The 57671-nt window shown below is 69.8% G+C and carries 49 protein-coding genes, 1 tRNA gene, 1 pseudogene and 1 riboswitch (1 of these 52 running past the window's edge); of the genes and pseudogenes, 40 read left to right on the plus strand and 11 right to left on the minus strand.

All coding sequences use genetic code 11. The features are described from left to right. The 3 genes and pseudogenes from JHN45_RS03720 to JHN45_RS03730 all read left to right on the plus strand — a co-directional run. Positions 1 to 214, plus strand: a pseudogene (locus JHN45_RS03720) (sugar ABC transporter ATP-binding protein); the annotation flags it as partial. A 1-nt stretch (position 215) separates the two neighbouring features. Then, positions 216 to 1124, plus strand: coding sequence for a sugar phosphate isomerase/epimerase (locus JHN45_RS03725; RefSeq protein WP_200714556.1), 909 nt, complete (start codon positions 216 to 218; stop codon positions 1122 to 1124). A 70-nt stretch (positions 1125 to 1194) separates the two neighbouring features. Then, positions 1195 to 2214: a Gfo/Idh/MocA family protein gene (locus JHN45_RS03730; RefSeq protein WP_200714570.1), complete on the plus strand. Its 1020-nt coding sequence runs from the start codon at positions 1195 to 1197 to the stop codon at positions 2212 to 2214. A 79-nt stretch (positions 2215 to 2293) separates the two neighbouring features. Here the strand turns inward: JHN45_RS03730 and JHN45_RS03735 are convergent, their stop codons facing one another. Genes JHN45_RS03735 through JHN45_RS03750 form a run of 4 tightly spaced genes read right to left on the minus strand, consistent with a single transcriptional unit; the run spans position 2294 to position 6359 of the window. After that, positions 2294 to 3316, minus strand: coding sequence for a Gfo/Idh/MocA family protein (locus tag JHN45_RS03735; RefSeq protein WP_200714557.1), 1023 nt, complete (start codon positions 3314 to 3316; stop codon positions 2294 to 2296). Further along, a complete protein-coding gene (locus JHN45_RS03740; RefSeq protein WP_019072704.1) occupies positions 3313 to 4317 on the minus strand; it encodes a Gfo/Idh/MocA family oxidoreductase in 1005 nt (334 codons plus the stop codon). Before JHN45_RS03740 ends, JHN45_RS03735 begins: the two co-directional genes overlap by 4 nt. Before the next feature lie 49 nt (positions 4318 to 4366). After that, positions 4367 to 5134 carry an SDR family oxidoreductase gene (locus JHN45_RS03745; protein WP_201047986.1) on the minus strand — a complete coding sequence of 256 codons (768 nt, stop codon included), beginning with the start codon at positions 5132 to 5134 and terminating at the stop codon, positions 4367 to 4369. A gap of 49 nt (positions 5135 to 5183) precedes the next feature. Further along, positions 5184 to 6359, minus strand: coding sequence for a phytanoyl-CoA dioxygenase family protein (locus JHN45_RS03750; protein ID WP_201047987.1), 1176 nt, complete (start codon positions 6357 to 6359; stop codon positions 5184 to 5186). Between the two features lie 107 nt (positions 6360 to 6466). On the opposite strand from JHN45_RS03750, the gene JHN45_RS03755 reads away from it, so the two are divergent. Next, positions 6467 to 7498 carry a LacI family DNA-binding transcriptional regulator gene (locus JHN45_RS03755; protein ID WP_200714560.1) on the plus strand — a complete coding sequence of 344 codons (1032 nt, stop codon included), beginning with the start codon at positions 6467 to 6469 and terminating at the stop codon, positions 7496 to 7498. 16 nt (positions 7499 to 7514) lie between these two features. Here JHN45_RS03755 and JHN45_RS03760 read toward each other — a convergent pair whose 3' ends face one another. Next, positions 7515 to 7859 carry a cupin domain-containing protein gene (locus JHN45_RS03760; RefSeq protein ID WP_201047988.1) on the minus strand — a complete coding sequence of 115 codons (345 nt, stop codon included), beginning with the start codon at positions 7857 to 7859 and terminating at the stop codon, positions 7515 to 7517. Positions 7860 to 8033: 174 nt separating this feature from the next. On the opposite strand from JHN45_RS03760, the gene JHN45_RS03765 reads away from it, so the two are divergent. Beyond that, positions 8034 to 8546, plus strand: coding sequence for a hypothetical protein (locus JHN45_RS03765; RefSeq protein WP_200714562.1), 513 nt, complete (start codon positions 8034 to 8036; stop codon positions 8544 to 8546). 38 nt (positions 8547 to 8584) lie between these two features. On the opposite strand, the gene JHN45_RS03770 is transcribed toward JHN45_RS03765, so the two are convergent. Further along, positions 8585 to 10279 carry a helix-turn-helix domain-containing protein gene (locus tag JHN45_RS03770; protein WP_201047989.1) on the minus strand — a complete coding sequence of 565 codons (1695 nt, stop codon included), beginning with the start codon at positions 10277 to 10279 and terminating at the stop codon, positions 8585 to 8587. Positions 10280 to 10440: 161 nt separating this feature from the next. On the opposite strand from JHN45_RS03770, the gene JHN45_RS03775 reads away from it, so the two are divergent. From JHN45_RS03775 to JHN45_RS03785, 3 genes are read left to right on the plus strand one after another with little or no spacing between them, the layout of a single operon-like run. Further along, positions 10441 to 12177: an FAD-dependent monooxygenase gene (locus JHN45_RS03775; RefSeq protein WP_201047990.1), complete on the plus strand. Its 1737-nt coding sequence runs from the start codon at positions 10441 to 10443 to the stop codon at positions 12175 to 12177. Between the two features lie 26 nt (positions 12178 to 12203). After that, positions 12204 to 13064, plus strand: a complete 861-nt coding sequence (locus tag JHN45_RS03780; RefSeq protein WP_201047991.1) for an intradiol ring-cleavage dioxygenase — start codon at positions 12204 to 12206, stop codon at positions 13062 to 13064. Further along, positions 13061 to 14131, plus strand: a complete 1071-nt coding sequence (locus JHN45_RS03785) for a maleylacetate reductase (protein ID WP_201047992.1) — start codon at positions 13061 to 13063, stop codon at positions 14129 to 14131. Before JHN45_RS03780 ends, JHN45_RS03785 begins: the two co-directional genes overlap by 4 nt. Here JHN45_RS03785 and JHN45_RS03790 read toward each other — a convergent pair whose 3' ends face one another. Further along, on the minus strand, positions 14132 to 14710 hold the full coding sequence (locus tag JHN45_RS03790) for a TetR/AcrR family transcriptional regulator (RefSeq protein WP_200714567.1): 579 nt from the start codon (positions 14708 to 14710) through the stop codon (positions 14132 to 14134). It abuts the gene before it with no gap. A gap of 147 nt (positions 14711 to 14857) precedes the next feature. Here JHN45_RS03790 and JHN45_RS03795 point away from each other — a divergent pair, with 147 nt between their 5' ends. The 8 genes from JHN45_RS03795 (at position 14858) to JHN45_RS54620 (ending at position 21799) form a co-directional block, all read left to right on the plus strand. Next, positions 14858 to 16324 (plus strand): MFS transporter, encoded by a 1467-nt coding sequence (locus JHN45_RS03795; RefSeq protein ID WP_201047993.1) that lies wholly within the window; start codon positions 14858 to 14860, stop codon positions 16322 to 16324. 26 nt (positions 16325 to 16350) lie between these two features. Further along, positions 16351 to 17115: an NUDIX domain-containing protein gene (locus JHN45_RS03800; RefSeq protein ID WP_201047994.1), complete on the plus strand. Its 765-nt coding sequence runs from the start codon at positions 16351 to 16353 to the stop codon at positions 17113 to 17115. A gap of 69 nt (positions 17116 to 17184) precedes the next feature. Next, positions 17185 to 18099 (plus strand): YceI family protein, encoded by a 915-nt coding sequence (locus tag JHN45_RS03805; protein WP_201047995.1) that lies wholly within the window; start codon positions 17185 to 17187, stop codon positions 18097 to 18099. A 60-nt stretch (positions 18100 to 18159) separates the two neighbouring features. Beyond that, positions 18160 to 18233: transfer RNA gene (locus tag JHN45_RS03810), tRNA-Pro, on the plus strand. Between the two features lie 247 nt (positions 18234 to 18480). Next, on the plus strand, positions 18481 to 19074 hold the full coding sequence (locus JHN45_RS03815) for a hypothetical protein (RefSeq protein ID WP_201047996.1): 594 nt from the start codon (positions 18481 to 18483) through the stop codon (positions 19072 to 19074). Between the two features lie 5 nt (positions 19075 to 19079). Continuing rightward, positions 19080 to 19595, plus strand: coding sequence for an SMI1/KNR4 family protein (locus tag JHN45_RS03820; protein WP_236583293.1), 516 nt, complete (start codon positions 19080 to 19082; stop codon positions 19593 to 19595). Between the two features lie 313 nt (positions 19596 to 19908). Then, positions 19909 to 21126: a cytochrome P450 gene (locus tag JHN45_RS54315; protein WP_201047998.1), complete on the plus strand. Its 1218-nt coding sequence runs from the start codon at positions 19909 to 19911 to the stop codon at positions 21124 to 21126. Positions 21127 to 21310: 184 nt separating this feature from the next. Continuing rightward, positions 21311 to 21799, plus strand: a complete 489-nt coding sequence (locus JHN45_RS54620; protein ID WP_201047999.1) for a helix-turn-helix domain-containing protein — start codon at positions 21311 to 21313, stop codon at positions 21797 to 21799. 3 nt (positions 21800 to 21802) lie between these two features. Here JHN45_RS54620 and JHN45_RS03835 read toward each other — a convergent pair whose 3' ends face one another. After that, positions 21803 to 22735, minus strand: coding sequence for a M56 family metallopeptidase (locus JHN45_RS03835; protein WP_201048000.1), 933 nt, complete (start codon positions 22733 to 22735; stop codon positions 21803 to 21805). A gap of 6 nt (positions 22736 to 22741) precedes the next feature. Beyond that, entirely contained in the window at positions 22742 to 23140 is a 399-nt protein-coding gene (locus JHN45_RS03840) for a BlaI/MecI/CopY family transcriptional regulator (protein WP_201048001.1), read from the minus strand. Positions 23141 to 23302: 162 nt separating this feature from the next. Between JHN45_RS03840 and JHN45_RS03845 the strand changes: the two genes are divergently transcribed. Continuing rightward, complete coding sequence (locus JHN45_RS03845) at positions 23303 to 23878, plus strand: TerD family protein (protein WP_200714024.1); 576 nt, start codon at positions 23303 to 23305, stop codon at positions 23876 to 23878. A 69-nt stretch (positions 23879 to 23947) separates the two neighbouring features. Beyond that, positions 23948 to 24529 (plus strand): TerD family protein, encoded by a 582-nt coding sequence (locus JHN45_RS03850; RefSeq protein ID WP_201048002.1) that lies wholly within the window; start codon positions 23948 to 23950, stop codon positions 24527 to 24529. Between the two features lie 125 nt (positions 24530 to 24654). Here the strand turns inward: JHN45_RS03850 and JHN45_RS03855 are convergent, their stop codons facing one another. Beyond that, positions 24655 to 25314, minus strand: coding sequence for a zinc ribbon domain-containing protein (locus tag JHN45_RS03855; RefSeq protein WP_200714026.1), 660 nt, complete (start codon positions 25312 to 25314; stop codon positions 24655 to 24657). Between the two features lie 173 nt (positions 25315 to 25487). Here JHN45_RS03855 and JHN45_RS03860 point away from each other — a divergent pair, with 173 nt between their 5' ends. From JHN45_RS03860 to JHN45_RS03885, 6 genes are all read left to right on the plus strand, one after another. Then, positions 25488 to 26171: a lytic transglycosylase domain-containing protein gene (locus tag JHN45_RS03860; RefSeq protein ID WP_201048003.1), complete on the plus strand. Its 684-nt coding sequence runs from the start codon at positions 25488 to 25490 to the stop codon at positions 26169 to 26171. A gap of 193 nt (positions 26172 to 26364) precedes the next feature. Then, positions 26365 to 28074, plus strand: a complete 1710-nt coding sequence (locus JHN45_RS03865) for an LCP family protein (RefSeq protein ID WP_201048004.1) — start codon at positions 26365 to 26367, stop codon at positions 28072 to 28074. A gap of 64 nt (positions 28075 to 28138) precedes the next feature. After that, positions 28139 to 28405: a hypothetical protein gene (locus JHN45_RS03870; RefSeq protein WP_234468905.1), complete on the plus strand. Its 267-nt coding sequence runs from the start codon at positions 28139 to 28141 to the stop codon at positions 28403 to 28405. Between the two features lie 151 nt (positions 28406 to 28556). Next, the gene (locus tag JHN45_RS03875; RefSeq protein WP_201048005.1) at positions 28557 to 31358 is read left to right on the plus strand and encodes a discoidin domain-containing protein; all 2802 of its coding nucleotides are present in this window, start codon (positions 28557 to 28559) and stop codon (positions 31356 to 31358) included. 243 nt (positions 31359 to 31601) lie between these two features. Beyond that, positions 31602 to 35162, plus strand: a complete 3561-nt coding sequence (locus tag JHN45_RS53925; protein ID WP_201048006.1) for a choice-of-anchor D domain-containing protein — start codon at positions 31602 to 31604, stop codon at positions 35160 to 35162. A 65-nt stretch (positions 35163 to 35227) separates the two neighbouring features. After that, positions 35228 to 37192: a discoidin domain-containing protein gene (locus JHN45_RS03885; RefSeq protein ID WP_201048007.1), complete on the plus strand. Its 1965-nt coding sequence runs from the start codon at positions 35228 to 35230 to the stop codon at positions 37190 to 37192. 25 nt (positions 37193 to 37217) lie between these two features. Here JHN45_RS03885 and JHN45_RS03890 read toward each other — a convergent pair whose 3' ends face one another. Further along, on the minus strand, positions 37218 to 38243 hold the full coding sequence (locus JHN45_RS03890) for a glycoside hydrolase family 43 protein (protein WP_201048008.1): 1026 nt from the start codon (positions 38241 to 38243) through the stop codon (positions 37218 to 37220). Between the two features lie 142 nt (positions 38244 to 38385). Between JHN45_RS03890 and JHN45_RS03895 the strand changes: the two genes are divergently transcribed. The 16 genes from JHN45_RS03895 to JHN45_RS03960 form a co-directional block, all read left to right on the plus strand. Next, positions 38386 to 40203 (plus strand): ABC transporter ATP-binding protein, encoded by a 1818-nt coding sequence (locus JHN45_RS03895; RefSeq protein ID WP_200711147.1) that lies wholly within the window; start codon positions 38386 to 38388, stop codon positions 40201 to 40203. A 201-nt stretch (positions 40204 to 40404) separates the two neighbouring features. Then, positions 40405 to 41754 (plus strand): extracellular solute-binding protein, encoded by a 1350-nt coding sequence (locus tag JHN45_RS03900; protein ID WP_201048009.1) that lies wholly within the window; start codon positions 40405 to 40407, stop codon positions 41752 to 41754. After that, positions 41751 to 42752, plus strand: a complete 1002-nt coding sequence (locus tag JHN45_RS03905; RefSeq protein ID WP_201048010.1) for a carbohydrate ABC transporter permease — start codon at positions 41751 to 41753, stop codon at positions 42750 to 42752. Before JHN45_RS03900 ends, JHN45_RS03905 begins: the two co-directional genes overlap by 4 nt. Beyond that, complete coding sequence (locus JHN45_RS03910; RefSeq protein ID WP_200711144.1) at positions 42749 to 43612, plus strand: carbohydrate ABC transporter permease; 864 nt, start codon at positions 42749 to 42751, stop codon at positions 43610 to 43612. The genes JHN45_RS03905 and JHN45_RS03910 overlap by 4 nt, the downstream gene beginning before the upstream one ends. Positions 43613 to 43644: 32 nt before the next feature. Next, a complete protein-coding gene (locus tag JHN45_RS03915) occupies positions 43645 to 45174 on the plus strand; it encodes a glycosyl hydrolase family 28 protein (protein ID WP_201048011.1) in 1530 nt (509 codons plus the stop codon). A gap of 185 nt (positions 45175 to 45359) precedes the next feature. Continuing rightward, entirely contained in the window at positions 45360 to 48605 is a 3246-nt protein-coding gene (locus JHN45_RS03920; RefSeq protein ID WP_307783033.1) for an alginate lyase family protein, read from the plus strand. A 27-nt stretch (positions 48606 to 48632) separates the two neighbouring features. Continuing rightward, entirely contained in the window at positions 48633 to 49883 is a 1251-nt protein-coding gene (locus tag JHN45_RS03925) for an alginate lyase family protein (RefSeq protein WP_201048012.1), read from the plus strand. Between the two features lie 115 nt (positions 49884 to 49998). Further along, the gene (locus JHN45_RS54625; RefSeq protein ID WP_317880146.1) at positions 49999 to 50112 is read left to right on the plus strand and encodes a putative leader peptide; all 114 of its coding nucleotides are present in this window, start codon (positions 49999 to 50001) and stop codon (positions 50110 to 50112) included. 67 nt (positions 50113 to 50179) lie between these two features. After that, positions 50180 to 51064, plus strand: a complete 885-nt coding sequence (locus JHN45_RS03930) for a glutathione S-transferase C-terminal domain-containing protein (RefSeq protein WP_201048013.1) — start codon at positions 50180 to 50182, stop codon at positions 51062 to 51064. Positions 51065 to 51140: 76 nt separating this feature from the next. After that, a riboswitch (SAM riboswitch) is annotated at positions 51141 to 51249 on the plus strand. A 363-nt stretch (positions 51250 to 51612) separates the two neighbouring features. Beyond that, on the plus strand, positions 51613 to 52593 hold the full coding sequence (locus tag JHN45_RS03935) for an amino acid ABC transporter permease (protein ID WP_201048014.1): 981 nt from the start codon (positions 51613 to 51615) through the stop codon (positions 52591 to 52593). Next, positions 52590 to 53387, plus strand: coding sequence for an amino acid ABC transporter ATP-binding protein (locus tag JHN45_RS03940; protein ID WP_019072665.1), 798 nt, complete (start codon positions 52590 to 52592; stop codon positions 53385 to 53387). The genes JHN45_RS03935 and JHN45_RS03940 overlap by 4 nt, the downstream gene beginning before the upstream one ends. Before the next feature lie 58 nt (positions 53388 to 53445). Further along, positions 53446 to 54474: an ABC transporter substrate-binding protein gene (locus JHN45_RS03945; RefSeq protein ID WP_201048015.1), complete on the plus strand. Its 1029-nt coding sequence runs from the start codon at positions 53446 to 53448 to the stop codon at positions 54472 to 54474. A gap of 81 nt (positions 54475 to 54555) precedes the next feature. Continuing rightward, positions 54556 to 55293 carry a GNAT family N-acetyltransferase gene (locus tag JHN45_RS03950; RefSeq protein ID WP_201048016.1) on the plus strand — a complete coding sequence of 246 codons (738 nt, stop codon included), beginning with the start codon at positions 54556 to 54558 and terminating at the stop codon, positions 55291 to 55293. Between the two features lie 47 nt (positions 55294 to 55340). Next, complete coding sequence (locus tag JHN45_RS54630; RefSeq protein ID WP_374195586.1) at positions 55341 to 55430, plus strand: putative leader peptide; 90 nt, start codon at positions 55341 to 55343, stop codon at positions 55428 to 55430. A gap of 76 nt (positions 55431 to 55506) precedes the next feature. Continuing rightward, a complete protein-coding gene (locus tag JHN45_RS03955; RefSeq protein WP_201048017.1) occupies positions 55507 to 56724 on the plus strand; it encodes an LLM class flavin-dependent oxidoreductase in 1218 nt (405 codons plus the stop codon). Between the two features lie 19 nt (positions 56725 to 56743). Next, positions 56744 to 57671 carry the 5' portion of an NtaA/DmoA family FMN-dependent monooxygenase gene (locus JHN45_RS03960; RefSeq protein ID WP_200711135.1) on the plus strand. It continues 446 nt past the right edge of the window, so 928 of the gene's 1374 nt are visible here — the first part of the coding sequence; the start codon lies at positions 56744 to 56746; its stop codon lies beyond the right edge, outside the window.

Raw genomic sequence — 57671 nt, forward strand, 5'->3', positions numbered from 1 at the left:
CCACTTCAGCGTCCTGCGCCTCGGCACGATGGAACTCTCCGCCGAGCGCAGCGAGATCACGCTGGAGGAGCTGACCAACCACATGGCGGGCGGTACCGAACTCGCCGCGCTCAAGCACGAGTTGTCCCAGGTCCGCGGCGTCGACGTCGAGGAACTCCCCGAGGCGACGGACCTCAAGGCCTCGGCGGGCAGCGCGCCCGAAGGGACGTCCTGACATGCCCGAGCGTCCCGTTCTGGACCGCATCCGGGTGGGCTCCGCCCCCGACTCCTGGGGCGTGTGGTTCCCCGACGACCCCCAACAGGTGCCGTGGGAACGGTTCCTGGACGAGGTCACCCAGGCCGGCTACTCGTGGATCGAGTTGGGTCCGTACGGCTATCTGCCGACCGACCCGGCCCGGCTCACGGACGAGATCGCCCAACGGGACCTGAAGGTCTCCGCGGGTACGGTCTTCACCGGCCTGCACCGCGGCCCCTCCGTCTGGGACGCCACCTGGGAGCACGTGAGCCAAGTGGCCGCGCTCACCCAGGCGATGGGCGCGCAGCACCTGGTCGTCATCCCCTCCTTCTGGCGGGACGACAAGACCGCCGAGATCCTGGAGCCGCCGGAGCTGACCGGCGAGCAGTGGGCGCACCTCACCAAGGGCATGGAACGCCTCGGGCACGAGGTCAAGGAGGCGTACGGGCTCGACATCGTCGTCCACCCGCACGCCGACACCCACCTCGACACCGAGGACCACGTCGAGCACTTCCTCGACTCGACCGACTCCGAACTGGTCAACCTCTGCCTGGACACGGGGCATTACGCCTACTGCGGCGGCGACAGCGTCAAGCTGATCGAGACCTACGGCGAGCGCATCGGCTATCTGCACCTCAAGCAGGTCGACCCGGAGATCCTCGCCGACGTCGTCAAGAACGAGATCCCGTTCGGACCGGCCGTGCAGCGCGGCGTGATGTGCGAACCGCCCTCCGGCGTACCGGAGTTGGAGCCGGTGCTGGTCGCGGCGCAGCGATTGGGCGTCGAGCTGTTCGCGATCGTCGAGCAGGACATGTACCCGTGCGAGCCGGACAAGCCGCTGCCCATCGCGGAGCGCACCCGCAAGTTCCTCCGCTCCTGCGGTGCCTGACGAACGTGAGCGACGCGAGCAACGTGAGCAACGTGACGACCCTGACGAGCCGAAAGGACGGCCGATGGCCATGAACCCGCGCGACACGCTCGGAGTGGCAGTGGTCGGAACCGGAAAGATGGGGGCGGACCACGTCCGCCGGATCGAGCACGTGGTCAACGGCGCCCGGGTGAGCGCCGTCGTGGACGTCGACGCCGAGCGCGCCAAACGGATCGCGTCCGGCATCGACGGCTGCGCCGCGTACACCGACCCGGCCGCCGCGATGGCGGCGGCCGACGTCGACGCGGTACTCATCGCCTCACCGGGGCCCGCCCACGAGGCGGCCCTGCTGGCGGCCTTCGAGCACGACCTCCCGGTCCTGTGCGAGAAGCCGCTCACCCCCGACGCGGCCTCCGCGCTGCGCGTCCTGGAGGCCGAGGTGCGCCTCGGCCACCGCCGGGTCCAGGTCGGCTTCATGCGGCGCTACGACGCCGAGTACATGAAGCTCAAGTCCCTCCTGGAAACAGGCCAGTTGGGCCGACCGCTGATGCTGCACAACCGGCACCGCAACGCGGCCAGCCCGCCCTTCTTCACCAGCTCCATGCTGATCAGCGACTCCGTGGCCCACGAGACCGACGCGACCCGTTGGCTCCTCGGCCACGAGATCACGGCCGTCCAGGTACTGCGCCCGCGCCCCTCGGCGAGCGCCCCGGACGACCTCCAGGACCCGCAGTTCGTCGTCTTCGAGACCGACGGCGGCGCGATCGTCGACGTCGAGATGTTCGTCAACTGCGGCTTCGGCTACCAGGTCCAGGCCGAGATCGTCTGCGAACGCGGCACCGCCCGCATCGGCGACGGCCACGCCATGGTCACCAACATGGCCGGCCGCTGGGGTGGCACCATCGCCCAGGACTTCACCGAACGCTTCACCGACGCCTATGACCGCGAGCTCCAGACCTGGATCGACGCCACCCGCCAAGGCGAGACCACCGGCCCGACCGCGTGGGACGGCTACGCGGCCGCGGCCGTGTGCGAGGCGGGGGTACGGGCGTTGGAGGAGGGCGTGCGGGTGGAGGTGGAACTGGTGGAGCGGCCCGCGTTGTACCGGTGAGCACTCCTCGACCTTCAGGACCATGCGGAACGCCCGGACGAAACCGTCCGGGCGTCGCTGCGTCTGGGGCGAGGTAGGTCTACCGCAGAACCGACACCCGAGGCCGCGGCTCGAACCCCGCCGCCCGGTAGGCCTCGTCGATGAGGGTCATCGTCGCGACCGCGTCGTCCGGGCCCAGTGGGAGGGGTGCGCCGTTTCTCAACCGGGCGGCGAACGCCTCCAGTTGGTAGGTGTACGAGGAGCGGCGGCCCAGCCGCTCCGTGCGTTCGCCGTCCGTCGTGCGGACCACGACCCGGTCGTCCAGGTGGGGGAGGACGAAGTTCGGTGCGAACGCCTCGCCGCGGCTGCCGGTGATCCGGCAGCTCATCACCATCTCGTCGTAGGCCATGTGGCAGCGGGCGGAGCCCGTCGCGCCGCTGGGGAAGGCCAGGTCGGCGTCCAGCCATTCGTCGACTCCGGGGGCGCCCGCGCGTTCGCCGGCCTTGGCCGAGACGAGCCGGGGTGCGCCGCCGGCCCAGGGGGCCAGCATGCGCTGGGCGTGCAGGCTGTAGCAGCCCAGGTCCATGACGGCGCCGCCGGCCAGGTCGAGCGACCAGCGCGGGTCGGTGTCCGGCGGGGCCGGGATCGCCACGAGGGTCTCGACGTGCCTCAGCTCGCCGAGTTCGCCGGAGGCGAGCAGCTCGTGCAGGCGGCGGGTGACCGGGTGGAAGAGGTAGTGGAAGGCCTCCATGAAGACCGTCCCCGACCTCGCCGCGGCCTCGCGGACCTCGGCCGCCTCCTGCGCGTTGCTCGCCGAGGGCTTCTCCGACAGGACGTGCTTGCCCGCCTCCAGCGCGGCGAGGTTCCACGGCCCGTGCAGACCGTTGGCGAGCGGGTTGTAGACGACCTCCACCTCGGGGTCGGCGATCAGGTCGGCGTACGAGTCGACGACCCGCTCGACGCGGTGCGCGGCGGCGTACGCCTTCGCCCGGTCCCGGTCGCGGGCGGCCACCGCGACGAGGCGGTGGCCGGTCGTCCGGGCCGGGCCGATCAGGGAGTTCTCGGTGATCCGAGCGGCTCCCAGTACTCCGATGCGCAGTGGTTCCCGGCCCGGACCGCTCATGCTTCGCGTACCTCCTGGATGGTGACGGGGCGGTGCTCGTGCAGCGACAGGGTGCAGGCGTCGGCGATCCAGCCGGCCTCCAGCGCGTCGGCGACGGTGCAGGGGGAGGTGCGGGTGCCGGCCACGACCTCGGTGAACGCGGTGAGTTCGGCGCGGTAGGCGGCGGTGAAGCGGTCCATGAAGAAGTCGTGCGGGACGCCCGCCGGGAAGGTCACGCCGGGCTCGACGGAGCGCAGCGGCAGCTTGTCCTCCAGGCCGACCGCGATGGAGTCCGTGAAGCCGTGGATCTCCATGCGGACGTCGTAACCCCGGGCGTTGTGGCGGGAGTTGGAGACCACCGCGATGGTGCCGTCGTCCAGGGTGAGGATGGCGCCGGTGGTGTCGGCGTCGCCCGCCTCCTTGATGTACTCGGCGCCCCGGTTGCCGCCGACCGCGTACACCTCGACGACCTCACGGCCGGTGACCCAGCGGATGATGTCGAAGTCGTGCACGGAACAGTCGCGGAAGATGCCCCCGGACGCGGCGATGTACGCGGCGGGCGGCGGCGCCGGGTCCAGCGTGGTCGACCGTACGGTGTGCAGCTTGCCCAGCTCGCCGGACTGCACGGCGGCGCGCGCGTTGACGAAGCCGGTGTCGAAGCGGCGGTTGTAGCCGATCTGGATCGGCACGTCGCTGCCCTCGACGGCCTTGAGGACCTGGACGCCCTCGGCCATCGTCTTGGCGACGGGCTTCTCGCAGAAGACGGGGATGCCCGCCTCGACGGCGGCCAGGATCAGGCCCGGGTGGGCGTCGGTCGCCGCGGCCACCACGACACCGTCGACCCCGGCGGCGAGCACGGCCTCGGGGGAGTCCGCGACCTCGGCGCCGAAGCGCTCGGCGGCCTTCTTGGCGGCCTCCGCGAACGGGTCGGCCACGACGAGGGACTCGACGACGTCGAGTCCGGAGAGGGTCTCGGCGTGGAAGGCGCCGATGCGGCCGAGGCCGAGGATTCCGATGCGCATGAGTGCTCTTGCTTTCTTGAGGGGTGCGGGTTGTTGCCGGTGGTGAAGGTCAGTCGAGGGCGCCCAGGACGTTCTGGTCCCAGTCGATCACCGAACCGGTGACCACGCCCGACCGGTCGGACAGCAGGAACACGACGAAGTCGGCGATCTCGTCCGGCTGGCCGAGCTTGCCCATCGGGAGCCGGGCCGCGGCCTGCTCCTGCCAGTCGTCGCCCGCGCCGTGGAAGGCGCGCTGGGTGGCGTCCTCGCCCTCGGTGTCGGTCCAGCCGATGTTGATCGTGTTGATCCGGATCCGGTCGAAGCGGTGTGCGTGCGCCGCGTTGCGGGTCAGCCCGGCGAGCCCGGCCTTGGCGGCGGAGTACGCGGCGAGGAAGGGCGGCCCGCCGTGGGCGCAGTTGGAGCCGATGCTGACGATCGTGCCCGGTGCCGTGCGCCCCACCATGTCGGCGACCGCCGCCTGCATCGCGAAGAACGGCGCCTTGAGGTTGATGGCGATGTGCTGGTCGAACAGTTCGGGCGTGGTGTCCAGCAGCGAGCCGCGTGATGTCAGCCCGGCCGCGTTGACGAGGCAGTCGATGCGCCCATGCGTCTCGACGGTCCGTACGACGCTGTCGCGCGCCCGCGCCGGATCGGCGAGGTCGGCCCGCACGAAGCGCGCACCCGTGTCCGCGGCGAGTTTCTCGCCCACCTCGGCCCGGCGGCCGGTGAACGACACCACCGCGCCCTCGCGCACCGCCGCCCGCACGATCGCGGCGCCGATGCCCTGACTGCCGCCGTTGACGAGAACGACCTTGTCGTCGAGAAGTCGAAGTCCCATGGTGTTCCTCAGCACTCGGTCCTCAGCACTTGGTCCTCAGTCCCCGGTCTCAGCTCTCGCGCCGCTCGGCGCCGGCCCGCAGCTCCCCGCGGAGCGCCTGCGGGGCCCATCCCTCACGCACCGCGCGGCGCACGATGTCGGCCTGCGAGGGCGGGGCGAGACCCTCGACGGGCGGGTCGTTGTCGAGGTTGGTGGGGAACGGATAGCCCTCGGCACTGGCCGCGATCACCGTGTCCAGCCACTCCTCGCCCACGCCCTCGACCTTCCGGCTGAGCAGCACCGGGAACACCGCGTTGCTGACGGCCTCGCGGTCCACCGTCTCCATCGCCCGCCCGAACGCGGAGGACACCTGGAGCAGGTTGGCCATGCGCTTCACGTCGGTGGTGCGGTTGGTGCCGGCCGCGTGGAACAGCGCCGGGTTGAAGAACGCGGCATCGCCCTTGGCGAGCGGGAGTTGGATGTGGTGGGCCTCGAAGTAGGCCTGGAACTCCGGGAGTCGCCACGCCAGATAGCCCGGCTCGAACTTCTGCGAGTGCGGCAGGTACATCGTCGGCCCCGACTCCACCGGCATGTCGCAGTGCGCGACCGCCCCTTGGAGGGTGAGCACGGGGGAGAGCCGGTGCACATGCGCCGGGTAGCCGGCGGCGGTCTCGTTGCCGAGGAACCCGAGGTGGTAGTCGCGGTGCACGGTCTGGGCCGCGCCGCCCGGGTGGACCACGTTGATCTGCGAGGTGACCTGGTAGCCGGGGCCGAGCCAGGCCTCGGACACCAGCGCCAGCATGTCGTTCGCGTAGTAGTCGGCGAAGGCTTCCGGGTCGTAGAGCGCGGCCTTCTCCAGGGCGTTCCACACCCGGTCGTTGGCCCCCGGCTTCGCGAAGTGGTCCCCGGCGCCCGCGCCGGAGGCGTGCTGCTCGGCGATCAGCGCGTCGAAGACCTCGGTCGTACGGTCCACCACCGACGCGTCGGGGAACGCGTTCCGCAGGACCACGATGCCGGGCCCCTCGGCGAACACCCGCACCAGCTCGGTCTGTACCTCGCGGCGCTCACCGGCCGCCACCGACTTGCGGAGCCGGTCGCTGTCGTAGACGAGGACGTCGCGCTCGACCGAGGACGCGTACGGGAAGTCGCCCAGGTCGGTCGGCTGCTCGACGAGGGTGCGGAAGGCGTCGAGATCGCAGTCCTGCTCGGTGAGCCAGGCGGGGCGTTCTGCGGATGTGAAGGACATCGTCGTCCCCTCGGGTCACGTGGTGGTGCGGTCCTGTCATTCTTGTCAGTACAAACCCTTCGAACAACCGGCAGCGTGCCATCAAAAACCCCTCAAGGAGACGACCGGTGGGCCACCCCTTCCCGATCAGGGAAATCGCACGTCAGGCGGGCCTCAGCGAGGCCACCGTGGACCGGGTGCTGAACGGCAGGGGCGGTGTCCGGGAGAGCACCGAGCGTGAGGTCAGGCAGGCCATCGCCGATCTCGACCGGCAGCGCACCCAGGTCCGGCTGGTCGGCCGTACGTTCATGATCGACATCGTGATGCAGACGCCCGAGCGGTTCTCCACGGCCGTACGGGTGGCGCTGGAGGCGGAACTGCCCGATCTGCACCCGGCCGTCGTGCGCTCCCGCTTCCACTTCCGGGAGACCGCGCCGGTGAAGGAACTCGTCGGAACGCTGGACCGGATCGCCCGGCGCGGCTCGCAGGGCGTCATCCTCAAGGCGCCGGACGTCCCCGAGATCACCGCGGCCGTCGGCCGGCTCGTCACCGCCGGTATCCCGGTCGTCACCCTGGTCACCGACCTGCCCGCGAGCGCCCGCCTCGCCTACGTCGGCATCGACAACCGGGCGGCCGGAGCCACCGCCGCCTACCTGATGGGCCAGTGGCTCGGCGACCGCCCCGGCAACGTCCTCACCAGCCTGAGCAGCGGCTTCTTCCGCAACGAGGAGGAGCGCGAGATGGGCTTCCGCAGCACCATGCGCGCCCGCTACCCGGACCGGTCCCTCGTCGAGATCACCGAGGGCCACGGCCTGGACGCCACCCAGTACGAGCTGGTCCGGGCCGCCCTGAAGCGCGACCCGGACATCCGCGCGGTCTACTCGATCGGCGGCGGCAACATCGCGACCCTGCGCGCCTTCGCCGACCTGGGCCGCGAGTGCGCCGTGTTCGTCGCGCACGACCTCGACCACGACAACACCAGGCTGCTGCACGAGCAGCGGCTGTCGGCCGTCCTCCACCACGACCTGCGCCAGGACGTCCGCGAGGCCTGCCGCATCGTGATGCGCGCCCACGACGCGCTGCCGCCCGCCGGACCGACCCTGCCGTCCGCGATCCAGGTCGTCACGCCCTACAACATGCCGGTGGCGGCGGCCCGTTGAGGATCGACAGCGTTCGTCAGAGGTTGATCGCGTACGCCTTGCGCAGCGTCTCGTGCACGGTCCACGTCGTACGGTCGCCCTCGCGCAGCACGGCCATGTCCCCGGGACCGACCCTCAGGGTCTCACCGCCCTCGACCTCGATGGTCGCCGAGCCGCTGATCACCACGAACAGCTCGTCCGCCTCCGTGTCGGTGACCACCCCCGGGGTGATCTGCCAGATCCCGCGGATCCGCCGCCCGTCCTCGGACTCCCACACCACCTTCCCGGTCACCTCGGGCGTACCGGAGACGATCTGCGCCGGGTCCAGCGGCTCGGGTTCGAGCTCGGCGTCGGGGATGAGGACAACGAAACTGTGCGTCATGCCGCGACCCTAGCCCGGCCGGCCACGCCCCGGGCGTGGACACTGTGTGGGGTATCGGCCCAGGTCGGAGGACACTTCGTCGCGGAGTGGCGGGGAGACCGGGCCCGGGTGATCGTGGAGGGGAACCGTCCCCGTACACTCGCGATCCCTGTACGCCTGCGAAGAGGGCAGCCCATGGCGGACACCACGACGGCCGTCCCCGAGCCGCACCGGCACGAGACCCGGGAGAACATCCTCTTCGGAGGCGTCTACGGCGCCGTCCTCGCCTGCTCGATGGTCGCCGCGCTCACCCAGTACGGCCACACCGACCAGGCCAGCCGCCGCTACGACGCCCTGTGGCTGCTGGTGACCGCCGGCGCCTCGGCGCTGGCCCACGGGTACGCCCACTACATCGCCGAGCGCGCCCCGCACCGCCGCTGGGACGCCCTGCGCACCCTGCGCGACGAGTGGCCGCTGGTCGCCGCCGCGGTGCCCACCGTGCTGCTGCTGGCCGGGGCGGGCTGGGGCTGGTGGCCCGCGAACGGCGTCGAGTACGCGGCCTTCGTCCTCAACATCGCGCTGCTGTTCGCCCTCGGCCTGGTCACCGCCCGCTGGTCGGCGCGGAGTTGGGCGGTGGCCGTGGCGATCGGGGCGGTGGACGCGCTGCTCGGTGTGGTCGTGGTGGTGGCGAACGCCCTGATCAAATAGGCCGGTTCAGTGTCGGACGGGCCCGGTCGATCTGCTGCTCACGAGACGCCCTGGTACCCGCGCAGCTTGCGGTACAGGGTTGCACGTCCGATGCCCAGCGCGGCGGCCGCCCGCGCCTTGTTGCCGCCGTGCCGGCGCAACGCGGCCAGGATCGCGGTGCGTTCGGCGTGCTCCATCGGGCTGAGCCGCCGGGCCGCGGGGCCCTCCCGGACGGGGTCGGGCAGTTCGGCCCGCCGCACCGGACCGGTGACCCGCCGGTGCTCCGCCAACGCCCGTACGACATGCGCGAGTTCGGTGACGTTCCCGGGCCACGGATGCTCCTCCAGGGCCCGCAGCGCGTCCAGCGTCCAGCTCAGCGGCGGCTGTCCCGGGGCCGGCCGGGGAGCCAGGACCGGCAGCAACTCCCGTACGTCCTCACGGCGTTCCCGCAGCGCGGGAAGGGCGACCGACCGGGCGGCCAGGGTGTCGAGGAGGCGTTGGAAGCAGGGGCCCGGGGGAGTGCCGGGCGTGTAGGTGACCAGCAGATGCACCTCCGGGTGTTCTTCGAGCAGGGAGTTGAGCGCGGCGACGTCGGGCTGGGCCAGCCGTTCGGCGTGCCGCAGGAGCAGGGGGCGGCCGTCGGCCAACTCGCTGTACTTCACGCCCAGTTCCGGTGACTCGGCGGCGTCGGCGACCAACGGCACGGTCTCGCCGAGCAGTTCACGGGCCAGCGCGGTCTTGCCGGTGCCGCGCTCGCCGGTCAGCAGCAGCGGCTCCGGGACCCGGGCCAGCTCGACCGCCCGCGCGACCGCGTGCCGCCACGGCACCGAGCCGCCCGCGAGCGCCAGTGCGGGGCGGGGCGACGGACGCGGCACGTCAGCGGCGCGCGCCGCGAGGACGGCCACGATCCCCAGGACGCGGCCCTCGTGCCGTACCGGAGTGATCTCGGCGGTGCACCCGGCGCCCTCGGGGAGCGGCACGCCATAAGGCGGCTCCCCGGTGCTCGCGCGTTCCAGGGCGGTCAGTACCTGGGGGGTGGCGAGGCGGACGGCGGCCTCGCTGATCAGGCGGTTGCGGCCGTCGAGGGCGACGACCGCGCGGCCGGGGCCGTGCGTGGCGCGGGTGTAGGCGTCGAGGAGCACCCGTTCGGCCGTACGGGAGCGGGCGAGGAGTTCCGCCTCCACCGCGGCGGCCGCGGCCTCCGCGAGGGCGGCACCGGGATGCGGGCCGCAGCCGGCGCACAGGCCGGACGCGACCGTCACCGTGCCGAGCGCCTGCCCGGTCTCCGGGGCGAACAGCGGCACGCTGACCGCGGACACGTCCTGCCACAGGTCGAGGAAGTGCTCGGGGCCGTGCACCTCGGCCCGGCTCCGGGTGCGCAGGGCGAGGGCCGCGCTGTTGTGGCCGACCTCCCGCTCGGACAGATCGCGGCACCGGTCGCCGCCGGGCACCTCGCCCGCCGTCCACACCACCCGCAGCCGCTCGTCGGTCAGCAGCAGCGCCGAGTGGCCGCCGAGGGTCGGCGCGACGCGCTCCAGCACCGGCCGCGCCGCCTCCAACAGGGCTGATTCAAGGGGCGGTTCGGGATCCTGGACCGGTCCATCGAGGTCATGTCGTACGCCGAAGAAGCGGGCGCGCCGCCACGCGGCGAGAACCTCGTCCGGGACGCCGTCGGGCAGCGGGCGGCCGGTCAGGAACCGCTCGCGAGCCTGGCGCAGCGGGGCGAGGGCGGGGGAGTGCTCCACGATGGTCATGACGCCTCACACCGTATCGGGCCCCTGACGGCGGCCGCCGCGGGGCTGTAACTGTCTCGTAATGAGACACCCGGGCGTGTTCCGCCCGCATGATGATCGTGAAGAGTCGGTGCCTTTCTCACCCCAGTCTCAACCTGCCTCACCCCCTGGAGCGTCCCGCCGTGCACGTTGTCGAGACCGACGTACTGATCGTGGGCAGCGGCCCGGCCGGTGCCGCCGCCGCGCTGGCGCTGAGCACCTACGGCGTCCCCCACATCGTCGTCACCCGCTACTCGCGCCTCACCAGGACGCCCCGCGCGCACATCACCAACCAGCGCACCATGGAGGTCCTGCGCGACCTCGGTGTCGAGGACGAGGTGCTGGCCAAGGCGACCCCGCAGAACCTGATGGGCAACACCACGTTCTGCACCAGCCTCGCCGGTGAGGAGCTGGGCCGGATCCGCTCCTGGGGCAACGACCCGCTCGTGCAGGCCGCGCACGACCTGGCCAGCCCGACCCGCATGTGCGACATGCCGCAGCACCTGATGGAGCCGGTGCTGATCGACGCGGCGCTCGCGCGCGGCTCGAACGTCCGCTTCAGCACGGTCTACAAGTCCTTCGAGCAGGACGAGGACGGTGTGACGGTCACCGTCGAGGACCGGCTGCGCGGCGACGAGTACCAGATCCGCGCCAAGTACCTCATCGGCGCCGACGGCGGCCGTTCCCAGGTCGCCGAGGACGCCGGGCTGCCGATGGGCGGTCAGATGGGGGTCGCGGGCAGCATCAACATCGTCTTCGAGGCGGACCTCACGAAGTACACCGCCCACCGGCCCTCCACCCTCTACTGGGTGCTCGCCCCGGGGGCCAACGTCGGCGGCATCGGCGCGGGCCTGGTGCGCTGTGTCAGCCCCTGGAACGAGTGGCTGATCGTGTGGGGCTACGACGTGAGCGCCGGCGCCCCCGACCTCACCGAGGAGTACGCGCTGTCCGTCGTACGGCAGTTGGTCGGCGACGACGACATCCCCGTGACCATCAAGTCTTCCTCCGCGTGGACGGTCAACGAGATGTACGCCGAGACCTACGCCAACGGCCGTGTTCTGTGCGCCGGTGACGCCGTGCACCGCCACCCGCCGTCCAACGGGCTCGGCTCCAACACCTCGATCCAGGACGCCTACAACGTGGCCTGGAAGCTGAAGCTGGTCCTCGACGGCACCGCCACGCCGAAGCTCCTCGACACCTACGACGCCGAACGCGCGCCGGTCGGCAAGCAGATCGTCACCCGCGCCAACAAGTCGATCGGCGAGACCGCCCCGATCTTCGAGGCGCTCGACGGACTCTCCCCGCAGACCCCCGAGCAGCTGTGGGCCAACATCGCCGCCCGCAAGGACGCCACCGAGGCCGCGGAGAAGCAACGGGCCGCGCTGCGCGAGGCGATCGCGTACAAGGTCTACGAGTTCAACGCGCACGGCGTCGACCTCAACCAGCGCTACACGTCCGACGCGATCGTCCCCGACGGCACCCCCGACCCCGGCTTCGACCGCGACCGCGAGCTGCACCACCAGCCCAGTTCCCGCCCCGGCGCCAAGCTCCCGCACGCCTGGATCACCTCCGGCACCCGCACCGTCTCGACCCTGGACACGGTCGGCAAGGGCCGCTTCACCCTCCTCACCGGCATCGGCGGCGAGCGGTGGCTGCGCGCGGCCGGATCCCAGCCCCTCGACATCGCCACGGTCGTCATCGGCCCCGGCCAACAGTACGAGGACCCGTACGGCGACTGGGCCCGCCTCAGCGAGATCGCCGACGGGGGCGCCCTGCTCGTCCGCCCCGACGGCTACGTCGCCTTCCGCCACGCCGACGCGGCCGAGAACGCCGAACAGTTGCTCACGGAAGCGCTGCGCCGCATCCTCGGGCACGGCTGACATTTCGCACTGGTTAGGGAGTTGGCATGACCACCCACGTCACCGTCACGGACGAGGCCGTCGCGAGTCTGCGGGACACCGCCGACCCGCGCCTGCACGAACTGATGTCGGGCCTGATCCGGCATCTGCACGCGTTCGCGCAGGAGACCCGCCTCACCCAGGCGGAATGGGAGCGGGCGATCCGCTTTCTGACGGAGACCGGCCAGGCCTGCACGGACACCCGGCAGGAGTTCATCCTCCTGTCGGACGTGCTCGGCCTGTCCATGCTGGTGGAGACCATCAACGGCGACCGGGTCGACGGATCCACCGAGTCGACGGTCCTCGGCCCCTTCCACATGACCGAGTCGCCGGTCCGCGAACTCGGCGCGAACATCGACCTGTTGGGCGGCGGCGAGCCCTGCGTGGTCAGCGGCCGTGTCGTGTCGCAGGACGGCACCCCGCTCCCCGGCGCCCTCCTCGACGTGTGGCAGGCCGACGGCAACGGCTTCTACGACGTGCAGCAGCCGGACGTCCAACCCCCGGGCAACGGACGGGGGTTGTTCACCGCGGACGCCGAGGGCCGCTTCTGGTTCCGCACCTGTGTGCCGAGCCCGTACCCCATCCCCACGGACGGCCCGGTCGGCGACCTCCTCAGGGCGACCGGCCGCCACCCCTACCGCCCAGCCCACATCCACTTCATCGCCTCGGCCGACGGCCACGCCCCCGTCACCACGCACATCTTCGTCGCGGGCAGCGACTACCTCGACTCCGACGCCGTCTTCGCCGTCAAGCAGAGCCTGGTCGCGGACTTCGCCCCGACCGACGACCCGTCCCTGGCACGGGAGTTCGGCATCGCCAACCCCTTCCGGCACGCGCAGTTCGACCTCGTACTGGAGCAGAGCGCGTGAAGGACTTCCTCGACTTCGCCTACGACGCTCAGCCCATGCGGGTCGTCTTCCGTCCCGGCGCCGCGCTGACCGCGACCGCGGGTGAGGCCGAACGGCTCGGCCTGCGACGGGTGTTGGTGCTCTCTGGGGCCCGTGGCGCCGACACCGCGCAGGCGGTTGCCGACTCGCTGGGCGAGGTGTGCGTCGGGGTGCACGCCGAGGCGAAGATGCACGTCCCGGTCGAAGTGGCCGACCGTGCCGTCGAGTTGGCGCGCTCGCTGGGCGCCGACGGCTGCGTCGCGGTCGGCGGCGGTTCGTCGATCGGCCTCGGCAAGGCCATCGCCCTGCGCACCGGCCTCCCGCTGATCGCCGTGCCCTCCACCTACTCCGGCTCGGAGATGACCCCGGTCTGGGGCCTCACCGAACACGGCGCCAAACGCACCGGCCGCGACCCCGCCGTCCTGCCCCGCAGCGTCGTCTACGACCCGGAGCTGACCCTCGGACTCCCCGTCCCGCTCACGGTGACCAGCGCCGTCAACGCCACCGCGCACGCGGTCGAGGCCCTGTACGCCCCGGACGGCTCGCCGCTGATCGCGCTGATGGCACAGGAGGGCGTACGGGCGATGGCGGGCGCCCTGCCCGAACTGGCCGCCGAACCAAGGTCGTTGGAAGCCCGGGGCCGCGCCCTGTACGGGGCGTGGCTCTGCGGCTCCTGCCTCGGCGCGACCACCATGGGCCTGCATCACAAGCTGTGCCATGTCCTCGGCGGCACCTTCGGCCTCCCGCACGCGGAGACCCACACGGTCGTGCTGCCGTACGCGCTGGCGTACAACGCGCCCGCCGCACCGGAGGCGGCGGCCGCCGTGGCCCGTGCGCTGGACGCCCCGGTCGCCCCGACTGCCCTGTGGGAGCTGGCCGGACGGCTCGGCGCCCCGCGCTCGCTCGCCGAACTCGGCCTGAAGGAGAGCGACTTGGCGACGGCCGCCGCGCAGGCGGTGAGCCAGGCGTACGCCAACCCGCGGCCGGTCACCGAGGAGGGCGTACTCGCCCTGCTGCGGGCGGCCTACGAGGGAACCGCCCCCGTGTAGTCAGCGGTTGGTGCGGACGCCGTCCAGCGCGATGACCAGGACGCGGTCGCGCTGGGCGTCGTCCACGAACGTCGTACCGGTGACCCCGGCCACCAGGCGCAGGAGATCACCGAAGTCCATGTCGGTACGGGCCACGCCCGCCTTCTGCGCGCGCTCGAACAGCGGGCCGCCCGCGGAGAACATCGACTCGCGGCAGGTCCCGAAGATCTCCGAGTCGTTCTCCAGCGCCTGGCGTACCGCCTGCTTGGTCACCATGTAGCCCGCGAAACGGTTCAGCCACGACATCAGGGCTTCCCACGGCTCCTGGTCGGCGACGGACAGGGCGACCTGGCACAGGGCGTTGACCTCGTCCGCGTAGACGCTCTCGAAGAGGGCCCGGCGGGTCGGGAAGTTGCGGTAGAGGGTGGCGATGCCGACACCGGCGCGTCTGGCGATGTCCTCCAGCGAGGCTTCCGCGCCGTGCTCCGCGAAGGCCTCGCGGGCGGCGGCCAGCAGGGCGTCGTAGTTGCGGGCGGCGTCCTTGCGGTGGGGGCGCTGGGCCGCGACGATTTCGCTGACGGGGAACGGCGTGGCCGTCACTGGTGCCTCCCGGGCGGACTGGGTTGAACCGGAGGGGTGCCTCCGTTATGGTGGAGGGGTACCTCCACTTTAGCAGTGGTGGGTGCGTACCGCCGTGGACGTGTGCGTGCGGACGCGCCCTGCCTGCTTGTTTCGGAGAGGCTCTCCATGCCCCGCACATCCACCACCCGCCTCACCTTCGCGGTCCTCGCGACGGGAGCGGGCGTCTTCTCCATGCTGCAGTCGCTGATCGCGCCGGCCCTGCCGACCGTCCAGCACGCGCTGCACACCTCCCAGTCCACCGCGACCTGGGTGATGACGGCCTATCTGCTGTCCGCCTCGGTCTTCACCCCCATACTCGGCCGCGTCGGCGACCTCGTCGGCAAGAAGCGCACGCTCGTCGCCGTCCTCCTGGCCGTCCTGGCCGGCTGTCTGGTCGCCGCGCTCGCGCCCAACATCGGCGTACTGATCGTCGCCCGGGTCGTCCAGGGCATCGGCGGCGCGCTGTTCCCGCTCTCCTTCGGCATCATCCGCGACGAGTTCGACGCGTCCCAAGTCCCCGGCAGCATCAGCAACTTGTCCGCCGTGATCGCCGCGGGCGGCGGTGTCGGCATGGTGGCCGCCGGACCCATCGTGTCCGCGCTCGACTACCGCTGGCTGTTCTGGTTCCCCGTCGGCATCGTCGCCGCCACCACCCTCATCGCCCTGCGCTACGTCCCCGAGTCGCCCAGCCGCGCCGACGGACGTGTCAACTGGTCCGGCGCCGTGCTCCTTTCGGGCTGGCTGGTCGCCCTGCTGCTGCCGCTGAGCCAGGCCGGCAGCTGGGGCTGGGGCTCCCTGCGGGTCGTCGGACTGTTCGCCGCGGCCGTCGTGCTCTTCGCGGCCTGGCTGTTCTCGGAGGCCCGCTCCCGCAGCCCGCTCATCGACCTCAAGGTGATGCGCCTGCCCTCCGTGTGGACCACCAACACCGCCGCGCTGCTCTTCGGCGCGGGCATGTACTCGATCTGGTCCTTCCTGCCCGGCTTCGTCCAGACCCCCTCCTCGGCCGGCTACGGCTTCGGCGCCAGCGTCACCGCGTCCGGACTCCTCATGCTGCCCATGCTGATCGCGATGTTCGTCTCCGGCGTCCTCAGCGGCCGACTGGAACCCGTCGTCGGCGCCAAGGCGCTGCTCACCACGGGTGCCGCACTCGGCGCGGTCGCCTGCGGGATCCTCGCCCTCTGGCACGACCAGCAGTGGCAGATCGCCCTCGTCGCGGGCATCTTCGGATTCGGCATCGGACTCGCCTTCGCCTCCATGGCCAACCTCATCGTCGGCAGCGTCCCGCCCGAGCAGACCGGCGCCGCGACCGGCATGAACGCCAACATCCGCACCATCGGCGGCTCCATCGGCGCCGCGGTGACCAGCGTCCTGGTCACCGGGCACCTCCAGGCATCCGGCCTGCCGTACGACTCCGGGTACACCCACGGATTCGCGGTGCTGGCGGTGCTGCTCCTCGGCGCCGCGCTGGCCGCGCTCCTGGTGCCGGCGCGCCGGTCCGGCCGGGGCGGCGGAACGACCGTCGGCGGCTCCGAGTCGGCGCTCCTGAAGGCGGAGGAGGAAGCGTCGGTGATGGCTCCCGGCGCCCTCAACTGACCCGGCAGGTGTGCCAGCATGAGCCGATGATCGAACAGAGCGCGCGACGCCCCGGCGCCGAACTCCTGGACGTCCACCGGCTCAGGCTCGTCGAATCCGCCGCTCCTCGGCTCACCCCCGAGGAGCGGCTCGCCATGGACCGGGTCTGGGACGAACGGGTGCGCGCCAACCCGAGTTTCTTCGACGGGCCGGTCCTGGTGTGCGCGGGCGCGGAGCGGGAGGGGCCGTACGAACTGGTCATCTCCTGGGTGCGGACGACGTACCGCCACTTCGCCCTGCGCCGGGTCCCGTTCTCCACCTCATGGCTGCCGTCCTTCTTCGTCTCCGTCCTCCAACCGGCCGACGACGGACGCCTGTTGGTCGGCCGCATGTCCAACTCCACGGCGGCGCCCGGCCGTTGGCAGCTACCGGGCGGCTCGCTAGAACCACCCGAGGGCGACGAGCCGCTCGACATGAAGGCCCTGCAGCGCCATGCCGCACGGGAGTTGATCGAGGAGACCGGCATCGAGGCCCGGCCCGAGGACCTCACCTTCTGGAACGTCACCCGCGCCGGGAACGGCGGTATCGGCGTCCTCTTCCGCGCGCCGTCGCTCCCGGGGACCGAAGTGCGCGCGCGGCACGAGGAGATGGCGGCGGCGGAGCGGGCCCGGTACCGCGAACCGGAACTGGACGCCATCGCCCTGATCCACTCAACGGCCCAACTCCCGCTCCTCGTGGGCCCGCACGCGGACTACCTGGAGCCGATCGTCCGCCGCTACGCGGAAGGCGACGGAACGGGTGTCTCGATATGAGACACCCACAATGGTGACGAAGCCTTCAGGATCGGCGGAGCACGACCGCTGTGAAGAAAGGTGATCACCATGGCCCTCGCACTGCTCAGGCGCTGGCTGCCCCAGGGCGCCTCCGCCCCGGCGGCGGGCCTCTCGCTCCCCCTCCCGCCCGGCGCCGGCGGCCTCGGCCGAGAGATCGTCGACCCGGTCGGCGCGCCCATGGCGTCCGCCGACGTCACCGTGACGGCCCTGGACTCCCACCGCGTCGCCGCCTCCGGTACGACCGACCCGTACGGCTTCTTCCTCGCCGCGCTGCCGCCCGGACGCTACAGCCTCCTCGTCTCGGCCCAGGGACTCCAGCCGCACCAGGAGACGGTGGAGATCGCCGCCGGAACCGCCGCGCCCACCGAACGCGTATGGCTCCAGCCCGGCCGCGCCCAGGAACTCCCGCCGCCCGGCACCTGGCTCTTCGACCCGCCGCACACCGCGATCCGCTTCATCGCCAAGCATGTCGGCATGGCGCATGTGCACGGCAGGTTCGAACGCTTCCAGGGCGGCATCCAGATCGCCCAGGACGTGGCCGAGTCCAAGGTCCACGTCCGCATCGACGCGTCCAGCATCACCACCGGCAACACCACGCGCGACAACCATCTGCGCTCCGGTGACTTCCTCGACGTGGAGCGCTACCCGTACATCGACTTCACCAGCACGAGGTTCGCGTACCGCGGCGGCAGCAAGTGGACCCTGCAGGGTTCCCTGACGATGCACGGCGTGAGCCGCTCGGTGAACCTGGACACCACCTACCTGGGCACCGTCAACGGCGGCTACGCGGAGGAACTCCGCTGCGCGGCCCTCGCCACGGCCGAACTGCACCGCGAGGACTACACGTTGAACTGGCGCAGCATGCTCGCCCGGGGCATCGCCGTCGTCGGCCCCACCGTCCAGCTGGAACTGGACATCCAGGCGATGTACCGCACCCACGACACCCCGACGCCGCCGAAGTGACCTTGCGCATGCGGTAAGGTTTACCTGCGCGTTCACCCGACCGACCGGGTGGGGCGCGACCGGGACGTGGCGCAGCTTGGTAGCGCACTTGACTGGGGGTCAAGGGGTCGCAGGTTCAAATCCTGTCGTCCCGACGGTGCGAAGGGTCTTCACGGGCGAGAGCCTGTGGGGGCCCTTTTCGCGTGGGTCGTTTCCGATCCGTCACCTCACCGAGGCCCTCCATCACCGAGACGGTGGGACTCGATCCAAGCCGGTCGATCAACGCCTGCCACCTCACTACAACAGCGGGGCCGCCGGTCTTTCGGCCGGCATGACGGTGTACAACACCTACGGATCATCCGGGGTGAACCTGGGTGACGTGATCAAGTGACGGAGACTCCCGTGCAACAGCCTCCCGACCACGCCGGTCCGCTGGCCCGTCTCGCTTCCCTGGCCGGCCCCCCGAGCGCAGGAGGAGACGTACTGGACTGGAACGGCCTGTCCGGGCGCTACCCGCGTGGGTTCCCCGACGACTACAAGGAGTTCATGCGCGTCTACGGGCAGGGCCTATTCGATGATTTCCTCGGGGTGGTTCCGCCTGTGAGCGAGGTGTATCCCAACGATCCCGGCGCCAATGTCGAGGGCATCACAGTGACTGCCGAGCTGACAGGGGAGGAGGAAGACTACGACGCGCCCGAACTGCTTGTCGGTTGGGGTTATACCGCCGAGGCGGACTTGCTGTGCTGGCGGGCGGATTCACCGGATCCCGACGAGTGGGGGACGGTGATCTGGCGTCGGCAGTGGGCGGTGCCCGAGTGCTGGTCGCACTTCGACTGCGGCATGGTCGAACTGCTCCGTCGCTTCGCGGCCCGGGAGATCAGCGAGGACTGGACTCTCGACGACCTTTGCTATGCGGGGTCGCGTTTCTTTCACGACCGCGACGTCAGGCGCTCCATACAACTCCGGATCGATCTCTGGGACACCGAAGCGAGGTGATGGCAATGCTTGCAGAGATCCGGGATTTGTTGGGCGAACCCGAATTCAACTGGACGGATCCGGCGCCCTGGATCGAAATGGAGTGGGAGTTCGGAGTCGAATTCCCGGCAGACTTCCGTGAGATCGTGGATGCCTACGGTTCGGTCCAGATCAACAATCAGCTGTATCTGAAGCACCCCGCCGGCCATCTTCTGCACAACCTGGGAGAGTCGATCAGGGGGGATCTCGAGCTCTGGCGCGAGGAAGACATGGTGGAGTACCTGCCCGGTCCGGCGGGGGCGAACCCCGGTGAGTTGATGCCGATCGCGTTGGCCAAGACGGGGGAATGGGTTTTCCTCCGCGTCCCGGACGGCTCCTCGTCACCCTGGCGCGTCGTGGTGGCGGAGCTCGACAGTCCGGCCTGGACACTGCACGAGATGACGTTCGGCGAATGGTTGGTGGCTTACCTCAGGGGTGAGGACGTGACGATGTGTTCTCGTAACTTCGCTCCCGGTCGCCCGTTCTTCGAATCGCTGAGCTGAACCGCGAGTGCCGGCAGACCGGATCGCACTTGGACCGCGATGCGGAACATGGCGAGGGCGAGCCGCACGAACGTGGTGGTGCAGCGCTACCGCCTGCCCGTGTCGGGGGATCTTCCGACGTGCTCGGCCATGTGTGCGGAGTGCCCGACAGGTTCTTGGTCTGACTCGCCGGTCCGGGAACAGTCCGGATCTTGGTCGTAGGCGGTTCGGAAGCGTCGGAGCCTTGCGCATCACGCTGAATCTCTCGAGGATCGGCGGAGTTGACGCTCCATCAGATAGATCCGGCAAGCATCCACCTGGGAGGAGTTCCACGGTGCCGGACACGACCGAGACACCCGACGGCGAGGTCACGTTCCCGTTCCCGCCTGGACCTCATGGCGGCCCGCCCGGAGCGTACGAGAGCAGACGGCGTGGCTGCCCACTGGCGCCCGTGGTACTGCCCAGCGGCGACGAAGTCCTCCTGGCCACCACCTACGACGATGTGCGAGAGGTCTACGCGGACCCGCGCTTCAGCCGGAACCTGCGTTACGCCGGCGCTCCGCGCATGCTGCCTGACGCCGACTTCTCCGACGATCCGAACGCTCTGGTCAACATGGACCCGCCGGATCACACCCGGCTTCGGCGCATGGTGCAGGCGGCGTTCACTCCCCGGAGGGCGGAGAGCTGGCGGCCCCGGATCCAGGCTGTCGCGGACCAACTGCTCACGGAGATGCGTGCCGGGTCGCGTCCGGCGGACCTGATGGCGGCCTTCGCCTTTCCGCTGCCGATCAACATCATCTGCGAACTGCTCGGTGTCCCGGCCGAGGACAGTCCGTACTTCCGCAGCTGGTCGGACATGTTCCTGTCCACCAGCACCGCTTCCGCACCGCAGCGCTCCAAGGCCGCCACGGAGTTCACCGCCTACGTCGATACCCTCATCGCCGCGCGCCGCGGGAATCCGGGCGAGGATCTGCTCGACGACCTCATCGACGCGCACGACGCGAACGACCGGCTCAGCGCGGACGAACTGGCCCGCATGGTACGAGGGTTGATCGTCGCGGGCCACGAGACCACCGGCAACGTCATCGGCCGTGGCATCCTCACTCTCCTGCGACACCCGAACCAACTCACCGCAGTCCGCCACGATCCAGCACTCGTGCCCACTGCCGTGGAAGAGATCGTCCGCATGGAAGTCCCGGGCTACGGAGGCCTGTTGCGAGTGGCGACCGAGAGTGTGGCGCTTCCCTCGGGGGCCACCGTCGAACAAGGTCAGGGCGTTCTCGCCCCTGTCGTGGCCGCGAATTTCGATCCGCGGCACTTTCCCGACCCCGGTACATTCGATATCCATCGCGCCGACGACAAACACCTCGCCTTCGGCCACGGCCCTCACTACTGTCTCGGAGCCAACCTCGCTCGCGTGGAGTTGCAAGTGGCCATCGGCACGGTGATTCGCGAATTTCCCACTCTCGCCCTTGTGGGCACAGCGGAGGAACTCGCGTGGACCAACGGAAGCCGGGTCTGTGGCCTTTCGCGTCTCCCCGTCACCTGGTAGCGGAGAACCTGTCCGCGCCGGTTCAGGGCTCATGGCTTCGGAGCCGTACGGGCGGCGTTCGTAGCCGTGGGCGAGGCACCGGCCGTGACAGTGTCGGCGTTCCTCACTTCGCCCCTCGGCCGGGCGGACCTGAGCGCGCAGTGTCTCGGCAATTGCCGCGCTGATCACCTGGTCGCGGCTCGGCATGGCGAAGCCACCGCCATGGCTGTCGAGTTGGGGCAAGGGGTCGCGAAGAGCGCGCGGACGAGATCCCCGAGGAGCAGACCTGGCTGGGTGGAACCTTGTCGGGCTGTCTCACGCGTGCGTAGCGTGGGTCGTGACCTGGTGCCTGGGAGGTGTCGACAGGGCGACGCCGGTGAAAGGGCTGACCGGCCAGGGCAGAGTGCGGACGGTGTGCGCGGTGGACGCAGGCCGGGCCGTGCCGTTGGAGACGCTGATGAGGCGTGTGTGGGGTGAGGATCCGCCGGAGGGGTCGCGCTCCGCGCTGTACGCGCATGTGGCCCGTATCCGGCGGGTGTTGGCGGCCACCGGGGCCGTTCGTACGCCGCGCCTGCTGCGGCGCAACGGCGGGTACGTGCTGGACACCGACTCCGAAGAGGTGGACCTCCACCGGTTTTCCTTGCCGGAAACCTGTCGGAATCTTGCTGCCTGTGGGCCGCCATCGCGGGCGTGATCCCTACAGCGGCGTCGCCGCGTGCAGCAGGAGCAGCAGGGTCACCGCCGAGTTCGCCGAGAACGTCGCGGACAGGGCCGCCCCCGCCGCGGCGCTCCACAGTGCCAGGCCCACGGCGGTGAACAGCGGCGGCCAGGTGCGGGCCGGCGGCGCCGGTGCCAGCAGTGCGGCGACGCGGCGGGGGAGCGGGCCCGGCGCCGCGAGGCCCGCGAGCGTCGGTCCCGGTGTGCCGCGTGGGACGAGTGCCGCCTTGCCGATTGCGCGGGCCACGGCCCTGCGGCTGCCGACACGGTGGGCGGCCTCCTCGTCCGCCCAGCGCTCGGCGACGTAGGAGACGGCCGTGCGCAGTGGCAGCAGGAACGGGTTGGCCTGCGCGGCCAGTTGAGTGATCAGCAGGTGGCGGTGGTGCCGGGCGGCGAGGTGCGCCCGTTCATGCGCGAACAGGGCTCGGCGCTCCTGGGTGTCCAGGCGGTCGAGCATGGCGGTGGACACGACGATCCGGTCGCGTGGACCGGCGGGCAGGGCATAGGCGTACGGCTCGGCGTCGGGGAGGACCGCGACCGGGGTGTCGCGCAGGCCGGTGAGCGCCGCGTGAGCCCGCCGCCGTACGCGGAAATGACGCCACAGGGTTCGGCCGCAGCCTGCAACCACCCCCAGAAGCAGGGGAATTGCGGCTTGCCCCGCGATCTCGTCCTGGGGCACGCTCTCCCGTACCTCGGGGTCCGACCAGCCGTCCGGCAGGGGATTGCCGGGGAGTTGGGCGGTGCCGACCACCATCAGCAGGCCCAGGCACAGGGTGCTGCACAGGGCCATGACGGCGGCCACGACGCTCAGCAGGGTCGTGGCGGCGCGCGGGTGCAGACGCTGGGTGGCGAGGTGGGCGATCGGCCAGGCCGTCAACGGCAGGAGCAGCGGCAGGAGGACGAAGACACCCACGGGACGTCAGCCCGCCGACTCGTCGGGCGTGTCGGCCGCCTGGTCCAGCAGGGCGCGCAGCAGTTGTTCGTCGTCCTCGGGCAGGGCGGTGATGAAGCTGGCCAGTACGGCCCTGCGGTCCTGCTCGCGATCGAGCACCTTGCGCATCTTCAGCGCGGCGAGCCCCGCCTCGTCCGCGGCGGGCGACCAGACGAACGAGCGGCCCTCCCGCCTGCGGGTCACGGCCTGCTTCTCCAGCAGTCGGATCAGTACGGTCATCACGGTCGTGTAGGCGAGATCGGCGTCCAGGTGCTCTTGCACCCAGGCCGCGGTCACCGGCGTCCCGGCGGTGTGCAGGACGGTGAGCACCTGCGTCTCCAGCGCGCCCTGTGCCCGGCGCGGGGGGCGCGGATCCGGCTTCGCCACGTTCCGTTCTCCTCCTGCCGCTGCGGGGTCGCGATCGTCTCATCGTAGCGACGCGGCACCGGCCGGCCGTGCCGCCCTCCCACAGATTTCTACACTGTTGTAGATTCTAGTGCGGGTCCGTGCCTCGGACCCGGATCGTCGGCATGTGTGGAGGGACGAGTCATGGGTGTTTCCCTGTCCAAGGGCGGCAACGTTTCGCTGAGCAAGGAGGCGCCGGGTCTTACGGCGGTGCTGGTGGGCCTCGGCTGGGACGTGCGCACCACGACCGGCGCGGACTTCGACCTGGACGCCTCCGCGCTGCTGCTCGACGCGTCGGGCAAGGTCCCCTCCGACCAGCACTTCGTCTTCTACAACAACCTCAAGAGCCCCGAGGGTTCGGTGGAACACACCGGCGACAACCTCACCGGTGAGGGCGAGGGTGACGACGAGTCCCTCAAGGTGGACCTCGCCGCCGTACCGGCCGAGGTCGACAAGATCGTCTTCCCCGTCTCGATCCACGACGCCGACTCCCGCGGACAGAGCTTCGGACAGGTCCGCAACGCCTTCATCCGCGTCGTCAACCAGGCCGGCGGCGCCGAACTCGCCCGCTACGACCTGTCCGAGGACGCGTCGACCGAGACCGCCATGGTCTTCGGCGAGCTCTACCGCAACGGCGCGGAGTGGAAGTTCCGTGCGGTGGGGCAGGGTTACGCCGCCGGTCTTGCCGGCATCGCCGCCGACTTCGGGGTCGGCGTCTGAGGAGTCCGCCCGCAGCGCCCCCGACTCCTCGTCCAGCAGCTCGCCGAGCGGCAGAAAGAGAGACCGCGCATGTCCGTCAACCTGGGCAAGGGCCAGCAGGTCAGCCTCAGCAAGTCCGACGGCAGTGCCCTGACGTCCGTACGCATGGGGCTGGGCTGGCAGGCCGCGCCCCGCAAGGGATTCCTGGCCAAGCTGACCGGTCCCCGCGAGATCGACCTGGACGCCTCGGCCCTGCTCTTCGTCGGCCGGGAGTCGGCCGACGTCGTCTACTTCCAGCATCTGACGAGCGACGACGGTTCCGTCCGCCACACCGGGGACAACCTGGTCGGCGGCGCCGGAGGCGGTGACGACGAGACGATCCTGGTGGACCTCGCCCGCGTCCCCGTCCACATCGACCAGATCGTCTTCACGGTCAACTCCTTCACCGGACAGACCTTCGCCGAGGTGCAGAACGCCTTCTGCCGGCTGATCGACGAGACCACCGGACAGGAACTGGCCCGCTACACGCTCAGCGGCGGTGGCACCTACACGGCCCAGATCATGGCAAAGCTTTACCGGGCAGGCGGCGGCTGGCAGTTGAAGGCGATCGGCGAACCCGCGGCCGGCCGCACCTTCCAGGACCTGCTGCCCGCCGTGGCCGCCCATCTGTGACCGCTCCCGGCCCGTGCCGAGCGGCACGGGCCGGGAATCGGGAGCGCCGGCGTACTTCGCCCCCGCGAACTGCGAACTGCGGTGCTTCAGCGCGGACTTGGGCGTCCGCAACACCGCCGACCGCGCTACCGCCGCGTGCCGCACCCCGGGCAGAACGCCGCGCCGTCCGGCACCACGGCGGAGCAGGACGTACACGCGTTTGACTGGGCCAGGTGATAGCCGCAGCCGGAGCAGAAGGCGGCCCCGTGCGTCTCGGTGCGGCACTGCGGGCACACCAACTGCCGTGGTGTGGAGGGGTCGTAGGTCTGGCCTGCCTGCTGGCCCGCGGCGTACGCCCGCTGGGACGCCATGTCGTTGAGACCGCGCTGCTGGGCCGCCATGGCCTCGGCCGCGGTGTCCGGCGCGCAGCGCAGACACAGGCCCTGCGCCGCGTTCCAGCAGCGTCCGCAGACGTAGTCGGTGCAGCGGGCACAGCGGTTGAAGTGCCCCTCCGCGTTGTCGATCGCCTGCTGGAAGGCGTGGTCGCGGGCCTGTCCCCAGCCGGCTCCCGCGAGCCCGTCGGCCGCGGAGGAGACGCCCCGGCCGGCGCTGCCCAGCAGGCTCCAGGCCACGTCGACGCCCTTGCCGAGCCAGGTGGCGGCCCGTTCACCGACGTACGCCTCGAACGGCGAACGCCAGGTGTCGTAGCAGCGGGCGCACGAGAACTCGAACTGGAAACCGGCCCCCGTTCCATTGCGCACGCACAGGTCACGGTAGTTGTTGCTGAAGTAGATCTCACCGCTCACGTGGTCCCCCCACAGTTCAGGCCGTCGGCACACTGCCGTATGACGCGAGCGGCAGAGTACTGGATCTCGTCAAATTCCCGATGATGGGGGACATCTGCCCAGGGGAAGGGCTTGCGGTACGTTCGGGTTCCGGAAATGCACGCCGTCCTGAAAGAAGGCGGGAGGTGCGGGAGTTGGCCGAACCCCGGTCCCGGCGACGATGGCTCGCGCTCGTGGTCTTCGCGGTCGTCGTCTACGTCCTGGTGCGCGCGGCGGACACTCCGCAGGCCGCGACTCCGCAGCCCTCGACCGGGGCGCCCCGATCGGCCACGCCGGGCAACTCGGCCGGTCCCTCGGCCTCGGTCGGTCCTTCACCTCGGGCCACCACCTCGTCGTACGACCCCGCCGCCTACGCGTCCCAGGTCCGCACCCGGGCCCAACAGGCAGGTGTGAGCGCCCAGTTGGTGATGGCGATCCTCTACAACGAGGCGTACAAGCCGCACGACCCGGCCTTCGAGCGGGTCTGGCAGCGGTACAAGCCGGACGCGGCCTTCGGCATCGCGAACATGCATCGCGCGACCTTCGACGAGGTGAAGAAGGGCCGGGACTTCGCCGACCGGAGTTGGGACGAGCTCCCCGACGACCGCGACCTCGCCATCGAGGCCGAAGCCTGGTACCTGCACGACCTCGCCGCCCAACTGCCCACGGCCCGGCCGACATCCCTCAGCGAGGACGACCTCCTCGCCCTCGGCTACAACACCGGCGCGGGCAACATGCTCGCCTTCGCCCGCGGTACGACACCGGGCAGCCAGGCGCAGTCGTACCTGGACCGTTTGCACGCCAACTGGGCCAAGGCCGGGAAGGCCGTTGCCGGGTAGGGCAACAGGACCTCCCGCGTTCGGAGTTGGGGCCCCGGAGAGGGGAGGGCCCACCGGTGCGAACGATGACAGTTGCTATATTGCGCAATCATCCGGTCCGAGGGGTGCGCCCTGACGTGCGGGTCGGCCCGCTGGCGCCGCCCTTCGGGTCGGCGGTCGGTGCCGGTGTCGGTGACAGCGTAGGGAGTGGTGGATGAGCGACCCCCGGGGCGAGCGGTCCGGCCGTGCGGCCACGCGAGATCGCTCCGGCCTGCCTCACCCACGCAGGACGGACGGAGAACCGGCCCATCGCCCGGGCGGCAGAGCCGCCGCGCGGCAGGCGGCGCGGAACGGTGGTCACGGGGCCCGCCGCCGCGCCAAACCGGTGGCCCGGCGCCGACGGGTCGCCCGCATAGCCCTGATCACGGTGTCGGCACTGATCCTCGTCACCGCCGGAGTCGGCACCTGGCTCTGGGAGCACCTGAACGGCAACATCAACAGCGTTGCCCTCGACGACGGCGCGGGCGGCAAGGAGAAGGCCGACGCCTTCGGCCGGACACCGATCAACCTCCTGGTGATCGGTTCGGACGGCCGGAACAACGCCGCCGACTGCAAACTGGGCGGCGGCTGCGGCTCCGGGAGTTCGACCGTCGGCCACAACGCGGACGTGGAGATGGTGGTGCACGTCTCCGCGGACCGGTCCAACGCCACCGTGATGAGCGTGCCGCGCGACACCATGACCCAGGTGCCCGCGTGCAAGGACCCGGCCAGCAGCCAGGCGACGTCCGGCTACTACGGGCAGATCAACAGCGCGCTGCAGTACGGCCCCGCCTGTCAGGTGACGACCGTGCACCAACTCACCGGCATCACCATCGACCACTTCGTCATGCTCGACTTCGCCGGCGTGGTGAAGATGTCCGACGCGGTCGGCGGCGTCTCGGTCTGCGTCAGCGACAACGTCTACGACACCTACTCGCACCTGAAGCTCGCCAAGGGCACCCACACCCTCAAGGGCGAGGCGGCGCTGGAGTTCGTCCGCTCCCGGCACGGCTTCGGCGACGGCAGCGACCTCGGCCGTACCGTCTCCCAGCACCTCTTCCTCAGTGCGATGATCCGCAAGTTCAAGAGCGCGGGCACCCTGGCCAACCCGGCCAAGGTGTACTCCCTGGCCGACGCGGCGACCAAGGCGCTCACGGTGGACACTGGCCTGGGCAGCGTCGGCAAACTCGTGGACCTGGCGACCGACCTGGACAAGGTCCCCTCCAAGCGGATGACGTTCACCACCATGCAGACCGGGGCCGACCCGGCCAACGCCGACCGTGTCGTCCCGGCGGCCGGTGCCAAGTCCCTGTTCGCCGCCATCGCCAACGACCAGTCCCTGAGCTCGGGCAGCGGCAAGAAGAAAGCATCCGCCTCGCCCTCCACGACCGCGCCGGCCACCGTGCCGGCCGCCGAGGTCGCCGTGAAGGTGGAGAACGGCACCACCATCGGCGGACGCGCCTCCGTCATCGCCAACGCGCTCATCGCCAAGGGCTTCAGCCCCGGCACCAGCACCGGCAACGCACCCGAACAGGCGGCGACCACCCGGCTCACCTACGGCCCCGGCGAGAAGGCCGAGGCCCAGACCGTGGCCTCCGCCCTCGGCCTGTCCACCGCGCACCTCACCCAGAGCACCGCGAGCGGCCTGACCCTCGTCATCGGCGCCGACTGGACCAACGGCACGACGCTCTCGGGCAGTTCCTCGTCCGCCGCGGCACCCGCCGACACCCACGCGGCCGTCTCCAACGCCAACGCCTCGACCGCCGATCAGTCGAAGTCCTGCGCCAAGGTCAGCCCGTACAAGACGGTGTCGTTGAACGGCGTGCCGATGACACCGGCCCAGGCCTACGCGGCGGCGAGCAGCAGGAAGGACTCGGCTTCGTAGCCGACGAAGACCGTCGTAATAATCCCGGCAGAGGTCTTCCCCGCGTCCGTATGATCCTGCCGCGATGAAGAGACGTGTGCAGTTCACCGAGCAGGTCGCGCGGTTCCGTGAGTACATGCCGGCCTCGGACCGGGAGAAGTTCGAGCGCCTTCTCGACCGGATCGTGGCCGACCCGGAGGGCGATGGCAGTCACCTCGCCTACACCACCGACACCGTGACGCGCTCGGCCTGGGAAGACGGCGTGATGGTCCACTTCGTCGTGACGCGCTTCTTCGTGGTCGTCATCGAGCTGGACATCTACGACGCGGCCCGCGGCTTCAACGAGGTGTAGCAACGCGCCATCTTCGTGAATTGCACGTCAGTGCAAGAAACTTACAGATGCTTGCGCAATTCATTCTTTACTTCGTCGGAATCTAGCGGGCTTGATGCATGCTCTGTACGGTCGGGGCGCCGGTTCCCCCCACTCCGTGAAGGAGCCTCAGATGCTGACGAGCCTCAGACCCCGGCGACTGGCGGTGGCCGTCGTCGCCACGGTCGGCGCGATGTGCATGGCCGTCTTACCGGCCGCCGCCACTCAGCAGTCGCCGCCGGCCAAGGCGGCAGCGCACCTGGCGGTGGCCAACTCGACCGCGGGCGCCACAACCCCGTTCGCCGTCTACGAAGCCGAGGCCGGAACCCCCGCCGGCGGCGCTGCCGTCCGGTCACTGACCTCGGCCCCGACCACGCAGTACTCCAGCGCCGCCCTCGAGGCCTCCGGCCATTCCTACGTCCACCTGGACGGCACCGGTCAGTCGGTGCAGTGGACGAACACCACCGGCCGGCCGATCTCCTTCCTCGACGTCCGCGCGAGCATCCCCGATTCGGCGTCCGGCGGTGGCGCCACCGCGACGCTGAACCTCTACGTCAACGGCGTGTTCCGGCAGGCGCTGAACCTCAACTCGCTGCAGAGCTGGGTGTACGAGGGCAACGGCAACTACAACACGAGCGACGACCAGAACCCGGCCGACGGCGACCCGAGGGTCTTCTGGGACGAGTCGCACACCTTCGTCACCGGCTCCCCGATCCCCGCCGGCGCCACCTTCTCGCTGCGCAGGGACTCCGCCAACAGCGCGTCCTTCTACGACATCGACTCCGTCGACGTGGAGAACCCGCCGGCGCCGCAGACACAGCCCGCGAACTCGATCTCGATCACGAGCTGCGGCGCGGTGGCGGACAACACCCCGACCAACGGCGGGGCCGACAGTCAGTCGGTGGACAGCCGGGCCGCCATCCAGAACTGCATCGACCAGGCCGAGCAACAGGGCAGGATCCTGTGGATCCCCCAGGGCACCTTCTATGTGAAGGGCACCGCCGGACTGACCGCGCAGGGCATCACCATCGCGGGCGCGGGGCTCTGGTACAGCACGGTCTACCGTGACGTCCCGGTCCCCAACTCCACACCCCTGGCAGCCCTGTTCGACCTCACGTCCTGCACTGTGCGTGACTTCCACATCGACGCCAACGCCGTCAGCCGGAGCACCATCGGCGGCGACGGCGGCGCGATGGACACCACCGGCACCGACTGGCTGGCCGACGGCATCTGGACCCAGCACACCATGTCGGGCTTCTGGGCCTCCGGCACCGGCGGGACGGTGAAGAACAGCAGGCTGACATCGGTCTGGGCGGACGGGATCAACGTCAACAACGTGTCGCTGGGCGCGGATTCAGGCAACGACCTGACCGTCACCAACAACTTCGTCCGCGGCACCGGGGACGACGCGATCGCCATCAACTCGGTGAACTACAACACCAACGGCGACGGTTCGAAGACCTACTACAACCCGATGACGAATGTCACGGTCAGCGACAACACCTCGATCGCGCCCTGGGGCGGCAAGGGCATCGGCATCTACGGCGGCAGCGGCCACCTGGTCAGGGACAACTACGTTGCCGACACGGCCCGTTACATCGGTCTGGGCGCCGGCCGCTTCGGCGTCAACGGCAGCGACCTGCTCTCCGCGACCGTGACCGGCAACACCGTGGTCCGCTCCGGCGGCAACGCCTACAGCCAGGGCCAGCCCGCCCTGCACATCGGCAACGGCGGCGACGGACAGAACGTCGGCACCGTCGACAAGGTCACGGTCACCGGCAACACCGTCACCGACTCCCTCTACGACGGGATCGGCTTCTCCACTTCCACCAACACCCTGCTCCAGGACAACACCGTCAACAGCCCCGGCCGCAACGGCATTTCGATCTCGCCGCCCTTCTATCCCGCGCCCACCGGCTCCGCGACGATCACCGGAAACACGGTCACCGGACTCGCCCCCGGCACCTCGGCCTTCGTCAACAACTCCACCGGCTTCACCGCCACGTCGAGCGACAACCACTGGCCGCCGCCCGCACCCGAAGGCCCCTACGGCGGCACCCCGGCCGCCGTGCCTGGAACGGTCCAGGCGGAGGACTACGACACCGGCGGTCAGGGCGTCGCGTACAACGTCACCTCCGTCAACGGCAACGCCAACTCCTACCGGGCCGACGGCGTCGACCTCGACAACACCTCGGACACCGGAGGCGGTTACAACCTGGGTTGGACCGATCCAGGACAGTGGTTCCGCTACACGGTCGACGTCGCCACGGCCGGCACCTACACCCTCGACCTGCGCATTGCGGCCCCGACCGCCGTAACCGGCGCGCTGCGCCTGTCGGACGCCACCGGCGCGAACCTCACCGGAGCCGTCGACCTGCCCGCCACCGGCGACTGGCAGACCTGGTCCACCGTGACCACCCGGGTGACCCTGCCCGCCGGCCGACAGATTCTGACGCTCGATCAGGAAACCGGCGGCTGGAACATCAACTCCCTTGCGTTCGCAGCGAGTTCCGACACCCCCAGCACCGATCTCGCCGCAGGCAGGCCCACCGGCGAGTCCAGCCACAACGACGTGTACCCGTCCTCGAACGTCACGGACGGCAACCAGAACACCTACTGGGAGAGCGCCAACAACGCGTTCCCGCAGTGGGTCCAGGTCGATCTGGGCTCGGCCCGGACGGCCTCCCGTGTGGTCCTGCAGCTGCCCGCCGCCTGGGGTGCCCGCACCCAGACCCTGACCCTCGGCGGCAGCACCGACGGCACCGCCTTCACCACCCTGAAGTCCCCGGCCGCGTACACCTTCGACCCGGGCACCGGGAACACCGTCACGCTCACCTTCCCCGCCACCGCCCAGCGCTACTACCGCGTCACCGTCACCGCCAACAACGGCTGGCCCGCGGCCCAGGTCTCCACGTTCCAGATCTGGGCCGCCTGACCTCTGACCCCACCCTCCCCACGTGCCGCCGGACCCTCCGTCCGGCGGCACCGGCATATGCGCGGCCCGCCTGAGATCTTGCGGGTCGCGTTTTTGTTTGTTGCAGAGTTCTGTCTAGTTATTGCGTGATCATGCCTATGTCATTACGGTCCCCCTTGCATCGTCACCAACCCCCCGTCTCTCTCCCCTGCCTGGCGATGCCCGCGGAACAGTTCCGGCATTTCGTGATCAAAGGAGTGGCACGTGTTCCATTCCATCCGAGATCTGAGACGAGCCCTCGTCTGGGCGGTCAGCACCGTGATGCTGGCCGCCGTAGGCGTCTTCGCTCTGGCGGCACCACCCGCCGCGGCGGCGTCGACCGCCACCGGCGGCAGCGGCGCGAGCCTCCCGTACGTCGAGGTGCAGGCGGAGAACTCCGCCACCAACGGCACGAACATCGGCCCGAGTTACACCGCCGGCCAACTCGCCGACGAGGCGTCCTACCGCAAGGCCACGACCCTCCAGGGCACCGGCCAGTACGTCACGTTCACCACACCGGTGGCCACCAACTCGATCAACTTCCGCTACAGCATCCCCGACACCTCGGGCGGCTCGGTGTACACCGCCGCGCTGTCGCTGTACGTCAACGGCGTCAAGCAGCCCGACTTCACCCTGACCAACGCCTACAGCTGGTACTACGGCAGCTACCCCTTCACCAACACCCCGGGCAGCAACCCGCACCACTTCTACGACGAGGCCCACCGCCTGTTCTCCACCACCTATCCGGCGGGCACGACCTTCAAGTTCCAGGTCGACGCGGGCGACACCGCCTCCTCGTACACGATCGACTTCGCCGACTTCGAGCAGGTCGGCGCCGCCCTGACCGCCCCCTCCGGCTCGGTGTCGGTGACCAGCAAGGGCGCCGACGCGACCGGCGTGGCCGACGCGACCAGCGCCTTCAACGCCGCGATCAGCTCGGCGGGCCCCGGCGGCACCGTGTGGATCCCGCCGGGCACGTTCAACATCCCCGGCCACATCAGCGTCAACAACGTCACGATCGCCGGCGCCGGCATGTGGTACTCGACCGTCACCGGCACGGCACCCGGCTTCTACGGCAACTCCGCGCCCAACCCGAGCACCGGTGTGCGCCTGCAGAACTTCGCGATCTTCGGCAATGTGCAGGAACGCGACGACAGCGCCCAGGTCAACGGCATCGGCGGCGCGATGAGCAGCTCCACCGTCTCCAACCTGTGGATCGACCACATGAAGGTCGGCGCCTGGATGGACGGGCCGATGGACGGACTGACGTTCACCGGCATGCGCATCCGGGACACCACCGCCGACGGCATCAACTTCCATGGCGGCGTCACCAATTCGAAGGTGACCAACAGCGACATCCGCAACACCGGCGACGACGGCATCGCCACCTGGGCGGACTCCGCCCTCGGCGCCGACGCCAACGACACGATCTCCAACAACACCGTGTCCCTGCAGATCCTCGCCAACGCCATCGCGATCTACGGCGGCCACGACAACACCGTCAGCGGCAACCGCGTGGTGGACACCGGCATCGCCCAGGGCGGCGGAATCCACGTGGGCCAACGCTTCACGTCCACGCCGGTCGGCACCACCACCATCTCCGACAACACCATGGTCCGGGCCGGCAGCCTCGACCCCAACTGGCAGTTCGGCGTGGGCGCGTTGTGGTTCGACGGCAGCCAGGGCGCGATCACCGGCCCCATCAACGTGACCAACGCCCTGATCCAGCAGAGCCCTTACGAAGCGGTCCAGTGGGTCGAGGGCACCATCAGCGGCGTCAACCTCAACAACGTGACCATCGCCGGCACCGGAACCTTCGCCCTCCAGGAACAGACGGGCGGCGCAGCGAAGTTCACCAACGTCACGGCCACCGGCGTCGGTTACTCGAACCCGGTGTACAGCTGCTCGGGCGGCAACTTCGTCGTCACCGACGGCGGCGGCAACTCCGGTATCAGCGGCACGCCTTACTGCGGCACCTGGCCGGCCCCGGTGTATCCGCCCTATCCGCCCGAAGGAGTGACGGCCACTCCCGGCGCGCTCAACTTCGGTTCGGTGGCGACCGGTTCGACCAGTGACGCGCAGACCGCGACGGTCTCCAACCCGACCAACAGCGCCGCGTCCGTCTCCTCGATCTCCACCAGCGGCGACTACTCCCAGACCAATACCTGCGGCTCGTCGATCGCGGCGAACGGCTCCTGCACGGTCAGTGTGAAGTTCGCGCCGACCGCGACGGGCAGCCGTAGCGGCGCATTGACCGTCAACGCGGGCGGGGTCACCAACACGGTCACCCTCTCCGGTACCGGCACCGCGCCGGGGCCGGTGCTGAACACCGACCCGGCGAGTCTGGCCTTCGACGGTACGGTGGTCGGCTTGTCGGCCACCGCGCAGACCGTGAAGGTGACGAACTCGGGCACCGCGTCGGCGACCGTCTCCGGCGTCGCCGCGACCGGTGACTTCAGCCAGACCAACAACTGCGCCACCCTCGCGGTCGGCGCCTCCTGCACGGTGACCGTCGGCTTCAAGCCCACCACGGGCGGAGCGCGCACGGGCAACCTGACCGTCACCAGCAACGCCAACAACAGCCCAACTGTCGTATCCCTGGCCGGAACCGGCATCGACAGCACCACCAACATCGCCGCCGGACGGCCGGCTACGGCGAGTTCGAGCAACAGCCCCTACGTCGCCTCGAACCTCACCGACCCGGACGCCTCGACGTACTGGGAGGGCACGAACGGCTCGTTCCCGCAGTGGGCGCAGGTCGACCTCGGCCAGAACTACAGCGTCGGCAAGGTCGTCCTCAAACTCCCGCCGGCCACGGCATGGTCGGCCCGCACCGAGACCCTCTCGGTGCAGGGATCCACGGACGGCTCCAGCTTCTCCACGATCAAGGCCTCGGCGGGCTACACCTTCGACCCGAACGCCAACGGCAACACGGCGACCATCACGTTCAGCGCGGCCACGGCGCGCTACGTGCGGGTCAACATCAGCGCCAACACGGGCTGGAACGCCGCCCAGTTGTCGGACTTCGAGGTGTTCCCGAGCAGCGGGGGATCCTCCCCGGCGACCCTGTCGGCCAGCCCGACATCGTTGACGTATCCCACCCAGGCGCTCAACACCGCGAGCAGCGCGCAGACGGTCACGGTGACCAACACCGGGACCGCCGCCGCGACCGTCTCCGGCGTCACCACCACGGGCGACTTCGCGCAGAGCAACACCTGCGGGACATCGATCGCGGCGGGTGCCTCCTGCACGGTGGCCATCACGTTCACACCCACCGCGTCCGGCACCCGCACCGGCGAACTCGACATCGCCAGCAACGCGTCGAACGGCACGACCACGGTCGCGCTGACCGGCACCGGAGCCGGCACGGTGAGCCGGAACCTGGCGGCGGGCGCGGCCACCACCGAGTCCAGCCACACCGACGTCTACGCGTCGTCCAACGTGACGGACGGCAACCAGGGCACCTACTGGGAGAGCGCCAACAACGCCTTCCCGCAATGGGTCCAGGTCGACCTCGGCTCCGCGCAGAGCGCCAGCCGCGTCGTCCTCCAACTCCCCGCCACCTGGGGCGCCCGCAACCAGACGCTGTCCCTGTCGGGCAGCACCGACGGCTCCACCTTCACCACCCTGAAGGCGTCCGCCACTTACACCTTCGACCCCGCCACCAACAACACCGTCACCCTCACGTTCATCGCGGCCACCGAGCGGTACCTCCGGGTGAACATCACGGCGAACAACGGCTGGCCGGCCGGCCAGATCTCCGAGTTCCAGGTCTGGAACACCTGACCTGACGCGACGGTGCCGCCGGGCGCACCCGCGCCCGGCGGTCCCCACCACCGAAAGGAGTCGAGATGGGTGTCACCCGCAGAGTCTTCCTGAGGGCCGCGATCGCGGCCACCGCGGTGGGAGCGGCGGAGGCCGTATTCCCCCCGACAGCGTCAGCCGCGAGCTCGCCCGGCGACGTCGTCGGCAAGGTCACCGTCGGCTACCAGGGCTGGTTCGCCTGTATCGGCGACGGCGCGCCCATCAACGGCTGGTGGCACTGGAGCCAGGACTGGGGCCAGCCGCCGTCCCGGAACAACACCAACATCAAGTGCTGGCCCGACGTGCGCGAGTACACGAACACCTACCAGACCTCGTACGCCGCCCTCGGCAACGGCCAGCCCGCCAAGCTGTTCTCCTCCTACGACCAGCAGACGGTGAACACCCACTTCCTGTGGCTGCAGCAGAACGGCATCGACACGGCGGCCCTCCAACGCTTCAACCCCACCGGCGGCGAGGGCCCCACCCGCGACGCCATGGCCACCAAGGTGCGCAGCGCCGCCGAGTCGTACGGCCGGAAGTTCTACATCATGTACGACGTCTCCAACTGGACGAACATGCAGTCCGAGATCAAGACGGACTGGACGAACAAGATGTCGGCGCACACGGCGAGTTCGGCCTACGCGAAGCAGAACGGCAAGCCGGTGGTGTGCATTTGGGGCTTCGGCTTCAACGACCCCAACCACCCCTTCACCCCCGACGCCTGCCTCGACGTCGTCAACTGGTTCAAGGGGCAGGGGTGTTACGTCATCGGAGGCGTCCCGCGCGAATGGCGGACCGGGACCGGGGGCTCACAGTCCGGCTTCCTCGGTGTCTACCACGCCTTCAACATGATCTCGCCCTGGATGGTCGGCGCCATCGGCAATGTCACCGAGGCCGACAACGCGTACACCACCTACACGGTCCCCGACCAGGCCGACTGCAACGCCAACGGCATCGACTACCAGCCCTGCGTCCTGCCCGGCGATGTCTCCGGACGGCAGCGCGCGCACGGCGACTTCATGTGGCGGCAGTTCTACAACGTGGTGCGGGCCGGGGTGCAGGGCATCTACATCTCGATGTTCGACGAGTACAACGAGGGCAACCAGATCGCCAAGACCGCCGAGACCCAGGCCTGGGTGCCGACCGACTCCGGATTCCTCGCCCTCGACGAGGACGGCACCGCCTGCTCCTCCGACTACTACCTGCGCCTGACCGGCGACGGCGGTCGCATGCTCAAGGGCCAGCTCGCGCTGACCCCAACTCGCCCCACCCAGCCGGTGGTTCCGACCGGTGGAGACACCACCCCGCCTGCCGCGCCGGGCGCCCTGACCGTCACCGGACACACCAGCAGCTCCGTCTCGCTGAGCTGGAACACCTCGACCGACAACGTCGGCGTGACCGGCTACCGGATCCTCCGGGTGTCCGGCTCGACCAGCACCCAGGTGGGCACGACAGGCTCAACGTCCTTCACCGTCACCGGACTTGGCGCGTCCACCGCGTACACCTTCGACATCGTGGCCCTCGACGCGGCCGGGAACGTGTCCCAGCCCTCCAACCAGGTCACCGTCACCACCGACCCCCCGTCCGCCACCACCAACCTCGCCCTCCACCGCCCCACTTCGGAGAGCAGCCACACCCAGGTCTACGGCTCGGCCAACGCGACCGACGGCGACACCAACACCTACTGGGAGTCCGCCAACAACGCCTTCCCCCAATGGATCCAGGTCGACCTGGGCGCCGCGACCGGCGTCAGACGCATCGTCCTCAACCTCCCGCCGGCGACGGCCTGGTCCACCCGTACCCAGACCATCTCCGTCCAGGGCGGCACGGACGCCGGCACCTCCACCCAACTCCTCGCCGCGGCGGGTTACACCTTCGACCCGGCGACCGGCAACACCGCGACCCTCACCCTGCCGTCCACGGTCAGCGTCCGCTACGTACGCCTCACCATCTCCGCCAACAACGGCTGGCCGGCCGGACAGGTCTCGGAATTCCAGGTCTTGGGCGCCTGAGGAACGGTGTCCCGACCCGCCCGAGTCAGCCCCCGCCGTCCAGGTCCGTGCGCTGGCGCAGCACCCGCAACTCGCGGTCCAGCAGCTCCACTTCGTACAGCTTTCCGCGGGCGTTCTCGAACGGGCGGTGGACGATCATCGTCAACTGCCCCTCGAACGTGCGGAACAGCATGCCGTGACCGCTGTCCTCCCTTACCAGCGGCCGGTGTTGGCGCCACGGCCCGGTGAGCGCGCCCGACTCCGAGACGGCGTAGGTCTGGACGTAACCGCCGCTCAGGGTGCCGTCCGGGTCGGCCCTGTTCTTCTCGTACGTCGACCAGAGCATGAGCAGGGAACCGTCGGGGGAGTGGTACAGCTGCGGTCCGTCCGTGACGTAGGGCGGGAGTTGGTGCGGGACACCGGCAGGGATCTCCTCGCCGATCCAGGACGCGTCCGAGGCCTTGAACAGGAAGACCGGGTCGCCGATCGTCCCGGTCAGGTCAGGGGCCAGCCGGATCGCCTCCATGGTGCCGTCGACGGTCTGCAGCCACTCGTGCGCGTAGACCATCCACGGCTGTCCGGACGGGTCGACGTACAGCGTGCCGTCCAGGGTCATGAGGTGTTCGGGCGGGGTGGGACGGGCGGGGTCGACCGCGGTGAAGGGGCCCAGCAGGGAATCGGACACGGCCGTGACCGTGCCGCGCCGGTGGTTCGCGAGGGCGAACGGCGTGCCCCATCTGCCGGTTGGCGGTACCGGGAGCGGGCTCTTCTCGTCGTGCAGGGTGGTGAAGAGGTAGTACCTGCCGTTCCAGCGGTGCACCTCCGGCGCCCAACCGCCGTCGCCCGCCCAGAGGTCGAGCTGCTCCGCCGCCAGGAACACCACGTCGGGACACGTCCAGTCGCGCAGGTCGGGACTGCGGTAGACCATCGTGCCGACGCCCTCCACGCCCGACACGGACGGGTCGTTGGACGTGTAGAGGTGATAGGTGCGGGTCTCCTCGTCCGCGACGACGAACGGATCGTGCAACGGCATGTCGGGGAGCCGCAGGGGCTCGCTCACCTGGGTCGCCATGGTGTCACCGTAGGGCTCACATCTCCCGTGCGCATCACCGTTGTTGAGGGAAAAACGCTTGGACCGCACGGCCGCCCGCGCGGGACACTGCCATTCCTGGCCAGCGCCGATGCCGGGCTTCCTTCGACATCACGGGGTAGGGATGGGATCGCCTGAAACGCGCGAGGCCGGGTCGCGCCGGGGCGCGGTGCTCCTCGCACTGCGCTACTACGGACGGGAGTTGGCCCGGCTCCGCCGGTGGACCGCCCCCGGCACACTGCTGCCGGCGGTCGGCAACATCGGCATCAACTACATCGCGCCGCTGATCGTCGCGAAGCTCGTCGGCCGCATCGCCGGCGACACGGGCATCGGCGTCCGCTCGACCCTGCCGTACGTCCTCGGGTTCGCCGGTGTGCTGCTGTTCGCCGAGGTGCTGTGGCGGCTCGGACTGCACTGTCTGAACCGGCTGGACGCGCTCGGCATCGAGCACCTGTATGTGATCGGCATGGACGAACTCTTCGCCAAGGACGCCGCGTTCTTCCACGAGAACTTCGCCGGGTCGCTCACCAAGCGGGTGTTGAGCTTCGCCTCCCGCTTCGAGGAGTTCGTCGACACCATGACCTTCCAGGTGATCGGCAGCCTGGTGCCGCTGCTGTTCGGCTCGGTCGTGCTGTGGCGCTACGAACCGCTGCTCGTCGTAGGGCTGTTGGTGATGATCGCGTTCACCGCCCTGGTCGTGGCACCCCTCATCCGGCGCCGCCAGGCACTCGTCGACCAGCGCGAGGAGGCCATCGCCCGGGTCTCGGGCCATGTCGCCGACAGCCTGATGAACATGGACACCGTCCGCGCGTTCGCCGCCGAGGAACGCGAGGCCGCCGAACACCGTTCCCGCGTCGCCCAGTCACGCCGGCTGACCCTGCGCTCCTGGGACTACGGCAACCTGCGCATCGACACCATCGTCGCGCCACTCTCCGTACTCACCAACGCACTTGGCCTGCTGCTCGCGGTCGCGCTCGGTGGTGGCGAACACGGTGTCGAGGCGGTCGTGGTCGCCTTCACGTACTACTCCAACGCGACCCGGATCATGTTCGAGTTCAACCAGATCTACCGGCGCCTGGAAAGCTCGATGACCGAAGCCGCCCAGTTCACCGAACTGCTGCTGGCCTCGCCCACCGTGCTCGACCCGGACACGCCGGAACCACTGCTGTCCCGCGCCGCCGACGTCCGCTTCGAGAAGGTGACCTTCGCCCACGCGGGCGCCGACACCCTCTTCGACGGGCTCGAACTGAACGTCCCCAGCGGCACGAAGATCGGGCTCGTCGGCCGGTCCGGCGGCGGCAAGACCACGCTCAGCCGGTTGCTCCTGCGCATGACGGACATCGACTCCGGCCGCATCCTGATCGGCGGCCAGGACATCAGCAGGCTGCGCCAGGCCGACCTGCGGAGCCTGATCGCCTACGTCCCGCAGGACCCCGCGATGTTCCACCGCACTCTGCGGGAGAACATCGCGTTCGCCCGGCCCGACGCCACCGACGCCGAGGTCCGCCGGGCGGCCGAGGCGGCGCACGTCACCGAGTTCGCCGACGCGCTGCCGGACGGCTTCGACACGATGGTGGGGGAGCGCGGGATCAAGCTCTCCGGCGGACAGCGCCAACGCGTCGCCCTGGCCCGGGCGATCCTGCGCGACGCACCGATCCTGCTGCTCGACGAGGCCACCAGCGCCCTCGACTCCGAGAGTGAGGTTCTCGTCCAGGAAGCGCTGTGGCGGCTCATGGAAGGGCGGACCGCACTCGTCGTCGCGCACCGGCTGAGCACGGTCGCCGGCATGGACCGGCTCGTCGTCCTCGACCGCGGCCGGATCGTCGAACAGGGCACACACCAGGAGCTGTTGGCGGCCGAGGGCGCCTACGCGAAGCTGTGGCAGCACCAGTCGGGCGGCTTCCTCGACGAGAGCCCCGAGCGCGCCGCCGACCTGCACTGACGTCCCGGACACCGGCCCGGTGTCCGGGATTTCCGGCACACAGATGGACAACCGGTTTCTAGTAAACGGTGTTCCAGGACTGTGTCGTCGAGGTCACCCAGTCTTTTCGAAAGTTCGCCCAAGGTCTTGACGCCGTTTCCAAGCCGGAAGAAGCTCTGCCCCAACGCGTGACAACCGGTTTCTATTGGAGGTGGTGCGGTCATGCACCCACATGCTGGTGCTCCCCTGAGCCGCCGACGATTTCTCGCCCTCTCGGCAACCGGTGCCGCGACCGGCGCGGCGGCGCTCAACGGCTGCGCCCTCCAGGTCTCGACCGGAGTGAGCGGAGCGGGCGAGACCATCACGGTGATGGCGAAGGCCGACGACCTGGGCCCCGACCTGGTCAGGCAGGCCAAGCAGGACACCGGCATCGCCATCAAGCGGGTCGACTACGACATCACCAAGCTGATAGCGATGCTCACCAGCGGCAACCCGCCGGACCTGGTGCGCGGGGTCGGCGCCGTCGACGCCGCGTTCTACGCCGCGCGGGACGTGATGCAGGAACTGGACTCCTACTTCGCCACGAGCAGCGTCCTGCGGCCCGGCGACCTCGATCCCGTCAACGACCTCTGGCGCTACGACGGCAAGGTCCAGGGCAAGGGCCCCCGCTACGGCATGGCCAAGGACTTCTCCCAGGACTCCATGTTCTGGTTCAACACCGCGGCGTTCGACAAGAAGGGTGTCGCCTACCCGTCCGAGGACACCCCCATCACCTTCGACGAGTGGCTGGACCATGCCCAGCACCTCGTACAGCGTTCGAAGGGTCAGACGACCGTCTTCGGCGGCAGCTACAACGGCCTGGTCAAACTCACCCTCATGGCGACCATGACCGCCTCCGCCGGCGGCAGCCTCTTCGCCGACGACTTCTCCAAGGTCGACTTCACCACCCCCGAGGCCCGCAAGGCGCTCGCCTGGTACCTGGACTACTGCCGGCTCAAGGTCGGCCCCAGCCCCGTCCTGCCCGACCCCAACGGCTGGGACGGTCCCACCTACCAGGCCGGCCGGATGGCCATGTCGAACAACGGCTACTGGATGGGCGGCATGATCGGCACCGACAAGAAGCTGGCCGAGGTCTCCCGCCTCGCCCCCGCCCCCGTCTTCGCGGGCGGCCCCCGGATCAGCGCCTGCCAGGGCGGCACCGGCATGTGGATGCCCCGCAAGTCGAAGAACAAGGACGCCGCCTGGCGGGTCTTCGAGTGGTTCTTCGGCGAGGCACCGGCCAAGGCCCGCGCCTCCAGCGGCTGGGGCATCCCCACCCTGAAGTCCCTGCGATCCCTGATGCCCCATCAGGAGGACTTCCAGAAAAGGACGTTGAGCGCACAGCAGAACGAACTGAAGCACTTCTCGGTGGTCGCCGTCTCGCCGTACATCTCGGGCGACGCCTTCGACTCCCTCTTCAACCAGGCGGCCACGCCCGCGATGCAGGGCGAGATGTCCGTCGACCGCCTCGCCGGACGCCTCAACTCGGTCATCAACGAACAGATCAAACGCGGGAAGGAGCAGGTGGGATGACGGTCGACCAGGCCTCCTCGCAGGCCGTCGGACGGCCGCGCCCGACCGCGAAGGCGGGCCGGCCCCGGTCCGCCGCGCGCACCGGGCCCTCCATGACGACGCGCAAGCACCGCGCGTTCTACATGTTCGCCTCGCCGTGGATCGTCGGTTTCTCCCTGCTGACCATCGCGCCCATGGCGTACGCGCTGTGGCTGAGCTTCACCACGTACGACGGCATCTCCCCGCACTGGCACTACGTCGGCCTCGGCAACTACCGCGAGCTGATGGGCGATTCGGTCACCTGGGACGCCCTCGGCCGGGCCGGACTGTTCGCGCTGCTCTCCGTGCCGCTGTCGATCATTGCGGGACTCGCACTCGCCGTCCTCGTCAACCGGCCCCTCAAGGGACGCGGGCTCTTCCGCACCCTGCTCTATCTGCCCGCCGTGGTACCGCCGGTGGGCGCGGGCATCGCCTTCAAGAACCTCTTCGACCAGAACTCCGGTGCCGCCAACGGGGCGTTGACCTTCTTCGGCTTCGACGCGATCGGCTGGCTGGCCGACCCCTACGCCCGCTACGTCCTCGTCATGACGGTGCTCTGGGCGGCCGGCAACATCATGATCATCTCGCTGGCGGGGCTCCAGGACGTGCCCCGCGAACTCCACGAGGCGGCCCGCATCGACGGCGCGAGCGCCTGGCGCACCTTCCGCAGCATCACCGTGCCGCTGCTGTCACCGGTCCTGCTCTTCCAGACCGTGACCGGGGTGATCGCCTCGGTGCAGACCATCATGCCGATGCTGCTCGCCCCCATCGCCGGTACGGGCGGCCTCACTTCGATCCCGCAGTCCAACTACACCTACATGATCCATGTGTTCTCGGAGTACTTCGCGCTCGGCCGCTACGGCTACGCCTCCGCACTGCTGTGGGTGCTCTTCGTCCTGATCCTCGTCGCGACCGGACTCATCTTCAGGTTCACCTCCGGCGTGGTCTTCTACAACGTCGGCCCGGAGGCGCAGAAGTGACCGCCACCAGCGTGAACCCCAAGTCCCCGGCCCGCACGCGGATACGCGTCAACCGGCTCGTCCTCTACACGGCGCTCGTCGTCATCACGGGCCTGTTCCTGGGCCCGTTCGGCTGGCTGATCCTCACCGGCCTCAAGGCGCCGGCCGAGCTGGCCGCCGCACCCGTGCACTGGCTGCCGACACACTTCGAGTGGCACAACTTCGTCGACGCCTACCGGGCCATCGACTTCCTCGGCTACGCCCGCAACTCCCTGATCATCGCGACCATTTACGCCACCCTCGTCACCCTCAGCTCCGCCTGGGTCGGCTTCGGCTTCGCCCGGCTCACCGCGCCCGGCAAGAAGATCCTGTTCGGCATCCTCATCGGCTCGATGATGCTGCCCCAGATGATCACCCTGCTGCCCACCTACCTGATCTTCGCCAAGTTCGGCATGGTGGACACCTATTGGCCGTGGGTGCTGTGGGGCCTGTCCTCCGCCCCCTACCTGGTCTTCCTCTTCCGCCAGTTCTTCGCGGGCCTGCCCCGTGAGTTGGAGGAGGCGGCCATCGTCGACGGCTGCGGCTACGGCGGGATCTTCTGGCGGATCTTCCTCCCGCAGTCCTGGCCGGTCCTCTCGGCGAGCTTCGTCATCGCCTTCACCTGGACCTGGGGCGACTACATCGCGCCCCAGCTCCTGCTCTCCACCGACCACTCCACGCTCGCCGTCGCCGTGATGACCACCTATGTCTCGGCGGCCGGCACCCCCAACACCAACCTCCAGGCCGCGGCCTCCGTGATGTACGTCGTCCCGATCCTGCTGATCTTCCTCGTCGCCCAGCGCGGGTTCGTCGCCGGGATGTCGACTAGCGGACTCAAGTAGCCCTTCTTCTCCGCCCTTTGCAAGGAGTAGGTATGAACACGCCCCTTTCCCGTCGTACGGCCCTCCAGGCCGCCGGTGCCACCGCGCTCGCCGCCGGTCTGTCCGGGCTGACCGCCACGGCGGCACACGCCGGCGACGGTCACAACTCCCGCCCCAAGCTGGTCACTTACCCGCGCCCCACGACCATGCCGACCAACACCAGCTTCCAGGTGCGGGTCCGTACCGCCCCCGACGGTGCCTGGCAGACCCTCGACATCTACCGCCCGCAGTTCGAGGAGATCAACGCCACCACCGGCTCGGGCAAGGTCTACAGCTCGTCGATGGCGTACTTCGACTTCAACGGCTCGGTCGAGATCGAGGTGACGTACCTCAAGGGCGGCACCACCAAGGCCCGGGTGAGACCGGACGCGCTGGGCATCAAGCCCGAACTCCTCGGCGACACCCTGCGGTTCACCCTCGACGAGCCCAAGGACGTCGTCGTCCAGATCAACGACGAGATCTTCGACGCCCTGCACCTCATCACCAACCGCGTCGAGCACCACGCCCCGTCCGCCGACGACCCGGACGTCATCTACTTCGGCCCCGGCGTCCACACCGTCACCGGCAACGTCCTCCTGGTCCCCAGCGGCAAGACCGTCTACCTCGCCGGCGGCGCCGTCCTGACCGCGCAGGTCTACTTCAAGGACGTGGAGAAGTCCCGCCTCACCGGCCGCGGCGTGCTCTACAACAACCCCGGCGGCGCGATCCTCTGCGAGGGCAGCAAGAACATCCGCGTCGAGAACGTCATCATCCTCAACCCGTCCGGCTACGCGGGCACGTTCGCCGAGAGCGACAACGTCCACATCAAGAAGGCACGCGCGTTCAGTTCGAAGGGCAACGGCGACGGATTCGACGTCTTCTCGTCGACCCGGATCACCTTCGACGGCTGCTTCATGCGCAACTCCGACGACTGCATCGCCATCTACTGCCACCGCTGGAACTACTACGGCGACACCCGCGACATCACCGTCAAGAACTGCACCCTGTGGGCCGACGTCGCCCACCCGATCAACGTCGGCACGCACGGCAACTCCGACGCGCCCGAGACGATCGAGAACCTCGTCATCAAGAACATCGACATCCTCGACCACCGCGAACCCCAGATGAACTACCAGGGCTGCATCGCCCTCAACCCCGGCGACTCCAACCTCATCAAGAACGTCCGCATCGAGGACGTCAGGATCGAGGACTTCCGCTGGGGCCAGGTCATCTACATGAAGGTGATGTTCAACACGAAGTACAACACCTCGGTCGGCCGCGGCATCGACGGCGTCTACGTCAAGAACCTCAGTTACACGGGCACCCACGCCAACCCGTCGCTCTTCCTCGGCTACGACGCCGAACACGCCATCAACAACGTCACGTTCGAGAACCTGGTCATCAACGGGCTGGTCGTCGCCGACTCGATGAAGAAGCCGAGCTGGTACTACACCACCGACGCGATCCAGTGGTTCTACAACGAGCACGTCACCAACTTGAAGTTCGTTACGACCGCCGAGGCCGAGGCGGCTGCGGCGTCATGACGAGCCCTGTACCTGGCTCCGCTGGAAGCGCGGGGAGGGGGCGTCGGTCGGCTGCGGCTCCGTGGGGGCTGGTCGCGCAGTTCCCCGCGCCTCTTCGGAGCGCTGCTGAGCCGCCGCTGAGCCGCCGGGGATTCCTCGGCGGCACCGCCGCCCTCCTGCTGGCCTCGGGCGCGAGTGGACTGCTCGTGCCCGGGCGGGCGGTGGCGGCCGGCGACGGCACCGAGGTGACCTTCTCCCACCCCGGCCTGCTGCACTCCGCCGACGACCTCGCCCGGATGAAAGCGGCGGTCGCCGCGAAGCAATCCCCGGTCTACGACGGCTACTTGGCGCTCGCGGCGCACGCCCGCTCCTCGTCCTCGTACGCCGTGCAGAACACCGGCCAGATCACCAGCTGGGGCCGCGGTCCCGCCAACTACCAGAACCAGGCCGTCGCGGACTCGGCCGCCGCCTACCAGAACGCCCTCGTCTGGGCGGTCACCGGCGACACCGCGCACGCCGACAAGGCCCGCGACATCCTCAACGCGTGGTCCGCCTCGCTCACCGCCATCACCGGAGCCGACGGCCCCCTCGGAGCGGGCCTCCAGGCCTTCAAGTTCGTCAACGCGGCCGAACTCCTCCGCCACACCGGCTACGACGGCTGGAGCGCCGCCGACATCGCCCGCTGCGAGGACTCCTTCCTCCGCGTCTGGTACCCGGCGCTCTCCGGCTACACCCTCTACGCCAACGGCAACTGGGACCTGACGTCCCTTGAATCCCTGCTGGCCATAGGCGTGTTCACCGAACAACCCACCCTCTTCTACGACGCGCTCCGCTTCGCCGCGGTCGGCGCGGGCAACGGCAGCGTCCTCCACCGCATCGTCACCGCCGCCGGCCAGGGCCAGGAGAGCGGCCGGGACCAGGGGCACGAACAACTCGCGGTCGGCCTGCTCGCGGACGCCGCCCAAGTCGCCTGGAACCAGGGCGTCGACCTCTGGGGCTTCGACGACAACCGCATCCTCGCCAACGTCGAGTACGCCGCCCGCTACAACCTCGGCGGAGACGTCCCCTTCACCCCCGACCTCGACCGCACCGGCAAGTACATCAAGCTGGCCGTATCGGCCACCTCGCGCGGCACCCTGCCGCCCATCTACGAAATGGCGTACGCGCACTACGCGGGCGTGCGCGGCCTCGACACCCCGTACACGAAGAACGCCGTCTTCCGCGGCACCGGCGGCACCCGGGTCGTCGAGGGCAGCAACGACGACCTGCCGAGCTGGGGCACCTTCGCCTACGCCGGCGCCACGGCATCCGCGCCGACCGTGCCGACACCACCGGCCGGTGTCACGGCCGTGGGCAACGACCGTTCCGTGCAGGTGAGTTGGCTGCCATCGGCCTGGGCCGACTCCTACACGGTCCTGCGCGCGAACGACGTCGACGGCCACTACGAGAAGATCGCGTCCGGGGTCGCGCAGCCGACGTACACCGACCGCAACGTGCACGCCGGACGGACGTACTACTACACCGTCACCGCCACCAACACCCTCGGAACGAGCGGCAGTTCGGCATGGGCAGCCGCCTCCGCCGGCCTCCCCGGGCCCTGGTCGACCCAGGACATCGGGGACGTGAAGATCCCCGGTTCCGCCGTCTTCGACGGTGAGCGCTTCGTCCTGGAGGCGAGCGGCACCGCCGACACCTACCGTCTCGCCCACCTCCCGCTGCGCGGCGACGGCACGGTCACCGCGCGCATCGTGTGGCCGCTCAGCTCGCAGTACTCCAAGATCGGCGTCACCGTCCGCGCCTCCCTCGACGCCGACGCTCCGCACGCCTCGATGCTGATCCAGGGGCTGCCGCTGCACACCTGGAGCGGGGTGTTCTCCACCCGGCCCGCTACCGGCGCCGACATCTCCGCGACCGGCAGTACGCCCGTACCGCCCGCGCAGCAGCAGGCGATCACGACGTCGGCCGCCTTCCCGATCTCCAACCTCGGCACGCTGCCCGAGTCGGCCACCCCGCTGGAGGCGCCGTACGTCGAGGGCGCGGGCGACGGCTACCGGCTGCGGAAGCCCTACTGGGTGCGGGTGACCCGGAAGGGCGCCCGCTGCACCGGCGCCATCTCGCCGGACGGCGTCCACTGGACCGAAGTAGGCGTCTCCGACGTCGAGTTGGGGCGCACCGCGTACGCGGGACTCGCCCTCACCTCCTGCCTCGGCGTCGATCAGGACTACGCCGAGACCGGCACCGGCGCCTTCGACAACGTCAGCGTGGCCTCCGCGAGCGGCACGGTGTGGCGCGTGCCCCGCCCCGCCCGCACCGCCACCGACCTGAGAGCCGAAACCGGGGCCGACGCGGTCGAGTTGGCCTGGAGCGACGCGGACCTCTCCGCCGAATACACGGTCCTGCGCGCCACCCGCGCCGCCGGACCGTACAAGACCCTCGCCACCCGCGTCGGCCCGATCGGCTTCGGCACCCGCATCCGGTACGTCGACGCGACGGGGACGCCTGGAACGACGTACCACTACACGGTCGCGAAGACCAACGCCGGTGGACGCGGGCCGCGTTCGGCACCGGCGCGAGCCGTGCTGCCGACCCCTTCCGCGCCCCAACTCACCTCCGCGAACGCCGTGTTCACGAACGAAGGAGCCGACTTCCGCTATCTGTTGCGGGCCTCGCACGAGCCCGTGCGGTTCGGTGCGGACGGACTGCCCGCCGGGCTGCGCATCGACCGGCGCACCGGGCTCATCTCCGGAATCCCCACGGAGACAGGGGAGTTCACGGTCGAGATCGCCGCCGGTAACGCCTCAGGGACCGCCACTGGCACCCTCGCCCTCACGGTCGCCGCCCCGCCGCCCGCGCCGTGGACGTACGGCGATCTCGGCGACACCGTGCTGGACGACCGGGACTTCGGGACGCTGGGCGTGGTCGCGATCACCACGCCTGGCAGTACGTCGTACGACGGCGGGACCTTCACCGTGCGGGGCGCGGGTGTGGATCTGAACGCCAACGGCCAGGGAATGACAGGGCAGTTCGTGCGGCGGCCGGTCAGTGGTGACTGCGAGGTCGTCGCCCGGCTCGTCTCCCGGACCGGTGTCACCACCGATCGGGTGGGGCTGCTGATGGCGAAGTCGCTGTCGCCGTTCGACCAGGCGGCGGGCGTGATCGTCAGCGGTGGGACGACCGCTCAGCTCATGCTCCGCAAGACCGTGGCCGGTGCCTCCACCTTCACCGGCGGCGCCGCCGTCACCCTCCCCGCCCTGCTGCGGCTGAAGCGCGCCGGGACCGCCTTCAGCGCAGCCCTGTCCACCGATGACGGTGTCACCTGGACCCCCCTCGCCGACGGACAGTTCCCCGGCTTCGGTGACGCCCCCTACTACGTCGGCCTGGTGGTCTGCTCACGCAGTCAACCGGTCCGCTGCACCACGGAGTTCGACGAGGTGAGCATCACGCCCACCTGATCCTCCACGGATTGGAGATGCACAGCGATGAGCCGCACTTCCCCCCACGAGCACCTCCGCAGAACAGAGTTGAGCCGCCGCGGTCTGTTGAAGACCGCGGGCGGGCTCACCGCAGCCGCCGCTCTCGGCGGCGCCACGGTGGCCACGACCGCGCACGCGGCCCCGGCCACCTTCACCCACCCCGGCATGCTGCACAACGCCGGTGACATCAACCGGGCCAAGGTCAGGGTCGCGGCGGGAACCGACCCCTGGCTGTCCGGCTGGAACAGGCTGATCGCCAACTCCCATGCGCAGTCGACCTGGACGAACCGGGCGACCGCGACGATCATCCGGGGCGGCGACGGCCAGAACTACAGCCTGCTCTACAACGACATCGCCGCCGCCTACCAGAACGCCCTGCGCTGGAAGGTCGGCGGCACCGAGGCGAACGCCGTGTGCGCCGCCAACATCCTCAACGCCTGGTCCACCACGCTGACTTCGGTCACCGGGAACGCCGACCGGTTCCTCGCGGCCGGCCTCTACGGCTGGCAGTTCGCCAACGCCTGCGAACTCATGCGGGACTACAGCGGGTTCAATCTGGCCGCCGCGCAGCAGATGCTGGGAGACGTCTTCTACCCGCTCAACAACAGCTTCCTCACCAACCACAACGACGCCTGCATCACCAACTACTGGGCCAACTGGGACCTGTGCAACATGGCGTCGATCCTGGCCATCGGGATCCTCAACGAGGACAGCGCCAAGTACGACCAGGCCGTCACCTACTTCAAGTCGGGTGCGGGCAACGGCTCGATCGCGCACGCCGTGCCGTATCTGTACACCGACTCCGACGGCTACGCGCTCGGTCAGTGGCAGGAGTCCGGCCGCGACCAGGGCCACACCGTCCTGGGCATGGGCCAGATGGGCGCCATCTGCGAGATGGCCTGGAACCAGGGTGACGACCTCTACTCGTACGACAGCCGCCGCTTCATGAAGGCCGCCCAGTACGTCGCCAAGTACAACGCGGGCAGCGACGTGCCCTTCACCACCTACACCTGGGGCACCGGGCAGAGCTGTGCCCAGTCGTCCCAGACGGTGATCTCCTCCGCCTCGCGCGGCCAGATCCGGCCGGTGTGGGCGATGCTCCACTTCCACTACAACCGCCGGATCAGCCTCGACGACAAGTACATCTCGGCCATGTACTACAACCTCGTCGCACCCGAGGGCGGGGGAGGTGACTACGGCTCCGACAGCGGCGGCTACGACCAGCTCGGCTTCGGGACCCTGATGTACGCGAAGTAGCGGCCCGGCCTGTCCACGGGTCGGGACCTGTGCCCGACCCGTGGACGCCCTCTTGACCCCGGGCGACGGTGGATCGACACTCCAGTAGGGAATCCTAGTGAACAGGTAGGGAAACATGGGGCGCCTTGAGCCGGTCACCACCAGCCGAGTGGACCGTTCGCCCCTTCTGACCTCCCGCCGTCACATCGATCTGCTGCGGGTCTGCAGCGCCATGAGCCCACTGCGCTGAGCCCCGTCCACCGTTCGACGACGCTTCCGCCGCGCGTACGTCCACGCGCCCGTACCCGGGGAGTCCCATGTCCGTCACGCCTCTCGCCGCCGTCCCCTCACCCCGCTCCGCCCCCCAGTTCCGGGGCCGGATCGGGAGCGACGCGCGCAGCGGGCACTACGCCGTCCCGCGCCGCTACCGCCTCCATCTGTCCACCGCCTGCGCCGACGGCCTGCGCATCGCCGTCACCCACAGCCTGCTCGGCCTCGAAGAGAGCTGTCCGGCCGTGTTCCTGTCCGCCGTACCGGACTGTCCGAGTGGTGGACACTCCGCGCTGCGCCCGCTCTACGAGGCGAGCGCCCACCGCTACTCCGGACCGGCCGCCGCGCCCGTGCTCAGCGACGACTGGTCCGGCCGCATCGTCAGCACCCACGCGCCCGACATCACCCGCGACCTCGCCCGGCACTTCGGCGCGGGCGGACCCCGGCTCTACCCGTGCGGCGCGGAGTCGGAGATCGAGGCCGTCGAGCGGCTCTGCGCGCAGGGCATCGAGGACGCGGCGCAGCGCGCCGGAGCGGCCGGTGGCGAACAGGCCGAGCGCGACGAAGCCCTCGGCCGGCTGCTGGAGACACTGGGCTCGCTCGACCGCTGGCTGGACGGCCGCGAGCACATGATCCGCGACGAACTCACCGCCGCCGACATCGAGTTGTGGGTGACGCTGGTGCAGCTCGACACCGTGCACCGCTACCACCTGGACGCCGCCGCCGTGCAGAGCGTCGCCGACCATCCCCACCTGTGGGCCTACGCCCGCCGGCTGGCCGCCCACCCGGCCTTCGGTACCCACCTCGACCTCGACGGCATCGCCCGCCGCCACCACGCCCGCTGCCAGGGCCTGGAGGCCGCCGGTGCCGCCGTCCAGATCCTGGACTGGGCGGCCCATGTCGCGGACGAAACGGGAGCTTGCCGCAGTTGAGCGGCGTCTCCACCGTCCACTTGGTGGACGGGCGTTGACATTCGTTCGAGCAATTGTCTTAACTTGCGGCCAGAACGGTCATGAGTGTCAGCGACAAGCCCTGGCTTGCTGACCGGCAACCCTCGCACGCGGTGGGGTGCCCCAGGTGACGACCGGACCGGATGACGTTTCGGTAAGCGCGAGGCCCTGAGGGCCACAACAGTGATGGGTGACGGACATGTACGCAGCTCTCAGGACGGCAGTACGCCGCCCCATGGGCTGCGTACTGCCGTGCGAGAACCCTCTCGTCGCGAACCGCGCCGTCGATTTGCTCCGCGTCAACAGCGCACTGTGTAGCACGTGTACCGCGCCGGGCTTCGCCCGCTGTCGAGGCTGACGACTCCTCCGAGTCCTCCCGGTCCTCGCGTCCCGCGTTCCTGACGAACACCGCCCGTGCGGTGTGCCGTTGTCCGCCAGCCCCCGGTCCCGTGCGTTTCCCACCGTGTGCGTCGCGCCAGCCACGCCCAGGTGTCGCGACCCGGGGTGTCCGACTCCCGCCGGAGCCCACCATGAGTGAACCCCCAGGCACCACCGTGTCCCTGGCCGACGCCCCCGTAGCCGACGCCCCGTCAAAACCCCTCACAGCACAGCGAGTTCAGCCGCTGCGCCGGCCCGGCCGGTGGATCGTCACCCTGGTCGTGCTGGTGGTGGCCGCCCAGTTCGTCCACGGACTGGTCACCAACTCCTTCTACCAGTGGGACCGCTTCGGCTACTGGTTCCTGCGCCCGACGATCCTCGACGGACTGGTCATCACGCTCGAAGTCGCCGCGCTCAGCGCGGTGTTGGGCCTCCTCGGCGGCATCCTGCTCGCCCTGGCCCGACTCTCCAGGAGCCCGGTACTACGCGCGGCGAGCTGGATCTATGTGTGGGCGCTGCGCTCCATCCCGCTCATCGTGGTGCTGATCTTCCTCTACAACTTCAGCGCCCTGTACCAGACCCTCAGCATCGGCGTCCCCTTCGGACCCGCCTTCTTCTCCTTCGACGAGTCGAAGCTCGCCACCGACATGGTCGTCGCCGTCGTCGGACTCAGCCTCAACGAGGCGGCGTACGCGGCCGAAGTGGTCCGCGGCGGCATCCTCTCCGTCGACCAAGGGCAGCACGAGGCGGCCTCCGCCCTCGGCCTCCCCAAGGGCTACCAGTTCCGCAGAATCGTCTTCCCGCAGGCGCTGCGCTCCATCACCCCGAACTACGTCAACCAGCTGATCGGCCTGATCAAGAGCACCTCGCTGGTCTTCTACGTCTCACTGCTCGACCTGTTCGGCTCCGCGCAGACGATGGGCTCCACCTACCCCGGCGACATCGTGCCGCTGCTCCTGGTCGTCACCGTCTGGTACCTGATCCTGACCAGCGTCGTGTCCGTCATCCAGTTCTACGTCGAGCGGCACTACGCCCGGGGCGCCACCCGCAACCTGCCGCCGACCCCGATCCAGAAGCTCCGCACCGGTGTCACCGACCTGCGGGCCCGCATCCGGAGGGAGACCGCCCTATGACCACGAACACCGTCGAACCGCTGGCGGACATCACACCCGCCGCCGTAGAGGTGCACGACGTCCACAAGTGGTACGGCGCCCACCGCGTGCTGGACGGCGTCGACCTCACCGTGCGGCCCGGCGAGGTCACCGTGATCCTCGGCCCGTCCGGTTCCGGCAAGTCCACGCTGCTGCGGGTCATCAACCACCTGGAGAAGCCCGAGATCGGCTACGTCAGCGTCAACGGCGAGCTGATCGGGGTCAAGCAACAGGGCGGACGGCTCAAGGAGTTGAGCGAACGGGCCATCCTCGCGCAGCGCAGCAGGATCGGGTTCGTCTTCCAGAACTTCAACCTCTTCCCGCACCTGACCGTCCTGGACAACGTGGCCGCCGCCCCGGTCGCCACCGGCAGGCTCGGCAAGCCCGAAGCCCTGGAACTGGCAAGGGAGTTGCTCGGCCGCGTCGGTCTCGCCGAGAAGACCGGCGCCTACCCCAGGCAGCTCTCCGGCGGCCAGCAGCAGCGCGTCGCCATCGCACGGGCACTGGCCCTCCGCCCCGGCGTCATCCTCTTCGACGAGCCGACCTCCGCCCTCGACCCCGAGCTCGTCGGCGAAGTCCTCTCCGTCATCAAGGACTTGGCGACCAGCGGCACCACCCTCGTCATCGTCACCCACGAGATCGGCTTCGCCCGCGAGGTCGCCGACCGGGTCGTCTTCATCGACGGCGGAAAGATCGTCGAACAGGGCCCGCCCCACGAGGTCCTCGACAAGCCACAGCACGAGCGGACCAGGGACTTCCTCAGCAAGGTCCTCTGAGCCACCCCCTCTTCACCTTCACCTTCAACAGCCCTCAACACCGAGCCTAGGAACAGCCATGTCTACTCTCAGCCTGCGCAGCAGAATCACTCGCGGACTCACCGCGGGAACCGTCCTCGCTTCCCTCGCCGGTGGTCTCGCGGCCTGCGGCGGCGACAGTGACGCGGCCACCACGTCCGGCAGTGCCGCCTCCGGCACGGTCACCGTGGGCGCCTTCTCCCTCGGTGCCGCCAAGGAGGCGACGCTCAAGGTCGCCGAAGTGAAGTCGATCAGCGCCGAGTTGCCCAAGTCCATAGCGAAGAGCGGCAAGCTGGAGATCGGCGTCGGCTTCCTGCCCGCCGGTTCCCCGCCGCTCGGCTACGTCGGCTCGGACCAGAAGACCCTCACCGGTTCCGAGACCGACATCGCCCGCCTGGTCGCCGCCGTCCTCGGCCTCAAGCCCGAGCTGAAGAACTCCACTTGGGAGAACCTCTTCATCGGCCTGGACAGCGGCAAGGTCGACGTCGCCTTCTCCAACGTCACCGACACCGAGGAGCGCAAGGCGAAGTACGAGTTCGCCTCCTACCGCGAGGACAACCTCGGCTTCGCGGTGAAGGCCGACAACTCCTGGAACTTCGACGGCAATTACGAGAACCTCGCCGGCAAGACCGTCGCCGTCGGCGCGGGCACCAACCAGGAGCGGATCCTCCTGGAGTGGAAGAAGAAGCTGGCCGCCGAGGGCAAGAAGGCGCTCACCGTCAAGTACTTCCAGGACAACAACAGCACCTACCTCGCGCTGGCCTCCGGGAAGATCGACGCCTACCTCGCCCCCAACCCCTCGGTCGCCTACCAGGTCTCCTCGACCAAGGGCACGGCCAAGGCGGTCCGTAACGCGGGCACGTACTCCGGCGCCGGATCCACCCTCCAGGGCCTGATCGCGGCCACCGCGAAGAAGAACAGCGGCCTCGCCAAGCCCCTCGCGGACGCCATCAACTACCTGATCAAGAACGGCCAGTACGCCAAGTGGTTGGCCGCCTGGAACCTCTCCAACGAGGCCGTCGCCAAGTCCGAGATCAACCCGCCCGGACTGCCGAAGACCGACTCCTGACCCACCCCTCTCAGCAAGGGGACCCCGCCGCGCCCCGGCGGGGTCCCCGACCCGTGCGACCCGTACCGGAGCCGTCACCCGATGTCTTCCACCGCCAGTCTCGAAACGACCACCTCCCACGTCCTGGACAACCCGGCCTGGGCCGCGCTCACCGGCCCGCACGCCCATCTCGCCGAACGCGTCGGCCGCGCCGCCCGCTACCCCGTCGACGTGGCCGCCTTCAACGCCATCACCGACAACGACGACCCGCGTGCCTGGGCGGACCTGGCCACGCTCGTCGGCTCCGGCGGCACCGCCGCGGTGCGCGGAGTGAGCGAGACCCCGGACGGCTGGGAGATCGTCCGTTCCGGACAAGGTGTCCAGCTAGTGGACACCGGCCTGCGGGCCGAGCCCGACCCGGAGGCCGTACGCCTCGGCGCCGACGACGTGCCCGAGATCCTCGACCTCGTCGCCCGCACCGAACCCGGCCCCTACCTTCCCCGCACCGTCGAGATGGGCACCTACCTCGGCATCCGCCACGAGGGCCGACTGGTCGCCCTGGCCGGCGAGCGCCTCCACCCGCCCGGCTGGACCGAGATCAGCGCCGTGTGCACCGACCCCGACCACCGCGGCCGGGGGCTGGCCACCCGCCTGGTGCGCGCCGTCGCCGCCGGCATCAAGGAACGCGGCGACCACCCCTTCCTGCACGCCGCGGCCACCAACACCAACGCCATCCGGCTGTACGAGTCGATCGGCTTCACGCTGCGCGCCCGTACCGTCTTCTCGCTCGTACGGTTCACCGGTCCGACTTCCGCCGCCGATCCGGAAGAAATGGCATAGGCATGCGGTTGCCCCTAATGAAGCCGGATTCCGTGGAGGTGGAGCACATGTGTGGCGCCCCTGTTCTCCACGTGCGACTCACCACCCGACAGCACATAGATCTGCTGCGCGTGGCCGGCGCGCTCTGTCGCCCCTGACCCCGTTGCCCCAGCCGCCGTGCGCCCGCTTCCAAGGGCCGGCGATCTCGTACGGACCTCCAGGAAGGCACCACTCGTGTCATCGACCTCCCCTTCTCCCCTGCATCTCGCCGTCGCCCTCGACGGCACCGGCTGGCACCCCGCCTCCTGGCGCGAGCCGGTGGCCCGGCCCCGCGACCTGTTCACCGCCGCCTACTGGGCCGACCAGGTCGCCGAGGCGGAGCGCGGTCTGCTCGACTTCGTGACCTTCGAGGACGGCCTCGGCCTCCAGTCCTCGCACTACGGCGAACTGGACGGCCGCACCGACCAGGTCCGCGGACGCCTCGACGCGGTACTCATCGCGGCCCGCATCGCACCGCTCACCAGCCACATAGGCCTGGTCCCGACGGTGGTGTCCACGCACACAGAGCCGTTCCACATATCCAAGGCGATCGCCACCCTCGACTACGTCAGCACAGGCCGCGCGGGTCTGCGGGTACAGCTCTCCGCCCGCCCGCACGAGGCCGACCACTTCGGCCGACGCGACTTCCCGCCGATCGATCTGGCGAGCCTGCGCACCCCGGCCGGACAGGAACGGCTCGCCGAGCACTTCGACGAGGCCGCCGACTACATCGAGGTCGTGCGCCGTCTCTGGGACAGCTGGGAGGACGACGCCGAGATCCGGGACGTCGCCACCGGCCGCTTCGTCGACCGCGAGAAGCTGCACTACATCGACTTCGAGGGCCGCCACTTCAGCGTCAAGGGTCCCTCCATCACCCCCCGGCCGCCGCAGGGCCAGCCGATCGTCAGCTCCCTGGCCCACCAGACCGTCCCGTACCGGCTGGTGGCGCGTGCCACCGACATCGGCTACGTCACCCCGCACGACACCGACGACGCGCGGGCGATCGTCGCCGAGATCCGCGCCGAACAGCAGGCCGCCGGACGCGCCGACGAGCCGCTGCACATCTTCGGCGACCTGGTGGTTTTCCTTGACGACGACGAGGCCACGGCGGTCGCCCGCCGCGAGCGGCTCGACGCCCTCGCGGGGGAGCCGTACACCAGCGACGCCCGGATCTTCGCCGGTACGCCCGCCCAACTTGCCGACCTGCTCCAGGAGTTGCAGTCGGCGGGGCTCACCGGCTTCCGGCTGCGGCCCGCCGTCGCCGGACACGACCTGCCGGCGATCACCCAGGGGCTGGTCACCGAACTCCAGCGCCGGAACGCCTTCCGCCGCGCCTACGAGGCCGACACCCTGCGCGGCCTGCTGGGGCTCGCCCGCCCCGCCAACCGCTACGCCGCTGCCGCGAACGCCTGAGCCGGAGGGACCGTACGACATGAGCAAGCCCCTGAAGCAGATCCACCTGGCCGCCCACTTCCCCGGTGTCAACAACACCACCGTGTGGAGCGACCCCGCGGCCGGCAGCCACATCGAGTTCAGCTCCTTCGCGCACTTCGCGAAGACCGCCGAACGCGCCAAGTTCGACTTCCTCTTCCTCGCCGAGGGCCTGCGGCTGCGCGAACAGGGCGGAAAGATCTACGACTTGGACGTGGTCGGCCGCCCCGACACCTTCACGATCCTCGCCGCGCTCGCCGCCGTCACCGAACACCTCGGCCTGACCGGCACCATCAACTCCACCTTCAACGAGCCCTATGAGGTGGCCCGCCAGTTCGCCAGCCTCGACCACCTCTCCGACGGCCGCGCCGCCTGGAACGTCGTCACCTCCTGGGACGCGTTCACCGGCGAGAACTTCCGCCGGGGCGGCTTCCTGCCGCAGGACGAGCGCTACTCCCGGGCCAAGGAGTTCCTCGCCACCACCAACGAACTCTTCGACTCCTGGCACGGCGACGAGATCCTCGCCGACCGGGCGAGCGGCACCTTCCTGAGCGACGCCAAGGCCGGAGCCTTCGTCCACCAGGGCCAACACTTCGACATCCAGGGCCAGTTCAACGTCCCGCGCTCCCCGCAGGGCCGCCCGGTCATCTTCCAGGCGGGCGACTCCGACGAGGGCCGCGAGTTCGCCGCGTCCAGTGCCGACGCCATCTTCAGCCGGTACAGCACCCTCACCGAGGGCCAGGCCTTCTACACCGACGTCAAGTCCCGACTCGCCAAGTACGGCCGCAGGTCCGACCAGTTGCTGATCCTCCCGGCCGCGACCTTCGTGCTCGGCGACACCGACGCCGAGGCCGAGGATCTGGCGAAGGAGGTGCGCCGCCAGCAGGTCAGCGGTGCCACGGCCATCAAGCACCTGGAGTTCGTCTGGA

This window comes from Streptomyces sp. MBT53 (assembly GCF_016654115.1).
Classification (GTDB): Bacteria; Actinomycetota; Actinomycetes; order Streptomycetales; family Streptomycetaceae; genus Streptomyces.

What these genes read in the sequence shown, in the direction of transcription:
- JHN45_RS03940 (WP_019072665.1), top strand. Translation starts at nt 52,590, where the DNA reads ATGACCACGAACACCGTCGAACCGCTGGCGGACATCACACCCGCCGCC.
- JHN45_RS03725 (WP_200714556.1), top strand. Translation starts at nt 216, where the DNA reads ATGCCCGAGCGTCCCGTTCTGGACCGCATCCGGGTGGGCTCCGCCCCC.
- JHN45_RS03770 (WP_201047989.1), bottom strand. Translation starts at nt 10,279, where the DNA reads ATGACCATCGTGGAGCACTCCCCCGCCCTCGCCCCGCTGCGCCAGGCT.
- JHN45_RS54620 (WP_201047999.1), top strand. Translation starts at nt 21,311, where the DNA reads ATGGCGAAGCCACCGCCATGGCTGTCGAGTTGGGGCAAGGGGTCGCGA.
- JHN45_RS03875 (WP_201048005.1), top strand. Translation starts at nt 28,557, where the DNA reads ATGCTGACGAGCCTCAGACCCCGGCGACTGGCGGTGGCCGTCGTCGCC.
- JHN45_RS03870 (WP_234468905.1), top strand. Translation starts at nt 28,139, where the DNA reads ATGAAGAGACGTGTGCAGTTCACCGAGCAGGTCGCGCGGTTCCGTGAG.
- JHN45_RS03950 (WP_201048016.1), top strand. Translation starts at nt 54,556, where the DNA reads ATGTCTTCCACCGCCAGTCTCGAAACGACCACCTCCCACGTCCTGGAC.
- JHN45_RS03805 (WP_201047995.1), top strand. Translation starts at nt 17,185, where the DNA reads ATGGCCCTCGCACTGCTCAGGCGCTGGCTGCCCCAGGGCGCCTCCGCC.
- JHN45_RS03800 (WP_201047994.1), top strand. Translation starts at nt 16,351, where the DNA reads ATGATCGAACAGAGCGCGCGACGCCCCGGCGCCGAACTCCTGGACGTC.
- JHN45_RS03925 (WP_201048012.1), top strand. Translation starts at nt 48,633, where the DNA reads ATGAGCCGCACTTCCCCCCACGAGCACCTCCGCAGAACAGAGTTGAGC.
- JHN45_RS03765 (WP_200714562.1), top strand. Translation starts at nt 8,034, where the DNA reads ATGGCGGACACCACGACGGCCGTCCCCGAGCCGCACCGGCACGAGACC.
- JHN45_RS03760 (WP_201047988.1), bottom strand. Translation starts at nt 7,859, where the DNA reads ATGACGCACAGTTTCGTTGTCCTCATCCCCGACGCCGAGCTCGAACCC.
- JHN45_RS03795 (WP_201047993.1), top strand. Translation starts at nt 14,858, where the DNA reads ATGCCCCGCACATCCACCACCCGCCTCACCTTCGCGGTCCTCGCGACG.
- JHN45_RS03930 (WP_201048013.1), top strand. Translation starts at nt 50,180, where the DNA reads ATGTCCGTCACGCCTCTCGCCGCCGTCCCCTCACCCCGCTCCGCCCCC.
- JHN45_RS54625 (WP_317880146.1), top strand. Translation starts at nt 49,999, where the DNA reads ATGGGGCGCCTTGAGCCGGTCACCACCAGCCGAGTGGACCGTTCGCCC.
- JHN45_RS03850 (WP_201048002.1), top strand. Translation starts at nt 23,948, where the DNA reads ATGTCCGTCAACCTGGGCAAGGGCCAGCAGGTCAGCCTCAGCAAGTCC.
- JHN45_RS03895 (WP_200711147.1), top strand. Translation starts at nt 38,386, where the DNA reads ATGGGATCGCCTGAAACGCGCGAGGCCGGGTCGCGCCGGGGCGCGGTG.
- JHN45_RS54630 (WP_374195586.1), top strand. Translation starts at nt 55,341, where the DNA reads ATGTGTGGCGCCCCTGTTCTCCACGTGCGACTCACCACCCGACAGCAC.
- JHN45_RS03935 (WP_201048014.1), top strand. Translation starts at nt 51,613, where the DNA reads ATGAGTGAACCCCCAGGCACCACCGTGTCCCTGGCCGACGCCCCCGTA.
- JHN45_RS03820 (WP_236583293.1), top strand. Translation starts at nt 19,080, where the DNA reads ATGCTTGCAGAGATCCGGGATTTGTTGGGCGAACCCGAATTCAACTGG.
- JHN45_RS03945 (WP_201048015.1), top strand. Translation starts at nt 53,446, where the DNA reads ATGTCTACTCTCAGCCTGCGCAGCAGAATCACTCGCGGACTCACCGCG.
- JHN45_RS03890 (WP_201048008.1), bottom strand. Translation starts at nt 38,243, where the DNA reads ATGGCGACCCAGGTGAGCGAGCCCCTGCGGCTCCCCGACATGCCGTTG.
- JHN45_RS03730 (WP_200714570.1), top strand. Translation starts at nt 1,195, where the DNA reads ATGAACCCGCGCGACACGCTCGGAGTGGCAGTGGTCGGAACCGGAAAG.
- JHN45_RS03885 (WP_201048007.1), top strand. Translation starts at nt 35,228, where the DNA reads ATGGGTGTCACCCGCAGAGTCTTCCTGAGGGCCGCGATCGCGGCCACC.
- JHN45_RS03780 (WP_201047991.1), top strand. Translation starts at nt 12,204, where the DNA reads ATGACCACCCACGTCACCGTCACGGACGAGGCCGTCGCGAGTCTGCGG.
- JHN45_RS03900 (WP_201048009.1), top strand. Translation starts at nt 40,405, where the DNA reads ATGCACCCACATGCTGGTGCTCCCCTGAGCCGCCGACGATTTCTCGCC.
- JHN45_RS03915 (WP_201048011.1), top strand. Translation starts at nt 43,645, where the DNA reads ATGAACACGCCCCTTTCCCGTCGTACGGCCCTCCAGGCCGCCGGTGCC.
- JHN45_RS03905 (WP_201048010.1), top strand. Translation starts at nt 41,751, where the DNA reads ATGACGGTCGACCAGGCCTCCTCGCAGGCCGTCGGACGGCCGCGCCCG.
- JHN45_RS03750 (WP_201047987.1), bottom strand. Translation starts at nt 6,359, where the DNA reads ATGTCCTTCACATCCGCAGAACGCCCCGCCTGGCTCACCGAGCAGGAC.
- JHN45_RS03865 (WP_201048004.1), top strand. Translation starts at nt 26,365, where the DNA reads ATGAGCGACCCCCGGGGCGAGCGGTCCGGCCGTGCGGCCACGCGAGAT.
- JHN45_RS03740 (WP_019072704.1), bottom strand. Translation starts at nt 4,317, where the DNA reads ATGCGCATCGGAATCCTCGGCCTCGGCCGCATCGGCGCCTTCCACGCC.
- JHN45_RS03845 (WP_200714024.1), top strand. Translation starts at nt 23,303, where the DNA reads ATGGGTGTTTCCCTGTCCAAGGGCGGCAACGTTTCGCTGAGCAAGGAG.
- JHN45_RS03745 (WP_201047986.1), bottom strand. Translation starts at nt 5,134, where the DNA reads ATGGGACTTCGACTTCTCGACGACAAGGTCGTTCTCGTCAACGGCGGC.
- JHN45_RS03735 (WP_200714557.1), bottom strand. Translation starts at nt 3,316, where the DNA reads ATGAGCGGTCCGGGCCGGGAACCACTGCGCATCGGAGTACTGGGAGCC.